We start from the raw sequence: 56,741 nt of genomic DNA on the forward strand, positions 1-56,741 counted from the left end.
CGTCGCAGGGCTGGCCAGCTTCCTCGACGTGTCACCGACACGACTGCGTCGCTGGCCAGCCCTGCTCCTTGCGCTTCACGGGCATCCGTCACTCTCGGCTCACGGTTCATGAATAGGTCGGGCTAGAGCTCGTTCCGCCGGATCACGTTCGTGAGCTTCCAGGCGCTCGGCCGGATGCGCCGGGCCTGCGTCGCGAAGTCCACTTCGACCAGCCCGAAGCGCGCCGCATAGCCATCCGCCCATTCGTAGTTGTCGAGCAGCGACCAGTGCAGGTAGCCGATGACCGGCACTCCGTCGGCGATGGCCCGTGCGACCTGCCACAGGTGCAGGAAGATGAACACCCAGCGGTCGTCGTCCTCGTGGGCGGGGACGCCGTTCTCGGTGATCAGGATCGGCAGTCGGAAGCGCGCGAACTCGCGCAGGTAGCGCGCGAGTCCCTCCGGGTAGATCTCCCAGCCGAGGTCGTTGAGCTTGCCCACGTGCTGGCGGTTGTCGAGCCGGCAGGCGCCGCCCATCCAGCCGGGCAGGTCCAGCCCGGTGTTCTTCACGAAATCCCGCGTGTAGTAGTTCATGCCGATGAAGTCGAGCGTGCGGCCGTGCGGCAGCCGCTCCCAGAACAGTCCCGGCACGCGCAGCACGCCGGTGTGCAGGGCGTCCACGAACAGGTGATTGAAGAAGTAACTGCGCACCCGCACCGACAGGCGGTCGCGCAGACTCCGCGGATCGCAGGCGGACAGCGCCAGCACGTGCTTGGCGATGCTGACCTTCGCGTCCGGCCGGTGCCGGTGAATGACGTGATAGGCGCGCACGTGGGCGCGCAGCATGTGCCGCAGCACCGAGAACGCGACGCGCCAGTCGGTCCTGCCCGGCGGCCACTGGCCGATGATCCAGCCCTTGAAGACCTGCACGACCGGCTCGTTGAGCGTGATCCACCAGCGGGCGAGCGGTCCCAGCTCGGACAACACGTGGTCCACGTAGCGCGTGAAGCGCTCTTCCATCGCCGGGCTCTCCCAGCCGCCCTTCGCGGCCATCCACCGGGGCATCGTGTAATGGTAGAGCGTGACGACCGGTTCGATGCCGCGCTCGCGAAGGGCCGTGAGGACGTCGCGATAGTGCGCGATCGCCTCCTGCGACCAGCGGCCTTCCTCGGGCTCGATGCGGCTCCACTCCAGCGAGAAGCGGTGCGCGTTGTGTTCGAGCGCCTGCGCCAGGTCGAAGTCGCTCCGGTAGCGGTGGAAATGATCCGCCGCCTTGCCCGACGGCTCCAGAACCCGGCCCGCGGCCTCCCAGTCCCACCAGTCGTTGTTGGTGTTGTCGCCCTCGACCTGGTGCGCGGAGGTCGAGGCTCCCCACAGGAAGCCGGGAGGAAAGCGGAAGTTCGACGCATGCGCTCCGAGCTCGGGTGCCCGGACAGGCTCCGGCGGTCCGCCGGCGTCCTGCGCACCCGCCGGATCCGGCGCGGGACCGCCCTCGTGTAGGATGCGCTCGTCCATTTGCACGCCAGTATCGAGCGCATCCCTCCCACCCACAACCCGACCCGCGGAGGCTCCATGGCGGTCCCCCTCCAGTCCCACGTCCTGCGGCGGCCGCGTGGCTGGCGCAGCGAGGAGGCGGCGCTGTTCGTCGCCCAGCTCGACGATCTGAGCCGGCTGCTGTGGCGCGACATGGCGGGCGCCTCGTCCGCCGAACTCGTCTGGCAGCCGAAGCGCGGCTTGAACACCCAGGGGATGCTGCTCGCCCACATGGCGATCGTCGAGGCGTTCTGGATCCAGCGCGCGACCACCGGCGTGGACGACGCGAAGCTCGAACGCCTGCTCGGAATCGGAGTGGACGACGACGGCATTCCGCTGCCCGCGGGCGGCACGCCACCGCGCGCGCTCCACGGCTGGAAGGTCGGGGACTACCGCGCGCTCGAAGCCCGCGCGCGCTCGTTCACCCGCCGCCACGTGCGCCGCTTCACCGCCGCCGATCTTCAGGAGTCGGTGCGGGCCGACCGGCCCGGCGGACCCCGTCGCAGTTTCCAGCGGCGCTGGATCCTGCATCACCTGGTCGAGCACTACGCCGGACACTACGGCCAGATCCTGCTGCTGCGCCACCTGTACCGGAGCCGGCGCGCGAAGCGCTGAGCCGGTCAGCCCCCGGCGAGCAGCCCCGAGAGCTCGGCGCAGCCGCGCCGGACGTCGGCGGGAGACGCGATCAGGCTCACGACCAGGTGCTCCCCGCGTTCGAAGCCGTAGAAGTCGCCGGGGTGCACGGCCACCGATCGCTCGAGCAGCGACAGGGCCCAGTCCCCGGCGCCGCGCGTCGCGGGCACTCGCAGCACCGCGCTCCAGCCGCCGAGCCCCGGCAGCCGCGTCACGACCGGCCGGGCCAGCGCCAGCGCGTCGAGCGCCTCGAGGTTCGCCACCAGTCGTTCTCTTACGCGCGGCACGAACTCGCGTGACAGCGCAAGCAGGGCGGGCAGGGCCGCCTGCACCGGCGAGCCGACGCTCAGCTGCAGATCGGCGAGCCACTCGAGCCCGGCCAGGGCCTCGCCACGCGCCCGCGCCGGCCCCGCGGCCACGATCCAGCCGAGCTTGAGCTGCGGCAGGCCGCATTGCTTGCTGAGCCCGCCCAGCACGAAGGTCGGTGCGCGGCGCGGACCGTCGAGCCACGACGGCAGGGACGTCCGGCCGGGCCACGGGTGCTCGCGGAACACTTCGTCGGCAATGAGGGCGCAGCCCGCGCGCTCGACGGACGCCTCCACGAACTCGCGCTCGTCCCGATCGAGGCACGTGCCCGTGGGGTGGTTCGGCTCCACCAGCACGACCGCCTTCGCCGTCCGAAGCGCGGCGGTGAACGACCCGCGATCGAGATGCCAGGCGCCGTCCCACGCGAGCCGGTAGGTGAGCGGCCGCACGCCCTCGGCCAGCGCCAGCGGCTCGAAGAGCGGGTAGCTCGGCGCCGGGAACGCGATGGCCTCGCCCGGGTCGGCGAGCAGGCGAAAGAGCTGCGCGTAGCTCTCGCTCGTGCTCGCGGTGATCACGACGCGGTCCGTTTCGGCGCGCAGTCCTCGCGATTCGAGGTCGGCCGCGATCGCCGCGCGCGCCGCCGGCTCCCCGAGCGGAGCCGGCATGCAGGAGCCGACGCCGGCCGCCGCCAGCGCCTCGGCCGCCGGCCCGAGAGGCGAAAGCCCGAGCGCGCCCGGATGGCTCGCGGTCAGGTCGGCGACGGGTCCGCCGGCCGCCCGCAGCGCGGCCAGCTTTCGTGCCCAGGCGTTCGGTTCGGGATTCTCGGGGACGCGATGCGACAGCATGCGCGCAGGTTAAGCGTCGCCCCGCGGCGCGGGCAACGCCCGACGGGACGCGAAACGCCCCGGCGCGCGAGGCCGCCGGGGCGTTCGGAACCGCGACCGCATCGAGGGCTAGGTGCCCTCGCTCCAGGTGGCCAGGTACTTCACCTGCTCGGCCGTCAGCGTGTCGATCTCGATGCCCATGCTCTTGAGCTTCAGGCGGGCCACTTCCTTGTCGATCGGCTTCGGAACGACGTAGACGTTCTTCTGCAGCTTGCGCGCGTTGCGACGCAGGTACTCGACGCTCAGCGCCTGGTTCGCGAAGGACATGTCCATCACCATCGCCGGGTGGCCTTCGGCCGACGCCAGGTTGATGAGCCGGCCCTCGCCGAGCAGGAACACCCGCTTGCCGCCCTTGAGCCGGTACTCGTCCACGAACGGGCGGGCGACCTTCTTGCTGACCGCCATGCGCTCGAGCGACGGGATGTCGAGCTCGACGTTGAAATGCCCGCTGTTGCAGACGATCGCTCCGTCCTTCATGGCCGCGAAGTGCTCGCGGCGGATGACCGACTTGTTGCCGGTCACCGTGATGAACAGGTCGCCCTTCGGGGCCGCCTCCTCCATCGAACAGGTGATGTAGCCATCCATCTGCGCCTCGAGCGCGCGCAGCGGGTCCACCTCGGTGACCATGACCGTGGCGCCCATGCCCTTGGCACGCGCGGCGAGACCGCGGCCGCACCAGCCGTACCCCGCGATCACCACCGTCGAGCCCGCGACCAGCATGTTGGTCGCCCGCAGCACGCCATCGAGCGTGCTCTGGCCGGTGCCGTAGCGGTTGTCGAACAGGTGCTTCGTGTCGGCGTCGTTGATCGCGACGACCGGGAAGCGCAGCTTGCGGTCCGCGGCCATCGCACGCAGGCGGGTCACCCCCGTCGAGGTCTCCTCGGTGCCCGCGAAGACGTCCTTGAGGAACTTCGTCTTCTTGGTGTGCAGCACGGTCACGAGATCGCAGCCGTCGTCCATGGTGACGTGCGGACGCGCCTCGATGCACGAAACGATGTGCGAGTAGTAGGTCTTGTGGTCCTCGCCCTTGATGGCGAACGTCGGAATGCCGTAGTGGCCGACGAGCGCCGCCGCCACGTCGTCCTGGGTGCTGAGCGGGTTCGAGCCGCACAGGTAGACTTCCGCACCCCCGGCCTTCAGGGTGCGCGCGAGATTCGCGGTTTCGGTCGTGACGTGCAGGCAGGCCGCGATGCGCACGCCCCGGAGCGGACGCTCCTTCGCGAAACGCGCGCGGATGGCGCGCAGCACGGGCATGTTGCGCTCGGCCCACTCGATGCGGGCGCGGCCGGCGCGGACGAGGCCCATGTCCTTCACGTGGCCGGGGATGACGATGTCTTCGGAAGCGGCAGGACGGCGTTTCGCCATGGCCTCTCCTGGTGAGTGCGGACGACGGGAACGTGCGGGCAACGACGCGCAGGAGCATGCCGGAATCGGGCGCGCGTCTCAATCGGAAATTGAGTTCTTGTGGTGGCCAGCCGATGATGTTATGCGTATGCATATGAAACGAACCACGCTGATTCTCGATCCCGCCCTGTACGCGGAACTCCGGCGCCGCGCCGCGGTCGAAGGGCGCACGCTCACCGAGCTGACCGAGCGGACCCTGCGTCTGGGGCTGGACGCCCACGCGCCGTCCCGCCGCGTACGCGTGCAGCTTCCCTCCTACGACCTCGGCCCGTTCCTCGCGGACCCCGCGCGCCGCGACGATCTGCCCGGCCTTCCGCCGGGCGAGGACGACTGATGCGCGCCGTGGACACCAGCCTGCTCGCCTACGCGGTCAACCGCTACGCGCCGGAACACGCACGCGCCGCCGCGGTGCTCGAGGCGCTCGCCAACGACGACCGGTCGTGGGCGCTGCCCTGGCCGGCGGTTCACGAGTTCCTCGCCCGCGTCACCCACCCGCACGCCGTCGCGCGCGCCCTTCGCCCGGCGGACGCGTGGGCGTTCGTCGAGGAACTCGCGCGCAGCGCCTCGCTGCGCTGGCTCGCCCCGACCGAACGGCACGCCGCCGTCGCCTCCGAGGTGCTGGCGCTCGCGGCCGGCGGCGGCCCCGCCTGGCCCTCGGGGTTCGAGACCGCGGTCGTTCTGCGCGAGCACGGCGTGCGCGAGCTGCTGTCGGCAGACCGCGGCATGCGCCGGTATCGCTTCCTGGACGTGCGCGACCCCGTGCACGGCGAACTGTGGACGCCGGCCGAGCCGCCGGCCCGCCGCTATCGTACGCTCACGCGTCGCCCCCGACGCCCCACTTCCTGAGGAGGATGCCGTGGACCCTGCACGCGACCGTTTCGCCCGGACCCCGTCGCCCCCCTACTGGGCGGTGATGTTTTCGAGTCAGCGCTCCCCCGAGGACCCGGAAGGCTACGGCCGCATGGCCGCCGCGCTCGCCGACCTCGCTCCGGGTCAGCCGGGCTTCCTCGGCATGGAGAGCGTGCGCGGCGAGGACGGCTTCGGCATCACGCTGGCCTTCTGGGAGAGCGAGTCGGCGATCGCGGCGTGGAAGCGCCTCGCGGCGCACCAGCACGCCCAGCGTCTCGGCCACGAGCGCTGGTACGACGAGTTCTTCCTGCGAATCGCGCGCGTCGAACGCGCGTACACGAAGGCGACGAGCACGCGCGAAGGGCTTTGAAGGAACTCCCGTCGCCCGCGCGGAATCCGTCCCCCGGCGCTACCCTCGCCCGCGCCACTGCGCGAGCAGCTCCGCCTCGCGGGCGGGCCGGAGGGCCCTCGATCCCTCGCGCGCGGCGTCGGGCCGGGCGATGTCCCATGCGAGCGTGTCCCGGACCGTGTCGGCGATAGGGCGATACGAAAGCCCGTTCGCCCGTGCCCGCCCGACACTGACCTCGTCCATGCCCTCCTCCCCGGCCGGCACCCACAGGGGCAGCTCGGTCCACGGCTCGACACCGCGTTCGAGGAGGAACCCGCCGTCCACCCACACGAGCCGCGGCGTCACGCCGAGGGCGTGCGCGGCGCTCTCAATCAGGCCGCGGAACGTCAGCGGCTCGGCGGGTCCGGTCGCGTTGAACGTCCCTCCGGACCCGCGTTCGATCATCCCCAGCGACCAGGCGGCCAGGTCGCGCGCGTCAATCAACTGCACGGGCTGTCCGGGGACGCCGGGCACCAGCACGTCGCCACCGCGTGACAGCCGACGCGGCCAGTAGCCGAAGCGGTCGGTCGGGTCATGGGGCCCGACGATCAGTCCCGGCCGGACGAGCAACGCGCGTTCGGCGAACGCGCGCACCACCTCCCGCTCGCAGGCCGCCTTGAGGGCGCCGTACGTCCCGCCCGAGACAACCTCCGTCGTAGGGTCGGCCAGCGTCGCGAGCGGCGCCGACTCGTCGGAGCCCGGGGCGAGCGGCGTCGCGTAGACCGAGATGCTCGAGACGAAGGCGTAGAAACCGACGCGTCCGGCCAGCGCGGCGGCGGACGCCGCGACGAGGCGCGGCACGTAGCCGCCCGGGTCGAACACGGCGTCCCACGTGCGCCCGGCCAGCGCGCCAAGTCCGCCGTCCCGGTCGCCCGGAATCGTCTCGATCCCCGGGAACAGCCCCGGGGCCGTACGGCCGCGATTGAACAAGGTCACCTCGTGGCGGCGGCCGAGCGCCGCCTCCACGAAGTGCCTTCCGACGAACTTCGTCCCGCCGAGGACGAGCAGCCGCACGCGCGCTACGGCGCCGGCTTGCGGAACGTCCCGTCGGTGACCGCGGGGTTCAGCTTCACCGACGTCGTCTTCATCTGCAGGAAGGGAGCGCCGTCACGCAGCATCCGGGACTGGTGCGGGTAGCGCAGCGAGCCCTCGGGAGCCCAGTCCTCGAAGAGTTGCACGACGCGCGCCGGCCCCATCTGCCCACCGCCTTCGTCCTGGTAGGCGCAGCCCGCGAGGGTGCCGTCCTCGGCGAAGAGCAGGGTCAGGTCCTGCGACCTGGCCCCGAGCACCGCGGCCGCGCGATAGGAGGCGTCGCCGACCTTCTCCGGGGCGTCGAGCGCGGCGAGTTCGACCTTCGCCGGATCGGAGAACAGCCGCCAGAGCGAGCGCTCCCACTCCTTCGCGGTCTCCTCGGCCGCCTTCGGGTTGTCGCGCGACTGGCCCATGCCGCTCATCCAGCCAGCCTTGCCGTCGAAACCCTGGCGGATCTCGCCGAACGGCAGCTTCTGCAGCGAGACCTGCCGGTCCGGAAACGCCCACGTCTCCTCGCTGGTGAGCGCGATGCTCTGGCCCTGCATGGTCAGGTTGGCCTCGCCCGAGATCGTCACCGACTTGACCGCGCCCCACGCCGCGCTGCCGCCGGCGGCCTGCGCGGCGGCGGCGAGCCACTCGCCGCCCTTGCGCTTCGCCTCCGGGGTCGCCGCCACACCCGGGTGCTTCGAGGGCGGAGGCGGGATCGTGATGTCCACGCGCTCGACGGGCAACCCGGCGCTCGCGAGCGGACGGTCGAACTCGGACTCCTTGCCGACGATGATCGCGACCTGGCGGTCGGGGTGGATCTTGCGCTTCGCCGCCGCCAGGACACCCTCGCTCGTCACGTCTTCGAGGGCCTTCTGGTAGCGCTGGAGGAAGTCGGCCGGATATCCGATCGCCTCGTAGTAGGCCGCCCGGAACAGCACCTGGCTCGGATCCTCGAAGTTGAAGACGTAGCCGTTGACGACCGCCTGCTTCGCGGCCTGCAGTTCCGACCCGGTGAACGGTGACTGCGTGACCGCCCGCACCTCGTCGCGAACCAGCCCGAGGGCCGTCATCGTCGAGTCGTTGCGGGTGAGCGTGAAGCCCATGAAGATGCCGGGCTTCTGGAAGTCCGATCCCGCGCGGGCGCCGGCCGCGTAGGCGAGCCCGCGCTGCGTGCGGATGTGCTGGAACATGCGCGACGAGAATCCGCCGCCCAGCCCCTGCTCGAGCACCTGCAGCGCCGCGTAGTCGGGATCGTCCGCCCGCGAGCCCGGCTCCGCGACGACGATGCCGGACTGGGTCACGTCGTCCTTGGGCGCGAACACGAGCCGGGGTTCGACCGAAGTAGGGGTCGGCGGCAGCACGGGCTTGGGCGTGCCGCTCTTCTTCCAGTCCCCGAACCTCGCCGCCAGGAGCTTCTTCATGTCGGCGGCGCGGAAGTCGCCGTAGACAGCGACGATCATGCGCTCCGGCACGAAGATCCTCGCGTGCAGCGCCTGGCAGTCGCCCGGGGAAATGGGCTCGACGGTGGCGTACTCGGGCTGCGCGGACCACGGGCTGTCCTTGCCGTAGATCGCGAGCGTGCCGGTGCGGAACAGCATCGGCAGCATCTCGTCGTTGCGCCCCGCGATCGAGCGGCGCAGGCCCACCTTGGCGAGCTCGATCTTGTCCGCCGGGAACGCCGGCTGGCGCAGGATCTCGGCCCACAGGCCGAGCACCTCGGCCGTGTTGTCGCTCAGGCAGCGGAAACCGGCGTTCGCGAGCCCCGCGCCGATGTTCGAGTTGATGGACGCTCCGATCGCCCCGAGGCGGTCGTCGAGCCAGTCGCCCGGGTGCGCGGCCGTGCCGCCCGAGCGCATGACCTCGCCGGCCAGTTCCCGCAGCCCGGCGCGATCGTTCGGCGCGAGCGAGGGACTCGAGAGGAAATAGGCCGTCCCCTTGACGACCGGCAGGTCGTGATTCTCGAGTAGTAGCACGACCGCACCGTTCGGCAGCACGTAGCGTTCGGGCTGGATCGCCGGAATGCGGCCGATGGGCGGCACCGGAAGCTGTCGCGGATCGTACTTCGAGACGTCGGTCGCCGAGGCGTTCGTCGCGGCGAGCAGCGCGGCGAGGAACAGCAGGCGCGTCAGGCGGATCGGGTTCATCGTCAGCGCCCTCCCTTCGCGGCTTCCCCGTCCTGCGACGGGTTCACGATCATGGCGACGGTCCGGTTGCTCTTCACGAGCGCCTGCTTCATCACCGCGATCAGATCCTGCGGAGTGAGCGCCTGGACGCGCTCCTGCTCGCGGAAGAACTCGCGCCAGCCCCCGTACAGCACCTGCGCCTGCGCGAGTTCACCGGCGAGCTGGCCGTTGTCTTCGGCGGCGCCGATCTTCTGCGCACGAACCCGGACCTTGTAGCCGTCCAGTTCCTCCTGCGTGAACGGCTTGTCGCCCAGCACCTCGTCGATCACGTCGTAAGCCGCCTTCTCGACCACCGCCGGGTCCTGGCCCGAGGCCGGAACCAGGAACATGGTGAACAGGTTCGGGTAGCGCTCGCCCGGCGTGCCGGTTCCCACTCCGGCCTGCACGGCGATGTGCTTCTCCTTGACCAGCGTCTTGTAGAGGCGGGACCAGTGGCCACCGCCCAGCAGGTCCGCCGCGGCCTTCCACGCCGCGTAGCTCGGGTCCGAGACCGCGGGAATGTGCCAGCCCACGATCACGAACGGCTGCGCCTTGTCCTCGAGGAGAACCCGCCGTTCGGCGATCTGCTTCGGTTCGACCGTGTCGATCGGCGGCGGCGCGGGCGCGTCGGAAACGTCGCTGAAGTACTTGTTCGCGAGGCGCTTCATCTCCGCCAGCGTCACGTCGCCGACGACCGCGATCGTCATGTTCTTGGCGACGTAGTTGCGACGGAAGAACTGCTCGCCCTGCGTGCGGCTGAAGGTCTTGAGGTCGGACGGGTAGCCGATCCCGCCGAAGCCGTACGGGTGGGCGTTGAAGGCCGAGGTGATGAACTCGTAGTAGAGCCGCCCGATCGGCGAGGACTCGACGCGCATGCGCCGCTCCTCGTAGACGACGTCGCGTTCCTTGTAGAACTCGCGGAACACCGGATCCACCATCGCCCCCGCGAACAGCGAGGCCCACAGTTCGAGCCGATTGGACGGCAGCGAGTAGAAGTAGGCCGTGATGTCGTCCGCCGTGAACGCGTTGACGTTCTGTCCGCCCGCCTGCTCGATGAGCTGCGAGTACTCGCCGGTGACGACGTACTTGCCGGCGGCGATCTGCGAGTCGAGGAAGGCCTTCTCGAGTCGCACCAGCGCGGCCGTGTCGGCTCGCGCGCCCTTGCGGCGCTCGTCCAGCAGCGCCGCCCACGCCTTCTCCTCCGCGTCCATGGCGACCTTCTCCTTCGCCGCGTCGGTCGTTCCGACGAGCGAGGTTCCCTTGAACGCCATGTGCTCCATCATGTGCGCGAGCCCGGTGGTGCCGACCTGGTCGTTCGCCGAGCCGGAGCCGACCACGGTGAAGAAACTGAAGACGGGCGCCTGGTGGCGCTCGACGACCAGGAAGCGCAGGCCGTTCGGCAGCGTGAACTCCTGGACCTGGCGTTCGATGGACTCGAGTCCGGTGCGCGCGGTCGCGGGGGGCGCCGACCGGGCCGCCGGTTTCGCGGGCGCGGCCCGCAGGGCCGCGGGGATCGCGAGGGCGAGGGCGCACGCCAGTCCGAGCGAAATCCTCCCGGCCGGGCGATGGAGCTTCAACATGCAGATCCTCCTTGGAAATGCCGTCGGGTTGCACCTGGGATTGGAAGCGCGGGCGACTATCGCACCCCGCCCCGGTGGCGGCAAAGGCTCTCCCACTCGGGGGTGACCGGCGCGGCAGGACGGCGGACGAAGGCGGCGGGTGGAGCTGGTGCGAAGGTCGCGCCGAAACGCGTGCGCCCCCGCCGGACCAGCCGGCGGGGGCGTCGCAGGGGCTTCGTCGCGGCCCGGACCCTCAGGCGCTGCGCGCCAGGTCCCTCGCCCGGTTCGTCTTCTCCCACGCGAACTCGGGGCGGCCGAAGTGACCGTACGCGGCGGTCGCGCGGTAGATCGGCCGGCGCAGCTTGAGCGCCTCGATGATGCCGCGCGGCGTGAGGTCGAAGTTCTTCCGCACGATCGAGGTGAGCTTGTCGTCGCTGACCTTGCCGGTGCCGAAGCTGTCCACCGTGACGCTCACCGGCTCGACGACGCCGATCGCGTACGCGACCTGCACTTCGCAGCGGTCGCACAGTCCCGACGCCACGAGGTTCTTGGCGACCCAGCGCGCGGCGTAGCAGGCGGAGCGGTCCACCTTGCTCGGATCCTTGCCCGAAAACGCGCCGCCGCCGTGCCGGCCCATCCCGCCGTAGGTGTCCACGATGATCTTGCGCCCGGTGAGTCCGCAATCCCCCATCGGCCCGCCGATCACGAAACTGCCCGTGGGGTTGACGTGGAACTTGACCGGCTGCTTGCGGCTCACGAGCCGCTTCGGCAGCAGCGGCAGGATCACCTTCTCGATCATGTCCCTGCGGATCTTCGCCTGCGTCGTCCGGTCCGAGTGCTGCGTCGAGAGCACGACCGTGTCCACGCGCACCGGGTGGGCGCCCTCGTACTCGACCGTCACCTGCGTCTTGCCGTCCGGCCGCAGGTAGTCCACGAGGCCCTGTTTGCGCACCTTCGAGAGGCGCATCGCGAGCTTGTGCGCCAGCATGATCGGCAGCGGCATCAGCTCGGGAGTCTCGTTGCACGCGTAGCCGAACATGAGGCCCTGATCGCCGGCGCCGCCCGTGTTCACGCCCATGGCGATGTCGGGCGACTGCTGGTCGATCGTCGTCATGACGGCGCAGGTGTGGCAGTCGAAGCCGTAGTTCGCGTCGTCGTAACCGATCCCCTTGATCACCGAGCGCACGAGCTGGGGGATCTCGACGTAGGCCTTCGTGGTGATCTCGCCGGCGACGACGGCGAGCCCGGTGGTGACCATCGTTTCGCAGGCGACGCGGCTGGCGCGGTCCTGCGCCAGCATGGCGTCGAGAACGGCGTCCGAAATCTGGTCCGCGATCTTGTCGGGGTGGCCCTCGGTGACGGACTCGGAGGTGAACAGGTGACGCGACGCCATCGAATGCTCCTCGTGGAATGGGACCGGCCCCGGAGCGGCTGCTTCCGGCACCGTCGGCGAGCTTCAGCGGGGCCGGGACATCTCCGCCAGTCGCCTCTTGAACTCGTCAATGCTCGAAATGTCCACCGGGTCCACCCCGCCGAGCAACGCGAGATAGACGCTGAAGTAGTCGCCGAACTGCACGAGAGAGGCGAGCCGGGCCAGCCGGCTCTCCCCCGTGGAGTGCAGTTCGTGCACGGCCGCACCCTGGCGGGCCGCGTACTCCGCGGTGAGTTCGAGCCGAAGCTTCGCTTCGGCGCTGTCCTCCCGATCCCGCAGCACCAGCACCGAACTGCCCCGCTGCAACGCACCGGCGGCCTGCCAGCCGACGATTTCGTTGTGGTTCAGCTCGGGCACCGCCGCGGAATGGGCGGCGAGCTTAGCATTTTCGTGCAGCTGGTGCCGCCAGCGGAGCCCCACCGCCTCGACCGCTCCGGCGGACGAGTAAAGGAACACGAACCGCCCGAGGCACGCCCGGGCGAGGCGCTTGGCCTCGTTCGTCGCCTCGGGGACGGCGAAGCCGATCCGCCCGCGGGCCGCGCGCATCACCGCGGCCGCCTCACGCCAGGCGGGCACGGGATCCGGAACCCATCCGAGCCCGGCGGCGAGCCGCGTGAGCGGCACCCAGCCGTGGAAGAGCGCCGCGCGGGGAGGCATTCCCGCCGGCACGGCCTGCACGTGCAGGCCACGCTCGCGGGCTCGCCCGGCGAGCGGGCCGCCGCTCGTCAGGGCGACCGAGGGAACGCCGCGCGCGTGCGATTCCGCCTCGAGAGCCAGCGTCTCTTCGGTGCCTCCCGAGTTGCTCGACAGCACGGCCAGCGAACGCGGGCCGACGCACGCCGGCCAGTGATAGTCGCGCACAACGAGCCAGGGCCGGGGAAGCAGATCGCGGTACATCGCGCCGGTCAGCTCGCCCGCGATCGCCGAGCCGCCCATGCCGCCGACCGCGACCAGGTCCGGATCGGCGAGCGGCAGCTTCCAGGGCGCGCCGTCGGTGCGTGCCAGCGCCTCCTCGACGTGCTCGGGAAGCGCGTCCACGAGCGCCGTCATGCCGCGGGGGTCGCGGCCGCCGTAGGGCGGCTCGAGCGAGGACGGGAGGTCGCTCACGCTTCGCGCCCCGCCGGTCCGCCGTCGCCCTGGCGCTCGTAGACCAGCACGCTCGGCAGCAGAGAATCCACGCGCTGACGGACCAGGCGGCGCACCTGCGCCGCCGAAGTGCACCGCAGCGCCTCGCCGGCGATCTCCCGCGCGGCCTCGTAGCGCACCGATCGGATCGCCAGCTTGACCCGCGGCAGGTCGGGTGGCGGCACCGACAGCTCGTCCACGCCCAGCCCGAGCAGCAGCACGGCGTTCTGAGGGTCGCTCGCCATCTCGCCGCACACGCCGACCCACCGCCGCTCGGCGTGTCCGGCGTCCACGGTGTGCCGGATGCTGCGCAGCACGGCCGGGTCCAGCGGCTCGTACAGGTGCGAGAGCCGTTCGTTGTCGCGGTCCATCGCCAGCGTGTACTGGATGAGGTCGTTCGATCCGACGGAGAAGAACTGCGAGTGCTTCGCGAGCGCGTCGGCCATCCACACGGCGCTCGGGGTCTCGATCATGATGCCGGTCTCGACCTGCGGATCGAAGGGTTTGCCGTCGCGCCGCAGCCCCTCGAGCGCCTCGTCACGCAGCGTCAGCGCGCGGGTGAGCTCGTCCACGCTCGAGACCATCGGGAACATCATGCGGACGCGGCCGTGCGCGCTCGCCCGGTAGATCGCGCGGATCTGCGCGCGGAACATCTCCGGGCTCGAGAGCGCGAGCCGGATGCCCCGCAGGCCGAGAAACGGGTTGGTCTCGTGCGTCATGCCGAGATACGACGCGACCTTGTCGCCCCCCAGGTCCATCGTCCGGAACAGCACCGGACGGCCCTGCATCGCCTCGGTGACGCGGCGGTAGGCGAGATACTGTTCCTCCTCGCCGGGCAGGTCCACGCGGTTCATGTAGAAAAACTCGGTGCGGAAGAGCCCGACCGACTGGGCGCCGGCCTTGACGGCGGCCTCCACGTCCTCGGGCTGCTCCAGATTCGCGCCCAGTTCGACGGCCCGGCCGTCGAGCGTCTCGCAGGGCGCCGCCTGCAGCGCTTCGAGCGCGGCGACCTTGCGGCGCAGGCGCTCGGCGCGCGCGTCGAACTCGCTTCGCCTCGCCTCGTCCGGGTTGATCTCGACCAGGCCCTCGAAACCGTCCACCGTCGCCGTGTCGCCCGTCTTCGCGTGCAGGAGCGCGTCGCGCACGCTCACCACGGCCGGAATGCCGCGCCCGCGGGCGACGATCGCGCCGTGCGAGGTGCGCCCGCCCACCTCGAGCACGAACGCCAGCACGCGCTCGCGCGGCAGCATGGCCACCTCGCTGGGCCCGAGGTCGTGCGCGACGATCACGGCCGGCGAGACGAGGCCCTCGAGCTCGTTGCGGCCCTTGCCGAGCAGTTCGCGCAGCACGCGCCGTTCGCAATCCACGATGTCGGCGCGGCGCTCGCGCAGGTATTCGTCCTCGAGCTGCTCGAGCGCCGCCGCCACGCGCGACATGTAGGCGCGGAACACGAAGCCCGGGAACAGCAGCATCTCGCGAACGCCCTTCTCGACCGTGCCGATCAGGTCGGGGTCGTCGAGGATGAGCAGGTGCGCGTCGTAGATGCGCGCGTCGTGCTCGCCCAGCTCGGCCGCGATGCCGTCGCGGATGGCGACGAGATCGCGCCGCGACTTGTCGAGCGCGGCGTGGAACCGCGCGAGCTCGGCCTCGACCTCCCCGGGAGCGATCGAATACTCGCGCACCGGGATTTCCTCGCGCTCGAACCGGAACGTGGGGCCGGAGGCGAATCCCGGCGAGGCGGCGATGCCGCTCAGCTTCATGGCTCTCCCCCGAACTTGCCGTCCACCAGCTCGCGGATCGCCTGCAGCGCCTCCTGCTCGTCCGGGCCGACGGTGCGCACCGAGATCGTCGCCCCCTCCTCGGCGGCCAGCATCATGACGCCCATGATGCTCTTGCCGTTCACCTCGAGGTCGTCGCGCGAAACGAACACCTCCGAACGGAACCTGGAAGCGGTCTTGACGAACAGGGCGCACGCACGGGCATGCAGACCGAGCTGATTCCGGATCACCAGCTGCAGATCGGGCAAGACCGTCCTCCCTGACCCTTCAGAATCCGCGCAGCCACGCGGCTGCGAGCACGAGCGCACCGATGCCGAGCGCCCACTGCGTGGGCGAAGGGCGGGACCGTTGCGCGGAAACCAGACCGAGCCCGAGGCCACCGGCGAGGGCCGACTGTACCGCGATCGGACGGGGTTCGCCTCCCGGCGCGAGCGCCCAGGCGACGGCGACGCCGACCACGATGCAGCCCCCGTAGGCGAGCACCCGGACCGCGGCTTCGAGCAGCCCGCGCAGCCGGCCGCCGAGCACGCCGGGTCCCTGGGCGTATCCCCAGCCCACCCCGGCGAGACGCACGCCCAGATGCACCGAGGCGTAGCAGGTCCACAGGGCGAGCGCGCCCCAGCCCGTCTCGGGCCGGGCGAGCGTGACGAGCACGCCGAGGACCGCGGCGAACGGACGCAGCGAAAACCAGAACAGCCGGTCACCGAGCGCCGCCAGCGTCGAGCCCAGCGCCGCCTTGACGCGGGCCATCGCCACTTCGTCCGGTCCGGTACCCTGCGAGCGCTGCTCCTCGAGCTGCGCGACGGCGCCGAGCGCCAGCGAGGCCAGCGTCGGCTGGGTGTTGAAGTAGGCCGTGTGCTCGGCGAGGCGCGAGCGACGCTCGGCCGCGTCGCGGTAGAGCGCTTCGAGCGCGGGCTGCAGCGCGTACACCCAGCCCACCCCCTGCTGGCGCTCGAAGTTCCAGGTCGCCTGCAGGAGGTTCGCGCGCAGGGCCATGCGCAGGAGCGTCCGGAATCCGAGCTTCGCCATCAGGGAGTTCCCATCACGAGCGTCAGCCAGGCTCCGATCATGGCGGCCGCGAAGACCGCGGCGCGGATCAGCCGCCGCTGCACGAACGCGTGCAGCAGCTGCGCGAGTCCGAAGCCGAGCCACAGCGGCTGGGCGAGCGTCCAGGCGCGCGAGAGGTGCAGCGATTCGTTCTCCACGAAGCCGCGCAGCAGCAGCGCGGCGCCTCCGATCCACACGGCGCAGAACGCGACGCCGACGCCGAACGCCATCGCCGCCCCCGCGAGGTTCGCGATGCCCGGCGCGCCCTCGTGGCCGGCGCGCAGCTCCGCCTCGCACCACCGCGCCAGGCCCTCGTTGCGGCGGCGCTGCCAGCGGATGAGCGGCACGCCGGTCGTGGCGGCCAGCAGGCCGGCGAACACGCCCGCGAGCTGCGCGGCGTCGCGCCACGGCTGGAGCCCCGCTCCCGGCGCCAGCGCCAGCGCGACGCCGGCGCCGACGACTCCGCCGGCGGCATAGTCCTCGGGCGTGCGCGAGCCGATCGGCAGCGTGCTCGCGGCCAGGATCTGCAGGACGACGCCCACCGCCAGCGCCGTCGCCCAGTCCCCCCACAACCAGCCGATCAGCGAGGCCGTGACGAGCGGCTGCGAGAGCAGCGTCTGCGCCACCGGTGTGGCGTCGAGCGCGGCGACGCCGCCGAGCAGCGCCGTCAGCGCGACCCGGACGATCACGGCTGGACCGCCGCGTCGAGCGACGCCAGCGGCACGGACCGGCTGGCCGGCACGTCGCGGACCTCGAGCGCCACGCCGCGGGCGAGGAGCGCGCGCGCGTGCTCGCGGTCCGCGGCGTCGAGGTAGACGTACTCGCCCACCTTGTCCTTGCCCGGCGCGTAGTGCAGGCCGCCGACATTGAACTCCCGCACGGCCGCGCCCGCCTCGACGAGGCGGCGGGCGGACCCGAGGTCACGCACGAGCAGGAACGCGCCCCCCGTCGCGCGCGCCTCGCCGGCGTGCTCGGCGGCGGCCGTGGCCACGTCCACGACGTGCACCTCGATGCCCGGGGCCGCCTCCTCGTACACGCGGCGCTCCCACTCGCTCGCGGCGACGGCGTCGTCCACGAGCCACATGCGGACCGGGTGCAATCGCGCGCCCCACGCCACGAGCACCTGGCCATGGATGAGCCGGTCGTCGATCCGGTGCAGCAGCCAGCTCATGCCGCCGGGCCGCGCTGGATGCGGATGCTCTCGCGTCCCTTCACCTGCAGCCGCTCGGCGAGCGCCGACACGCCGAGGTGGTCCCGGTTGTGGAGATAGTCGAGCAGCAGCGGCAGATTGACGCCGGTCACGATCACGATCCCCGCGCTGCCGCGGGCCGCGGCGAGGCCGCTCGTGTGGCAGGAGCCGCCCCAGAAGTCGGTCAGCACCAGCCCGCCGTGCGGCCAGTTGCCGGTCGTCCCGGCCATCCGCTGTTCGAGCTCGGCGCGGGACAGGCCTTCGTTCGACAGCACGAGCACGTCGTCCACCGGGCCGTACACGCGCGCCGCGGCGTGCATCAGCGCGGCGGCGAGGTCGGCATGCATGACCAGCATCGCCGGCACCCGCGCCGGGACCGCGGATTCCGGCGGCGTCGCTTCGCCGCGGGAGGCGCTCACTCGGTGTCCTCCCGGACCCACGCCCGCGCGGCGCTCTTGCGCTTCATGACCTCGAGCATGTGCTGGTTGAGACGCTCCGCCGGCGAGAAGCCGCCGACGACCTTGACCAGGTAGTGCAGCGCGATCACCTCGGCGATCACGGTGATGTTCTTGCCGGGCGTGATCGGCACCTGGACGAGCGGAATCTGCACGCCCAGCACCTCGGTCTTGCGTTCGTCGAGGCCGACGCGCTCGTAGTCCGCGTCGTCGGACCACTCCGTCAGGTTGACCTCGACCTCGACGCGCTTCTGCAGGCGGATCGAGCGGATCCCGAAGATGCTCTGCACGTCGATGATCCCGAGGCCGCGGATCTCCATGTGGTGGCGCAGGAGCTGGTTGCCGGCGCCGATCAGCAGGTCGCCGTGACGGCGCGTGATCGTGACGATGTCGTCGGCGACCAGCCGGTGGCCGCGCTCGACGAGGTCGAGCGCGGTCTCCGACTTGCCGATCGCGCTGCGGCCCGTGAACAGCAGCCCGCAGCCGTACACGTCCACGAGCGAACCGTGCACGCTGACGGTCGGCGCGAACATGTGGTCGAGGTAGCTGGTGAGCTGGTGGATGAACGGCGTCGTGCTCTGCGGCGTGCGCAGCACGGGCACGCCGCACTCGTTCGCCCGCTGCACGAACGAGGGCGGCACCTCGAGGCCCTTGCAGACGACGATGAGCGGCATGTTGAACGCGAACAGCCGGTCCAGCGACTGCCGAACCCCTTCGGGCGAAAGCGTCCCGAGATACGCGAGCTCGGTCTGGGCGAGGATCTGGATGCGCTCGTGCAGGAAGTTCTCGACGAATCCCATGAGCGCCATGCCGGGGCGATTGATGTCGCTGACCGTGATCTCGCACCGCGAGGCGAGCGTCTCCGTCAGCAGCTCGAGCTGCAGGTCCTCACGCTGGTCCTCGAACAGGCGCGCGACGCCGAGGGTCTTCACCGCCGGCTCAGTCCTGTTCGCCCGGTCCGTCACCGGCGACGCCGTCCGCCGCGGCCTCGGGAACGCCGGCCGGACGCTGCTTCGAGGCGATCTTGCGTTCCTTGTGGCGGCGCAGCTGCTCCTCGAGCCGGTGCGCGGCAAGGTCGATCGCGGCTCCCGCGTCCGCGTGCGTTTCCGTGCAGACGAGCTGGCCGCCGTTCAGGCGCATGGTGATTTCCGCCTCGTACCGGGCGCGTTCCTGCGAGACCACGACGTGGATCGTGCGGATGTCGGTGGCGAATTTCTGGAGTTTCTCGAGACGCTGCGTCGCGGACTGACGCAGGTCGGGGGCGACTTCGAAATGGCGGGCGGTGATGCTGATCTGCACGGCGCTCCTCCTTGGTTCTCGGGATGGACGCGACGTCTCGAAGTGTTCCGGGGACTCAGGCGACCCGCCGGCGGAACCTCGCCGGCAGGATGTTCAGCTGTTCGCGGTACTTGGCCACGGTGCGGCGGGCGATGCGCAGGCCGCGCTCGTGGAGCAGCTCCGCGATCCGCTGGTCCGACAGCGGATCCTTCTTGTCCTCCTCGTCAATGAGCGTCCGGATGATGTCCTTCGCGGTGCGGGCCGACACGTCCTCGCCGTCGTCCGTCTCGAGCCCGCTCGAGAAGAAGAACTTGAGCTCGAACACGCCGCGTGGCGTCTGCACGTACTTGCCGCTGCACACCCGGCTCACGGTGGATTCGTGCATGTCGATCTGGCGCGCCACCTGCGCGAGCGTCAGCGGGCGCAGGAAGGCGATGCCCTTGTCGAAGAACTCGCGCTGCTCGCGCACGATGCAGTTCATGACCTTGATCATCGTGCGCCGGCGCTGCTCGATGGTCTGGATCAGCCACTTGGCGGACGCCAGCTTCCCCTGGATGAACTCGCGGGTCTGCTTCTGCTCGGCGGTCGCGTCGGCCTTCTTCTTCTCGCGAATCACCGTCTCGTACGCGGACGAGATCCGCAGCCGTGGAACGTTCCGGTCGTTCAGCATGACGAGGTACTCCTCGTCCACGCGCTCGACGAGCAGGTCGGGCGTCACGTAACGCGGGTCGTCCGCCGAGACGGCGGTGCCCGGCCGAGGGTTCAGCGTCGCGATCTCGTCGGCGGCCGCCTGCACTTCCTCGACGCCGGTCTTGAGGAGCCGGGCGATCTCGGGGAAGCGGCGGTTCACGAGGTGATCGAAGTGATCGTGGATCAGCCGCCACGCCATCGTGTCGCGGTCGCCGCGCGCGTCGAGCTGGATCAGCAGGCACTCGCGCAGGTCGCGGGCGCCGACCCCGATCGGCTCGAGCGCCTGAACGACGGCGAGCACGCGCTCGATCTCGTCCGCCGGCCGGCCGAGGGCCTCGACGATGTCGGCCATCGGCGTGACCAGCCAGCCGCGCTCGTCGAGGGAGCCCACCAGGAACTCGGCGATCGTCATCTGTTCCGCGGGCAGGTTCAGGAAGTGGAGCTGCTCGAGCAGGCTCTCGGCGAGCGTCACGCGGGTCACCGGCACCTTCTCGAGGAACTCGATGCTCGTCTCGCTCTGCGGCACGTAGGTGCGGTCGAGGCCGTCCTGCATGTACTCCGACCAGTCGATCGCGTCCTCCTCGCCCGGCTCCTCGGCTTCCTCGTTGTTCTGCTCGTCGGCCGAGTTCTCGCGCTCGATGTCCTCCTGCTCGGCGAGATCGTCCACCTCCTCGAGCAGCGGGTTCTGGAGAACCTCCTGCTTGAGGATCTGCTGGAGCTCGAGCGTCGGCACCTGCAGCAGCTTGAGCGCCTGCTGCAGGCGGGGAGTCATGATGAGCGACTGCTTCTGCTGCAGGTGCAACGAATGCTTCATTTCCATGGCTGGTCCATCCCTAGAGGGTGAAGCCTTCGCCGAGATAGTACTGCCGTGCGAGCGGATTGTCCGCGAGCTCCTGCGGGGAGCCCGCCAGCTGAATCCGGCCGTCGAACATGATGTACGAGCGGTCGGTCGTGTTCAGGGTCACGCGCACGTTGTGGTCGGTGATGAGGACGCCGAGGCCACGGCCCCGGAGCCGATGGATGATCTCCTGGATCTCCTCGACCGCGATCGGATCAATGCCGACGAACGGCTCGTCGAGCAGCATGAACGAGGGCCGGCGCGCGAGCGCCCGGGTGATTTCGACACGGCGGCGCTCTCCGCCGGAAAGCTTGTGCGCCTGACGACCGGCCAGGTGGGTCAGGTTGAGGTCCTCGAGCAGCTGGGCCAGCCGCGTCTCCCTCTCCGCGGGCGTCAGCTTCATGGTCTCGAGGACCGCGAGCACGTTCTCGCGCACGGTCAGCCGGCGGAAGATGCTCGGATCCTGCGCCAGGTAGCCCAGCCCGAGTCGCGCGCGCCGGTACACGGGCTCGTTGGTGATGTCCCGTCCGTCGAGTCGGATGGTGCCCGCGTTGGGCCTGAGCAGGCCGACGATCATGTGGAAGGTCGTGGACTTGCCGGCGCCGTTCGGACCGAGCAGCCCGACGACCTCGCCCCGGCGCACGTGCAACGACACGTCCGAGACGACACGCCACTTGCCGTAGTAGCGCTCGAGTCCTTCGGCCACGAGCCCGCCGGTCGCGACCGGCGTGGCGGACGGAATCTCGGGAAGGGCCTGGGTCACTTGCGTCCCTCCCGCGATTCGAGGATCGCGCCGGACTTGCTCCGGACCGTGGCGTTCACCCGCGAGCGGAACTCGAAATGGCGCAGGTTGGGGTCGCTTGTGAATCCGATGCCCTCGAGGACGTCGCCCTGACGTTCGACCCGGACGAGCCGGTCGGACGTGATCTGCTGCTCGCGATTGCCGAAGTGAATCTCGTCCGTCGTCATGCGTGTGCCTTCGGTCGTGCGCAGGACGACGTTGCCGCGCGCGGTCATGTCGCGGGTCTCCTGCTGGATCTCGCCCTCGCGCGCGGTCAGCTCCGAGGACCGGACGCCCTTTTCGTCGAAGAAGTCCACGCGGATGTCCCTCGCCACGACGACGTTGCGGGCCGTGTAGGTGGCGGCCCACTTCGAATAAAGGGTCCATTCCGGGTGCCCGGCGTCGGTTTCCGTCAGCACGAAGTCCGTGACCTCCTGGTCCGGCATCTCGCCCTGGCTGCGCATCGGGTTCGCCCGCGGCAGGCCGTTGCACCCCGCGGCCGTCACCGCCGCGAATGCGGCGACCAGCAACGCGGCGCGCCCGCGAGCGAAATGGGTACGGCGTGCTCTCATGGATGGCTTCCGGTCGGCCTCGAACGTCGCAGCGCTGCGCGCGACACGTCCGAGGCCACGCTAGCAAGCAGGCCACAGCGTGGCAAGCACGGCCTGTGCCACTCGCAAGTGCTTCACCTGCCTTGAACTTATCGGGTCCGGGTGGGCCGAACTTGATGCGGGACTGAGAACGTCGGAGACGACTCGATTCCACGGTGACCGCACGCCCTCCGGCGCGTGCTAACGTGCGCCGCCATGCGCTCCGCTCGCGTTCTGCTCGCCTGCATGCTGATGGCCGCGCTCGCGCCCGCGCCCGCCCGGGGCGCGGACGCGTCCGCCGCCGGCCACCATGCCGAGCTTCGCGGCATCCGCATGTACTACGAGCTGCACGGCTCGGGTCCGCCGCTGCTCCTGCTGCACGGCGGAGCCGGAAACGGGATGCAGTTCGAGAAGCAGGTTCCGGCGTTCGCCGCCACCCACCTCGTGATCGTTCCCGACTGCCGGGCCCAGGGCCGCACGACCGACCGGCCCGGGCCGCTCACCTATCACGGCATGGCCGAGGACGTCCTCGCCCTGCTCGACCGGCTCGGGCTGAAGCGCGTGGACATCATGGGCTGGAGCGACGGCGGCAACATCGGGCTCGACCTCGCGATGCACCACCCCGGCCGCGTGGCGCACCTGGTCACCTTCGGTGCGAACTTCCGGCCCGACGGGCTCGAACCCGCCGACGTGCGCTGGAACCAGACCGCCACGCCCGACAGCTTCGGCGCCGGCATGCGCGAGGGCTGGACGAAGCTCAACCCGCAGCCCGGGAACTACGAACGCGCGATGGCGAAGATCCTCGAGTTGTGGCGCACGCAGCCGCGCTGGACGGCCGCGGATCTCGGACGCATCCGCGCCCGCTGCCTCATCTGCGCGGGCGAGCACGACGTCGTGCGGCCCGCGCACACGGCGGCGCTGGCGCGCGCGATTCCAGGCGCCCGGACCTGGATCGTTCCCGGCGCCTCGCACGGCGCCATGCTCGAGCAGCCGGAACTCGTCAACGCGAAGGTCCTCGAGTTCCTCTCCGCCGGCTCCTGAACCGTGCGGTCGGCCCGCGCTCAGCCGCGCAGGCAGTCGTGCAGGTGCAGGATGCCGAGCGGCCGGCGCCGGTCGTCCACCACCACGAGCGCGGTGATGGGACCGCCGTCGCGCTCCTCCATCGCGCGCACGGCGCTCGCCACCAGCGCGTCGGGTCCGATGACCGACGGCGTGGCCGACATCACCTCGGCGGCGGTGAGCTCCCACGGATCGCGGTGCTTCATCAGGATGCGCTTGAAGTCGCCGTCCGTCACGACCCCCTCGAGTTTGCCGTGGCCGTCGAGCACGGTCGTGATGCCGAGCCGCTTGTGCATGATCTCGAGCATGACGTCGCGCAGGCCCGCCGAGGGCTGCACGCTCGGCATCGCTTCGCCCGAGTGCATCAGCTCGCGCACGCGCCGGGCGGCCGAGCGGCCGAGAACGCCGCCGGGGTGCAGGAAGCGGAAGTCCTCCGGAGCGAATCCGCGCAGCTCCATCAGCGCGATCGCCAGGCAGTCGCCCATGACCTGCGTCAGCGTGACGCTGGTCGTCGGCGTGAGGTCCAGCGGGCACGCCTCGGTGACCGGCCCGAGCACCAGCGTGGCGGCGCTGCGCTTCGCGAGCGGCGAATCGGGCTGGGTGACGACGCTCACCATCGGGATGCCGTGACGCTCGAGGTAGGGCATCAGGGCCAGCAGCTCCTCGGTCGCGCCGCTCTTCGAGATGAACAGCGCCACCTCCCCCGGCGCGAACAGCCCCGCGTCGCCGTGCATGGCGTCGGCCGGATGCAGGAAGATCGCCGGGGTTCCCGTGCTGGTCAGCGTCGCGGCGATCTTCTGGCCGATGAGCCCGCTCTTGCCCACGCCGGAGACGACCACCTTGCCGCGACAGGAGGCCAGCAGGCCCACCGCCTTCTCGAATTCGGGACCGAGACGATCCTCGAGCCCGGCCAGCGCGCGCGCCTCGGTGCGGATCACGTTCTTCGCGATCGCCAGCAGGGACTTCGCCATCACGGGGCCTCGTAGCGCGCCAGCACCTTCGACCACGTGCCGTTCCGCTTGAGGATCGCCTCGACCGCCTCGCGCACCGCGCCGGCGCCGGCCTTCGCCACGGTGACGGTCCGGGCGACCGGGTGCAGCTCCGGGACCGCGTCGGCCACGACGATCGGCCAGCCGACGCGCCGCAGGAGCGGCAGGTCCGGCAGGTCGTCGCCGATCATGGCGCACGCCGCCCAGTCCGCGCCCTCGCGCGCGAGCACCGTTTCGGCGACGGCGACCTTGTCGTGGACGCCGAGGTAGTGCTCGAGCTGCAGGTCGTGCATGCGCGCTTCGGCGGCGTACGACATGCGTCCCGAGATCACGACCGGCAGCACGTCCAGACCGCGAGCCCACTCGAGCGCGAGCCCGTCGCGCACGTGGAAGTTCCGGAAATCCCCGTCGCGGGCGAAGCCGATCACGCCGTCGGTGAGCGTGCCGTCGAGGTCCAGGAACAGGATGCGAACCGCCGCCTCAGGCACGTGCCCCCCCTTCCACCGCGTCGCGCACGCGACAGGCCTCGTCGAGGAACGCCGCCGCCTGATCGAGCGGCAGCTGCGTCGCCGCGTCGCTCAGCGCGTGCGCCGGGTCGGGGTGCGTCTCGAAGAACAGGCCGTCCACGCCGCAGGCGACGGCCGCGCGCATGAGCGGAAACGCGAAACGCCGCTCACCGCCGGTCTCCGCACCGGACCCGTCGCGACGCTGCAGGCTGTGCGTCGCGTCGAACAGCACCGGCCAGCCCAGTTCGCGCAGGACGACCAGTCCGCGCATGTCCACGACCAGGTCGCCGTACCCGAACGTCGTTCCCCGCTCGGTCAGCAGCACGCCCGCGCCGCCCGCCCCCGTCACCTTGCCGATCGCGTGCGCCATGTCGGAGGGCGCGAGGAATTGGCCCTTCTTGACGTTGACCGCGCGACCGGATTTCGCGGCCGCGACCAGCAGGTCCGTCTGCCGGCAGAGGAACGCCGGAATCTGCAGCGCGTCCGCCACCTCGGCCGCCGCGCCCACCTCCGCCCGTTCGTGCACGTCCGTCAGCACGGGAACGCCCAGCTCGCGTTTCACGCGCGCCAGGGCCGCGAGCGCCTCGTCGGCGGCGAGCCCCGTGAACGCCTGCGCGCTCGAGCGGTTCGCCTTGCGATAGGACGCTTTGAACACGAACGGCAGCTCGCGCGCCGCGCACAGCGACCTGAGGCGCTCGGCGACGCGCAGGCACAGGTCCGCGTTCTCGACCACGCACGGCCCGGCCACGACCAGCAGCCGAGGGCCGCCCGCGTCGGCGGACCCGATCAGGAAGCGGTGGGCAGCGGCCATGCGCTCACCTCGGGTGGGCCCCGGTGGCCTCGCTCTCGTCGCTCGGCTCGAGGGAGGGCCGGTAGGAATCGTCGCCCAGCCGGGCGCGGCGGCGCTCGAGCGAGGCGCGTACGAAGTCGGTGAACAGCGGGTGCGGATCGAACGGCCGGCTCTTCAGTTCGGGGTGGAACTGCACCGCGAGGAACCACGGGTGGTCGGGCAGCTCGACGATCTCGACCAGTTCGCGCCCGACGCACTTGCCCGACAGCACCAGCCCGCGCGACTGCAGCTGCGCCGTGTAACGGTTGTTGAATTCGTAGCGGTGGCGATGACGCTCCTCGATCTCGGACCGGCCGTAGGCGCGCGCCGCGAGGCTGCCGTCGCGCAGCGAGCAGCGGTACGAACCCAGGCGCATCGTCCCGCCCTTGTCGGTCACGCCCGCCTGGTCGGCGAGCAGGTCGATCACCTTGTGTTCGCTCGAGGGGTCGAACTCGCTCGAGTTCGCGTCTGCCCAGCCGACGACGTGCCGGGCGAACTCGATCGTCGCCACCTGCATGCCCAGGCAGATCCCGAAATAGGGAATGCTCTTCTCGCGCGCGAAGCGGACCGCCTCGATCTTGCCCTGGATGCCGCGCTCGCCGAAGCCGCCTGGCACGAGGACGCCGTCCACGTCCGCGAGCCGCGCCGCCGCGCCGTCCTTCTCGACGTCGGTGCTCTCGACCCAGCGCAGGTGGACGCGCGCCCGGTTCGCGGCGCCGGCGTGGATGAACGATTCGATGATGCTCTTGTAGGCGTCGCGGACGTGGGTGTACTTGCCGACGACGGCGATCTCGCACGACTTCTCGGGGTGCGTGACGCGCGCGACGAAGTCGTGCCAGGCCGCAAGATCGGGCGGCTGCGCGTTTCCGTCCGGAAGGCCGAGGCGATCCACCACCAGCGAGTCCAGCCCGCCCGCATGGAAGACCCCGGGCACTTCGTAGATGCTCTTCACGTCCTTCGCCGCGATCACGGCCTCGGTCGGGACGTTGCAGAAGAGCGCGATCTTCTCGCGCACCTCCGAGTCCAGGTCGAGTTCGCTGCGGCACAGCAGCACGTCGGCCTGGATGCCGATCTCGCGCAGCTCCTTCACCGAGTGCTGCGTGGGCTTGGTCTTCACCTCGCCCGCCGCCTTGATGAACGGCACGAGCGTCACGTGCACGAACAGCACGTCGCGACGATGCTCGAGTTTGAGCTGCCGCACCGCCTCGAGGAACGGCAGCGACTCGATGTCGCCCACCGTGCCGCCGATCTCGACGATGTGGACGTCGGCCCCGGTGGTCAGCGACAGCGAGTGAATGCGCTTCTTGATCTCGTCGGTGACATGCGGGATGACCTGCACGGTGCGCCCCAGGTAGTCGCCGCGGCGCTCGCGCGAGAGGATCGAGTCGTAGATCTGCCCGGCGGTGACGTTGTGGCTGCGCGTCACCGACGCGTTCGTGAACCGCTCGTAGTGCCCGAGGTCCAGGTCGGTCTCGGCGCCGTCGTCGGTGACGAACACCTCGCCGTGCTGGAAGGGGCTCATCGTGCCCGGATCGATGTTCAGGTACGGGTCGAGCTTCTGGATGGTGACCCGGAAGCCGCGCGCCTTGAGCAGCAGCCCCAGCGACGCCGCGGCGATGCCCTTGCCGAGCGACGAGACCACGCCTCCCGTGACGACGACGATCTTGGCCATGAATCCCTTCCTGTCTGCGGCGCGGGTCCCGCCCGCGGCCTGGCCGGAAGCTCCTGCGAATCCACTCGAAATGAAAGCCCTAAGTGCTTGTCGTGCCTCGCCTGAAAATCTATGGCGGCTGGCCTCTACATCTAGAGATGGCGCCCGGGCTGGGTCTGGCTTCGGGCGGCCTGCACGTCATGTCGCCGGAGCTCCGCGCGCTTCGAGCGCGGCCAGTTGCTCCGGCGTGTCCACTCCCGCGAACGGCCGCTCCCCCAGCACCACCCGGATGCGCACGCCGCGCTCCACCGCGCGCAACTGCTCGAGACGCTCGGCCAGCTCGAGCTTGCCCGGCGGCCACGACGCGAACTCCAGCAGCAGCTCGCGCCGGAACGCGTACACGCCCGCGTGGCGGAGCGCGGGCCCGCCCTTCGAAGCGCTGGCGAGGTCGGCGCGCGAGAAGTAGAGCGCGAAGCCCGCGTCGTCCAGGACCACCTTGACCACGTTCTCGTTCGCCATCGCGACCAGGTCCGGTTCGCGGTGCGCGATCGTGCCCATGCGGACCGAGTCGTCGGCGCGCATGGCCGCGACGAGCCGAGTGACCGCCTCGGTCTCGAGCTCGGGCTCGTCGCCCTGGATATTGAGCACCACGTCGGCGTCCGGGCGACGGCGCGCCACCTCGGCCGCGCGGTCGGTGCCGCTCGCGCAGTCGGGCGAGGTGCGCTCGACGGCTGCGCCGAAGGCGCGGGCCACGCGCTCGATGCGGTCGTCGTCGGTCGCGATCACCAGCTCGTCGATGCCGCGCGCCGCGCGGGCGCGTTCCCAGACGTGCTGGATCATCGGCCGGCCCCAGAGAGGAGCGAGCGGCTTGCCCGGAAAACGGGACGCGCCGTACCGGGCGGGTATCACGCCCAGAACGGCGCGGCGGTTGTGGGTCTTTCCCGTGAGCACGGGATGGCAAGCTAGCACGCCCGCCGGAGTGTGTCGAAGGCGCCGGCGCGGGCTCCCGCCCGGGCGTGCCGCGCTGCGCGAGGCAGGCCCCCGATGCGCCCGCCGAACTTCCGCGAAGCATCGGGAATCGCTGGCCGACCGGCACGACGTGCCACTAGACTGCGCGCCCATGCGTCTTGCGTCCCGCGTCCTCATCGTCGTCGTTGTGCTGGTCCTCGCGGGCGTCGCGTGGCTGCTGCGCCCGCCCGCGCCGGTGCGGGCGCCGGAGTATCACGCGGCCGCGGACTACGACGAGGCGGTCGGCCGCCTGTTCGAGTTCCTCTCCCGCGACACGCTGGCGCTGCACCCGGGCTGCGGCACGACCGCGCTGCTCACCGGCGCGAGGTCGCCCCGCGCGTTCGTGCTCCTGCACGGCATCACGAACTGCCCGCTCCAGTTCATGGCGCTCGCCGAGTCCCTGCGCGCCGGCGGCGACAACGTGCTGGTGCCGCGGATGGACCACCACGGCCTCGCGAACCGCATGACGACCGACCTCGCCAACGTTCGAGCCGAGGAGACCGTCGCGCTCGTGTCGGAATGCGCGGGCATCGCGCGCGGCCTGGGCGACACGCTCATCGTGTGCGGGCTCTCGACGACCGGCGTCGCCGCCTCGTGGGCCGCGGTGAACCTGGAAGGGCTGGACCGCGTCGTGGCGATCGCGCCCGCGTTCGCGCCGCCCTGGAAGCCCGGTTGGATCGCGCCCATCCTGACGCGGACCGCACTCAACCTCCCCAACCAGTTCGTCTGGTGGGACGACAAGGCGAAGGAGAACCTCGGCGGGCCCGTGCAGTGCTACCCGCGCTTCTCGACGCGCGCGATGGGCGAGACGTACCGGCTGGGCGAGGAGGTGATGCGCGACCTGGCGAAGCACGCCCCGCGCACGCGCGAGTTCGCGGTGGTCACGACGGGGTACGACCACGCCGTGAGCAACGACCCGCCACACCGGCTCGCGGAGCGCTTCCGCGCGGCCGGCGCTCACGTGCGCGAGCACACGTTCGCGTACAGCGACTCGGTCGAGCACGACATGGTGGACCCGGTGCAGGTCGGCGCCCGGATCGATCGCTCCTACCCCGTGCTGCTGGCGATGCTCCGCGGCGAGCCGGTTCCGGGCCGGTGACGCTTTCGCCCGAGCTCGTCCGCGCCGCCGAGCTCGGCGAAATGGATGCGACCGAGTCGGCGTTTCGCGCCGTCCCGGCCGACTTCGCGAGCGAGGCGCGCGTCGGATGCCAGCGAGCGAACGGCACGCTGCTCGTGCATCTGGCGGCCGCGGACGTGCTCGCCTTCAACCGCGTGATCGGGCTGGGCGTGACGCAACCCGCGGACCTGGACGCGCTCGACGCCGCCGAGGCGCGATTCCGCGACCTCGGCGCGAAGCGCTTCATGGTTCCGCTCGCCCCGGGCGCCGAGCCCGCCGATCTCGCGGAACGACTCGGTGAGCGGGGCTTCTACCGGCACAACCACTGGATCCGGCTCGTGCGCGAGGTTGGCGACGTGCCGCAGGCGCGCACCGATCTGCGCGTCGCCGAGCTCGGGGGCCCGCACGCGGAGGAGTTCGGCCGTGTGAACGCCGAGGCGTTCAAACATCCCCCGGCCATCGCCGTGTGGAACGCGCGGCTGGTCGGCCGGCCGGGCTGGCGGTTCTTCGGAGCGTTCGACGGCGACGCGCTGGCCGGTGTCGGCGGCCTGCACGCGCAGGGCGACGCGGCCTGGTTCGGCTACGCCGCGACCCGGGCGGCGTTACGCGGCCGCGGCGCGCAGAGCGCCACCATCGCGGCGAGACTCGAGGCCGCGCGCGAATTCGGTTGCCGCTGGTGCGTGGTCGAAACCGCCGCCGACACACCCGAGAAGCCGAATCCCTCGACGCACAACCTGCGGCGGATGGGATTCCGCGATGCCTACGAGCGACCGAACTGGGTGAAAGTGCTCGAGGCTCCGGCGACCACGGCCTGAGCCCGGGGAGGACACTTCCCGCGGCTACAGATCACCCGCGGTCCTCATCTGTCCACCCAAACGGGGGAACTCCACCCTCGGACACCTCGATCCACCCTGCGTTCGGGCTGGGGGAATTCGTGCGCTGCCCTGCCGGCGTCATCCGGCTTGCGCGACTTCGATGCCCGACGACGGGGCTGGCTGCGACTTCGCAAGACGAAGTGCCGACGACGATGACGTGTCGCAAACGGCATTCGGACGAGCCCACCCACGCGAACGCCCGCGGAACATTCGTTCCGCGGGCGTTGCACTTCCCTGCCAAGCCTGAGGCTGGCTCAGCCCGCCTTCGCGGCGCCCTCCAGCTCGGCGATCATCTCGCTCACGTCCCTGGCCGACTTGGTCAGCGCGGCCAGCTCCGCGGCGTCGAGCTGCAGGGGCACGATCTTCTCCACGCCCTTGCCGCCGAGCATCACGGGGACGCCGATGAACAGGTTGTTCAGCCCGTACTCGCCCTCGAGCAGCACGCTGCACGGGACCAGGCGCTTCTGGTCGGTCAGAATGGCCTCGGCCATCTCGACCGCACTCATCGCCGGCGCGTAGTAAGCCGAGCCCGTCTTGAGCAGCTTCACGATCTCGGCGCCGCCATTGCGCGTGCGCTCGATGATCGAGGCCAGGCGGTCGGCCGGGACCAGATCCGACACGCTGATGCCGCCGACGGTCGTGTACTTGGGCAGCGGCACCATCGAGTCGCCGTGGCCGCCGAGCACCATCGCCTGGACGTCGGTGCCGGAGACGCCCAGTTCCATCGCGAGGAACGCGCGGAAGCGGGCCGAGTCCAGGATGCCGGCCATGCCGACGACGCGGTGCTTGGGGAAGCCCGTGGTCTTCCAGAACAGCCACGCCATCACGTCGAGCGGGTTCGTCACCACGACCACGTAGGCGTCGGGCGCGTGCTGCTTCACGGCCTGCGCCGCGGGCACGATGATCTCGGCGTTCGCCTTGAGCAGGTCGCTGCGCGACATGCCGGGCTTGCGCGGGAAGCCGGCCGTCATGATGACGACGTTCGCGCCCTTCACGGCCGCGAGGTCCGTCGCCCCGGTGATCGTGCCGCCCTTGTGCCACAGCGTCGCGGCCTGCTGCATGTCGAGGGCCTTGCCCTGCGGCATGCCGTCCATCTCCGGACGGTCAATGAGCACCACGTCGGCGAGCCCGCGCTCGGCCACGAACAGTGCCGCGCTCGCTCCCACGTTACCCGCGCCGATGACGGCGACCTTGTTCTTCACGGAAGACCTCCGGTTGGCGATCGACTGAAACCGAAACGCCGCCACGGTCGTTTGCGACCGATGGCGGCGGGGATCCTGCGATGCGAAGAGCTAGTGGGCCTCGGCCGGCACCGGCAGCACATGAACCTTCTTGCGCGTCTTGCCGAAGCGCGTGAAGTGCACCTTACCGTCCGCGAGCGCGAACAGCGTGTCGTCCCTGCCGAGCCCGACGTTGGTGCCCGGGTGCATGACGGTGCCGCGCTGGCGGACGAGAATCATGCCCGTGCGCACGAGCTCGCCGCCGAACTTCTTCACGCCGAGTCTTTGCGCGTGGGACTCGCGGCCGTTCTTGGTGCTGGACTGACCTTTTTTGTGAGCCATGGAACGACCTCGTGCTTACGCCGAAATGGCGGTGACGCGGATTCGCGTGAGTTCGTCGCGGTGCCCCTTGCGGCGGCGGTATTCGCGGCGACGCTTGAACTTGAAGATCTTGAGCTTGGGTCCGCGCAGGTGTTCGAGGATCTCGACCGCGACCTTCGCGCCCTTCACCGTGGGCTGGCCGAGGGAGATCTTCTCGCCGTCGCCGACGAGCAGCACGCGGTCGAAGGTGACCTTCGAGCCCGGCTCGCCGGGCATGAGCGGCACGTTCAGCACCTCGTCCGGCGTGACCTTCTGCTGGACACCGTTGATGTCGACGATCGCGTACATGATCGCGTAACTCTCCATGAAAGCCGCGGGATACTCCCGCGCGGCGACGCGCCGGCGGGATGCCGGCACACCGTGGCGCCCGCCGGACTGGACGGGCCGGCAGGGTGGTTGCGGAACGGGAGTTTGTAGCATGCGGCGCAAAGCGATGTCAAACTGCGGCCCGTTCACCCGAACCGACGGAGGACCCAGCCGATGAACGCTATTCCGGTGCGCCGGACCACCCGAGCGGCCGCAGGACCTTCGGCGCTTCGGCTCCTCGCCTGCCTGACCCTTCTCGCCGCCGCGCCTCTCACCGGGGCCGCCGACGACGCGCCGGCGACTGGTCGCGGGCACGTGCAGCCGGCCCCGGCGGCGGCCTACGACACGCTCCGCCATGTCGTCGCGACCGACGAGCGCGCGGCGACCGCGCCCGCCGGGACCGAGGCCCTTCCGCCGCTCACGGCGCTCCCCCTGCTGCTGGACACGAACGACCCCGGCTTCGGCACGTCGGTCGTCTTCGGCCGGCTGCCCTCGGTGCGGGACCTCGGCGACCTCATGAGCCTGACCTCGGTCCAGCACGTGGTCGTCGCGCTCAGCGAATGGCCGGCGGGCTACGAGGCGCTGCAGCCGCTCGCGCAGGCGCTCCTGCCCGAGGGCGCCGACCTGATCGTCGTCCTCCCCGGTTACCCGCCGACGCGATCGGCCGCCGAGGCCTGGAACTACCTGCGTCTGCCGCTGCGGCTGGTGCTGGTCGTGGACGGTCCGCCGGCCAACCGCGCCGGCATCGACGAGCTCAACCGCATCCGCGCGCTCGAACGCGTGATCGCCGACATGCCGTACCCCTCGCGCAGCGGCTTCGAACGGCTGCAGCGCCCGCTCAGCTTCCGCGTGATCCGGCCGTAGCCCGCGCCGGCCGCCAGGGCGCTGCGCGCCGCCCGCGTCCCCGGCGCCGCTCGCGCCGGCGCCGGGACGCGTTTCCCGGCTACGTCCCCGGCACGGCCCCGACGACCTGCTTCGTCAGGTCCTGCTTCTTCTCGCTGAAGAGCTTCATCTCGCCGCGCTTGAGCTGCGGATCGTCCTTCAGGTCAATCGCGATCCTGAAGCGCTTCTCGAGCTCCGAGAACCGTCGCGCCTCCTGCTCGACGAAGTACAGCGCGACGTCGGGCGCGACCTTGACGGTGATGCGGCGGTTGCCGCCCATGGCCATCACCCGGCGCATCGCACGCTCGAGCTTGACCAGCATCGTCTCGCTGCTCGGCACCTTGCCGAGCCCGCCGCAGGTCGGGCAGTCCTCCGTGTAGTAGTGCAGCAGGCTCGAGCGCTCGCGCTGGCGGGTCATCTCGACCAGGCCGAGCTCGCTCACGGCGAACGCCTTGGTGCGCGCGCGGTCCTTGCGCAGCTCGCTGCGCAGCGTGTCGAGCACGGCGCGCTTGTTCGAGTCGTTCTCCATGTCAATGAAGTCCACGACGATGATGCCGCCGATGTCGCGCAGCCGCAGCTGGCGCGGCACCTCGACCGCCGCTTCCATGTTGGTGCGGAAGATCGTCTCTTCCTGGTTCTTCTTGCCGGTGAATCGCCCGGTGTTGACGTCCACCGCGACCAGCGCCTCGGCGTGGTCAATGCAGATGTAGCCGCCCTTCTTGAGCCACACCTTGCGCTCGAAGGTCTTCTCGATCTGCGACTCGATCCCGAACGCGTCGAAAATCGGCTCCTTGCCCTTGTAGTGCCGGACGCGATCGGCGAGTTCGGGCGAGACGGCCTTCAGGTAGCGCTCGATCTCGGTGAACGAAGCCCGGTCGTCGATGAACACCTCCTCGACGTCGTCCGTGAACAGGTCACGAATCAGGCTCGCCGTCATCTCGAGCTCGCGGTGCACCAGCGCGGGCGCGCGCGACCCGCCGGCCTTCTTCTCGATCCGCTGCCAGAGTCGCGTGAGGTGCTTGATGTCGGCGGCGTACTCCGCGTCGCCCTTGCCCTCGCCCGCGGTCCTGGCGATGAGGCCGACGCCCGGGGGCTTGAGGTCGTGGATGATGGCCTTGATGCGCTGGCGCTCGGCCCGCTCCTCGATGCGCCGCGAGACCCCGACGTGGTCCACGCCCGGCATGAGCACGCAGAAACGGCCGGGCAGGCTGAGCTGCTGGGTCACGCGCGGGCCTTTCGTGCCGATGGACTCCTTGGTGATCTGCACCAGGACCTCCTGCCCCTTCTTGAGGTGGTCCTCGATCTTGGGGATCGGCGCGCGGCGGCGCTTGTGCCGGTCGCCGGTCGTCTCGTCCGCGTCCGAAAGGTCCTCGAGTCCGCTCAGGGACTCGGCCAGGTCGGAGGCGTGCAGGAAGCCGGTCTTGGGCAGTCCGAGATCCACGAAGGCCGACTGCATGCCCGGCAGGACCGCGTTGACCCGGCCCTTGTAGACGTCGCCGACGTTCCGGCGCTGCTCGGCGCGCTCGACGAACAGCTCCGCCAGCTCGTCGTGCTCGAGGATCGCGACGCGCGTCTCGTACGCGTCCGCGTTGATGATGATGCGCTGCTTCACGGGGCGTCCTTCCGTGGGACGCGAACGTCCGGCTAGGGCGACGACAGCAACTGCATCGGGTCGAGCCGATCGCTCCCGCGCTCCACCCACAGCTCCGTGCGCTCCACGTCCACGGTGCGGGGATCGAGATCCGGGAACAGCAGGCCGACGACGTCGTCGGGCCGGGCCTGGGCTCGCACCGTGAATCGCAGGTGCAGGTCCAGGACGGCCGGAGCTTCGTCGTCGCCCACTCGCAGCGCCGCCAGCGAGGGCCGGGCGTCGAATTCGCGTACCTTGTCCTCGCTGACGCGCCGGACCACGAGGCTGTCGCGCGCGAGCAGTTCGTCCGTCCGCGTCCGCAGCGTCGCGAGGAGTTGCGCCGGCGAGTCACCGGTCTGCTCCACGAACGGGCGGGGGAATCGGACGCGATAGCTCGCGCCTTCCAGCTGGCTCATCAACGAAGGGGTCTTGAAGAGAATGGGCCGGAAGTCCCGGACCCGGAGTCCATCCGGCAGCACGGCGCCCAGCCTCTCGGCGAGGTCGACGCCCGGCGGCCGGCCGAACTCCAGATCGAAGACTTCGGCCCGCGAACGAAATCCCAGCGGCAGCGGCGGCCCGAACGACATCTTGAGGTGCGGGTGATGCCCCTGGGTGAAAGCGAGCGGCAACTCGGAGCGGCGAAGAGCCCGCTCCCAGGTACGCATGAGGTCGAGGTGCGAGAGGAAGCGCATCGCCGCGCCCTTCTCGAACCGGATGCGGAAGCGCGTGGCCGTCGCCACGCCCCCCGCGGTGGCGGGTGCGCGCCGCCCCCGCCGGCCGAACGCCGGCGCCGGCAGCGACGCGAGCGCCGCCCCCAGATCCAGCGTCGCGTGGGGCGTGCGGACCCACGGGCGCTGCGGACACTCGACGACGCCGCACGAGAAGCAGACGTCCTCGAGCCGGCAGTCGTCGGTCACCCCGGCCCGGTCCGCGCGCAGTTTCTCGCGGACCAGGAACTTCCTCGTCACCGGGGACTGCACCGAGTCCCACGGCTGGTCGAGATCCGTCGAACGCCCGATCAGCCAGCGCTCCGGATCCATGCCGTGCTCGGCGAACACCGCGAGCCAGGTGTCGAAGCGCAGGTGTTCCGACCACGCGTCGAACCGGCAGCCGCGCCGGTAGGCCTCCTCGACGACGGCGCACAGGCGGCGGTCGCCGCGCGTGAAAACGCCTTCGAGCAGGCTGGTTTCGGCGTCGCGGTACTTCAGGGAAATCGGCCTGCCCTTCACCGCTTCGCGAAGCACGCCGAGGCGGCGGCGCAACTCGCGCGTCCCGACCTGCTCCGCCCACGCGAACGGCGTGTGCGGCTTGGGGACGAGAGGCGAGACGCTGACCGTGATCCGGAACGCCCGGTTGCCGGCGTCGCGGGCGGCCTGCCACGCACGATGGCCCAGTTCGAGGATGGCGCGCAGGTCGTCGTCCGTCTCGGTCGGCAGGCCGCACATGAAGTACAGCTTGGCGCCCGTGTAGCCTTCGCGGGCCGCCGTCCGGACCGAGTTCAGGAGTTCCTCCTCGGAGTGGTTCTTGTTGATGACGTCGCGCATGCGCTGGCTGCCCGCCTCCGGGGCGAGCGTGATGCTGCCCTTCTTCTGCGCGGCGATGCGCGTGGCCACGTCGGCGGGCACGTTGTCCGGCCGCGTCGAGGGCAGCGAGAGCTGCACGCGCGTCGGGCAGAGCAGGTCGGCGAGCGCGTTCACCTGCTCGACGATCTGGGTGTGATCGGTGGTGGACAGCGAGATGAGCGAGACTTCCTCGAGCCCCGTCCCCTGCAATCCGCGCAGCACTTCCTCGACCACGCGCTGCGCGGGCTTCTCGCGCACCGGGCGGTTGATCATTCCGGCCTGGCAGAACCGGCAGCCGCGCGTGCAGCCGCGCATGACCTCGACCGAGAGCCGGTCGTGGGTGATCTCGCCGACCGGCAGGAGCGGCATCGGCGGGTAGTACTCCGGCTTGAGCTCGCGCGTGTACACGGAGCTCACCCGGTCCGGAAATCCGGGTAGCGCGCGCGGGACGAGCCAGCCCTCGTCGCTCGCCTCGGTGACGTACCCGGAGGGCACGTAGACGCCGGGCACGTGCGCGAGGCGGCGCAGAAGCGCGCGCCGCGGCAGGCGTTCCCGCTTCGCCTGCTTCACCGCGTCCACGACGGCGTGGATCACCTCCTCGCCGTCGCCGATCACGAACGCGTCCACGAACTCCGCCATGGGCTCGGGGCTGAAGGCCTGCGCGCCGCCGGCGATGATCAGCGGGTGGCGCTCGTCCCGCGCGAGGGTGCGCAACGGCAGGCCGGCCAGCTCGAGCATCATCAGCACGTTCGTGTACTGCAGCTCGTACTGCAGCGAGAAGCCGATGATGTCGAAATCGGCCGCCGGCGTGTGGCTGTCGTTGGAGAACAGCGGGATTCCCATGCGCTGCATCTCGGCGGCGGCGTCCGGCCACGGCGCGAACGTCATCTCGGCGGCGGCGTCGGCGCGCCCGTTCACGATGTGGTGGAGGATGCGGATGCCGAGGTTCGAGAGCCCGATCTCGTAGGCGTCCGGAAACGCGAGCAGCACGCCGACCTCCACCGAGGCCAGCGGCTTCGGTGAATCCTGAAGCGCGTTGCCCAGGTAGCGGTTCGGCTTCGAGACCTTCGGCAGCAGCTGGTGCTCGATGATCTCGGTCAGGCTCGTGCTCATCGGACTCGGGCTCTCCTCGGGCGGAGCGTTCTGCGCGCCGGACGCGGCGTACTTCGGGGCCCCGCCCCCGGGGCGCCTGCCGGCGCGGACGGGCGTGCCGGCGTGGCCGTTCGGGAAGCCGTGGGATGCGGCCGGATGGCGGGCCAAGGTAGCACGCGCGGCCCGCCGCGCGGAAGGCTCGAATCGCGCTAACGGATTGCGGCCGAAACGGATTTGGCCCGTCCCGCCCAGGTGTTCTATCGTGCCGCGTTGGGCCGCGACGGCGCGGTCCGCGAGCCTCCCAGCGAAAGGCACGGCCATGAAGGTCTCCGACCGCACGTACTTCGTCCTCAAGCGGCTGCACTCGCTGACCGGGGTGTTCCCGATCGGCGTCTTCCTGCTCGAGCACTTCTACACGAACTCGATGGCCCTGCAGGGAGCCGCCGCGTTCGATCGGGCCGCCGCCGACCTGGCCCGCATCCCCTACGTCGGCGCGGTCGAGGCGTTCGGCATCTGGCTGCCGATCCTGCTGCACATGGTCCTGGGCGTGTTCATCGCCACGACCTCGAAGCCGAACCTCGAGCGCTACGGGTACGCGACGAACTGGATGTACACGATGCAGCGCGTCACCGGCGTCGTGCTGATCTTCTACATCATCTTCCACACGTTCCAGACGCGCTTCGACCCGGCGTACCTCCAATCGCCGAGCCCCTACGACTTCATGCGCAAGCAACTCTCCTCTCCGGCGATGTTCTGGTTCATGGTCGTCGGCATCCTCTCGGCGTGCTGGCACTTCGGCAACGGCCTTTTCGGCTTCGCGATCCACTGGGGATTCGTGACCAGCCGCAAGGCGCAACTTCGGGTCGCCCGCCTGGGGCTCGCGTTCGCCGTGGTCCTCGCGCTCGTCGCGCTCAACTCGCTGCTCGCCTTCACGGGGCGCGGGCTGTATCCCGACTGGATCACCAAGCCGCACGGGCAGGACCACGCGGTCGTGATGGATGGAGGAACGCGCTGATGGCCGCGCCGCGCATCGCCGTCGTCGGCGGCGGCCTCGCGGGCCTCATGGCGACGATCCGCATCGCCGAGGCCGGCGGACACGTCGAACTGTTCTCGATCGTGCCCGTGAAGCGGTCGCATTCCGTGTGCGCGCAGGGCGGCATCAACGGCGCGGTCAACGTCAAGGGCGAGAACGACAGCCCCGAGATCCATTTCGTGGACACCTGCCGCGGCGGCGACTTCCTCGCCCACCAGCCGCCGATCAAGGGCATGTGCTACGCGGCGCCCGGCATCATCTACCTGTTCGACCGCATGGGCGTCCCCTTCAACCGGACGCCCGAGGGGCTGCTGGACTTCCGCCGCTTCGGCGGCACGCTCTACAACCGCACGGCGTTCGCGGGGGCCACCACCGGGCAGCAGCTCCTGTACGCGCTGGACGAGCAGGTTCGCCGCCACGAGGTGGCGGGCCGCGTCAGCAAGCACGAAGGCTCGGAGTTCGTCGGCACGGTGCGCGACTCCGCGGGCCGCTGCGTCGGGCTCGTCGCGCTCGATCTGCGGACCATGAAGACACGCGCGTTCCGCGCCGACGCGGTGATCCTCGCGACCGGCGGGCCGGGCCTGCTGTTCGGCAAGTCCACCAACAGCATCATCAACTCGGGCTCGGCCGCCGCCACGGCCTACATGGAAGGCGCCCGGTACGGCAACGGCGAGTTCATCCAGATCCACCCGACCGCCATTCCCGGCGCGGACAAGCTGCGCCTGATGAGCGAATCCGCCCGCGGCGAAGGCGGCCGGATCTGGGTGCCGCGCACGAAGGGCGACGCGCGCGCCGCGAAGCAGATTCCCGAGGCGGACCGCTGGTACTTCCTCGAGGAACGCTATCCGCACTACGGCAACCTCGTGCCGCGCGACGTCGCGAGCCGCGAGATCCACGACGTGTGCGTCAACCTGGGCCTCGGCGTGGACGGCAAGCTGTGCGTCTACCTCGACCTCACGCACATCCCGCGCGCGACGCTCAAGCACAAGCTCGAGGGCATTCTCGAGATCTACGAGAAGTTCACCGGCGACGACCCGTGCGACGTGCCCATGAAGATCTTCCCCGCCGTCCACTATTCGATGGGCGGCCTGTGGGCGGACTACGAACGCACGGCCGACGGCTTCCTCGATCTCGGCAGTCCGAAGAACCAGATGACCAGCGTGCCGGGGCTGTACGCCATCGGCGAGGTGGACTACCAGTACCATGGAGCCAACCGGCTCGGCGCGAACTCGCTGCTGTCGTGCGTGTACGCCGGACAGGTCGGGGGTCCCGCGGCGGTCGCCTACGCCCACGGCCAGGCGAAGGCCGGCAGCGAGGCGCCCGCGTCGCTGTTCGAGGCCGCCGAGGCGAAATGGACCGCCCGCTTCGCCGACCTGGCGCGCCGCGAGGGGCCCGAGAATCCCTACCGCCTCCACGAGGAACTGGGCCGGGTCATGCTCGAGAACGTCACGATCGTGCGCGAGAACTCGAAGCTGCGCGCCACCGACGCGAAGATCCTCGAGCTGATGGACCGCTGGCACAAGGCGAGCGTGCTGGACAACGGCCAGTGGGCGAACGCCCCGCTGGCGTTCATGAATCAGCTCTGGAACATGCTGCACCTGGCGCGCGTCGTGACGCTCGGCGCCCTGGCCCGCGACGAGACCCGCGGAGCCCACTTCAAGCCCGAGTTCCCGAAGCGGGACGACGCCCACTGGCTCAAGTCCACCATCGCGACCTTCACGCCCGACGGGCCCCAGCTCCACTACGAACCGGTGGACGTTTCGCTCTGCGCACCGGTCGAGCGGAAGTACGACTAGAGGAGACGCGCGAGATGCCCCGACAGTCCATCGAACTCCGCATCCGCCGGCAGGACTCGCCCACCGCGGCCCCGCGCTGGGAGGAGTTCTCCGTGCCGTGGCAGCCGAGCATGAACGTGATCTCGTGCCTCATGGAGATCCGCAAGAACCCCGTGACGCGGCAGGGCCGCACGACCACGCCGGTGCACTGGGAGTCGTCCTGCCTCGAGGAGGTGTGCGGCTCGTGCACCATGCTCGTGAACGGCCGGGTTCGGCAGTCGTGCACGGCGCTGGTGGACAACCTGCCCGAGGGCCCGATCACGCTGGAGCCGATGACCAAGTTTCCGGTCGTGCGCGACCTGCAGGTGGACCGGCAGCCGATGTTCGATTCGCTCAAGCGGGTGCACGCGTGGATCCCGATCGACGGAACCTACGACCTCGGCCCGGGGCCGCGCATGTCCGCCGAGGAGGCGGAAGCCAACTACGTCTTTTCGCGCTGCATGACGTGCGGATGCTGCATGGAGGCGTGCCCGCAGTTCAACGGCCGCTCCGAGTTCATGGGGCCGGCGCCGCTCGCGCAGGTGCGACTGTTCAACGCCCACCCGACCGGCCGGCTGAGCGCCCGCGAGCGCCTGGACCAGATCATGGGCCGCGGCGGCCTCGTGGACTGCGGCAACTCGCAGAACTGCGTCGAGGTCTGTCCCAAGGGCATTCCGCTGACCGAGGCCTTCGGCGAGCTCGGCCGGCAGACCACGGTCCAGTGGCTGAAGCTGCTGTTCCAAAAGTAGCCGTGGCCTTCGCCGGCAACCGCAACGACGGCTCCACCTCGGTCGCCGCCGGCTTCCTCGACGCGCTCGAGCGCTGGGTCGCCGTGGACCGCTCCCCGTCGGCCCCGGCCCTGCGGGCGGCGCTGCTGCCGTGGCTGCGCGCGGCGCAGGCGGCCCAGCCGAGCATGGCGCTGGTCCACCAGCTGGCCGCGCGCGCGCTGTCGGTGGCGGACGCCGGCCTCGCGCGCGAGGACGGCGCGGCCGACCTGCGCGCCCACCTCGCCGCGAGTTGCGCGAGCGAGCGCGGCGACCTGGCCGCGGCGGCGAAAGCCTCGGCGCGCACGGCGGCGGCGCTGGTTTCGCAGCCCGGTCCCTGGATCGCGACGCTTTCCATGAGCGGCCTCGTGCTCGAGGCGCTGCGCGAGCTTCGCCGCGGCGGCCGGGCGCCGCGGGTGATCCTCGCCGAGAGCCGCCCGAAGCTCGAGGGCCGCGCCATGGCGGCGGCGCTGGCGGCGGACGACATCCCGGTCTGGCTGGTCGCGGACGCCGCCCTGCCGATGCTCGTGCAGCAGGCCGCGGCCGTCTGGCTCGGCGCCGACGCGGTCACCGAGCACGGCGTGCTCAACAAGGTCGGTTCGTTCGTGGCGGCGCTCGCCGCCCGCGAGCACGGCGTGCCGGTCCACGCGATCGCGACCCGGCGCAAGCTCATTCCCGCCGCGACGCCCGCGCTGGCGATCGCCGAGATGCCGCCCGCGGAGTTGTGGGATGCTGCGCCCGCGGGCGTGAAGCCGCGCAACGTCTACTTCGAGATGGTGCCGCTGGCGCTGCTGCGCGGCGTCGTCGTCGAGGGCGACGTGCTGGGCCCGAACGAAATCGCGGTCGCCGCGGCCGACCGTGCGCTGCCGGACGAGTTGTCAGCTGCTCCGCCGCAGGGCGACGCGGGCTGAAGGCCCGCCGCCCGTTCGACGATCCCCTGTTTCCGAGGAGGCCCGCAGATGAAGCGACCGAACGAGTTCTCGCGAGGCACCATGGAGAGCGCGCTCGCCCGACAGGCGAACCAGTGCGCGTCGTGCGGCACGCCGATCACCTGGCTGGGTGAGGACGGCCGCCTCGATCACCGCTTCGGCGAGAGCGGCCAGGCGCACCACCTGACCCCGGTTCGGCTGGGCGGAACGAACTCCGAGCGCAACTGCGTGATTCTCTGCCAGGCGTGTCACTACTCCGCCCACGAGGGCGGCAACTACGCGCACGGCACCGTGCTCGGGCACGACACCGACTTTCCGCACTACGCGGGCGGCACCACGAAGGTGAAGGCGGCCCGCAGCCGTCGCTGAACGCGGAACCCCTTCCGGAGCGTCGTCCCGCGCGGGAGTGGCCCGCGCGGGGGGCACGGCGCTCAGCGCGGCGCCGGCTCGAGCGATTCGAGCAGCCACCGCCCGGTGTGCGAACGCCCGCTTGCCGCGATGCGCTCGGGCGGACCTTCGGCGACCAGTTCGCCGCCGCCGTCCCCGCCGCCGGGTCCCAGGTCCACGACCCAGTCGCAGCAGCGGATGACGTCGAGGTTGTGCTCCACGAGCACGACCGTGTCGCCGCGTCCGGCCAGGTCGTCGAGCACCTCCAGCAGCAGCTGGATGTCGGCCCAGTGCAGCCCCACGGTCGGCTCGTCGAGCACGTACAGGCACGGTCCCGTGCCGCGCGCCGAGAGCTCGCGCGCGATCTTCAGCCGCTGCGCCTCCCCCCCCGACAGCGTGTTCGCGCCCTGCCCGAGCCGCAAATAACCGAGCCCGACCCGCCGCAGGATGTGCAGGCCGCGGGTGAACTTCGGTTCGCTCGCGAAGTGGTGGAAGGCCTGGTCCACCGTCATGTCGAGCGCGTCCTTGATGCTCGCGCCGCGGTAACGCACCTCGAGCACCTCGGGCTTGAAGCGCGAACCGCCGCACACTTCGCACGGCACGGACAGATCGGCGAGAAAGTACATCTCGACCTCGACCCGTCCGGCGCCCTCGCAGTTCTCGCAGCGCCCGCCCGCGCTGTTGAAGGAAAACGCGCCCTCCTTCCAGCCGTGCTGGCGGGCGGCCGGCTGGCGGGCGAACAGCTCGCGCAACGCGGCGTAGGCGCCCATGTAGGTGACCGGGCACGAGCGCGGCGTCCGGCCGATCGGCGACTGGTCCACCAGCACCACCCGCCGCAGGTGTTCGAGCCCCTTGAGCGCCCGGTGCGCTCCGACGGGCGCGTCCTCGCGGCCCTCGAGCGCCCGCAGCGCGGCACGGTAGAGCACGTCCTCGACCAGGCTGCTCTTGCCGGAGCCCGAGACGCCCGTCACGGCCGTCACGCGGCCGATCGGAAAGCGCGCCGTCACGCCCTTGAGGTTGTGTTCCCCCGCCCCTTCGACGGTCAGGAACGTCCGCGGCTCCCCGGGCGCGCGCGGGCGCACGACGCGTTTCTCCCCGGCCAGCCAGCGCGCGGTGTCCGATCCGGCGGCGGCGCTGGCATCCGCGGCCGGACCGGCGTAGAGCAGCCGGCCTCCGTTCTCGCCCGCCCCGGGCCCCAGCTCGACCAGATAAGACGCCGCGCGGATCACCATCGGTTCGTGCTCGACCACGACCAGCGTGTTCCCCCGCGCGGCCAGCTCGCGCAGGATGCCGATCAGCCGTTCGGTGTCGCGCGGGTGCAGCCCCACGGTCGGCTCGTCGAGCACGTAGAGCGTGTCGGCGAGGTTCGCGCCCAGCGCGTTCGCGAGCTCGATCCGCTGCGCTTCGCCTCCCGAAAGCGTTCGCGTGAGGCGATCGAGCGTCAGGTAGCCCAGGTCCACGCGGAGCAGGAATCGCAGGCGCGACCGCACTTCGGCCAGCGCGGTGCCGGCGATGGTGCGCTGAGTCTCGGACAGATCGAGCTGATCGAGGAAACCGGCGGCGGCCGAGATCGAGTGCGCGCACAACTGCGCGATCGAGAGCCCGCCGAGCTTCACCTGCAGGGCCTCGGGCCGCAGCCGGGCGCCGCCGCAGGCGCCGCACCGCCGCGGGCTCTGGTAGCGACGGACCACGAAGCGATTCCCGGCCTTGTACGACTTCTGCTGCAGCCGCTCGAGAAACGGGAGGACGCCGCGAAACGTCCGGTCACCGTGGAGCAGCAGGTGGCGATGCTCCTCGGACAGCTTCCGCCACGGCACCTCGAGCGGAACCCCGCGTTCGGCCGAGAGCTTCTGCAACTTCGGCCACATCGTGGCGCGCCAGGATTTCGCCCAGGGATCGAGCGCGCCGGCCTTCAGGGACTTCGATGCGTCGGGCACGATCAGCTCCGGCGCGAAGGTCAGCACGTCGCCGAAGCCACGGCATTCCGGACAGACGCCCAGCGGGCTGTTGAACGAGAACAGCGCGGGCTCGGGCTGCACCGCCGGCCGGGAACAGTTCGCGCATTCCCAGCGCTCGCTCCGCGCGACGGGCTCCGCTCCGCCGAGTTGGAGCAGCAGGCGTCCCTCGCCCCGGCGGAACGCCTGCTCGCAGGCCTCGACCAGGCGCTGCGCTTCCTCCGGCCTCCAGCGGAAGCGGTCCACCAGGATCTCGAGCGACTTCGTGCCGCGGCGCAGCTTCGGGAGCGGGTCCAGTTCGACCAGATCGCCCGCGATGCGCGCGCGCGTGTAGCCCGCCCGAAGCAGGTGCCCGGCCTGCTCGGCCCACGCGAGCCTGGCGGAAAGCGCCACGGGCGCGAACACGTGCAGCCATTCGCCCTCCGGCCGGCCGGCCGCTTCGCGGGCAACGGACTGCGGCGAGTCGGCGAGCACCGGGTGGCCGCAGTGGGCGCAGTGGACCGTGCCGATCCGGGCGTAGAGCAGGCGCAGGTAATCGTGGACTTCGGTCGCCGTGCCGACGGTCGAGCGGGCGCTGCGCGCGGGAGCGACCTGCTGGATGCTGACGGCGGGCGTGAGGCCGTGGATCGCGTCCACGTCGGGGCGCGGCAGGCGTTCGAGGAACTGCTTGGCGTACGCCGAGACGGACTCGACGTAACGGCGCTGGCCTTCCGCGTAAAGGGTGTCGAAGGCGAGCGAGGACTTGCCCGAGCCGGAGACACCCGTGATGACCGTCAACTCGCCGCGCGGAAGGTCGAGATCAAAGTCGCGAAGGTTGTGCTGGCGGGCGCCGCGGATGCGGAGCAGGCGGACGGGCTCGAGGGCGGGATCTTTCATGGGAGGGAGCGCGGACGATAGCACGCGCCACAGGGCCGGCCGCCGGAGCAGGATGCGGGCGGCTCCGGCATCCGTGCCGGTAACCGCACCGCGCGAACCGGAGGGGACGGCCTGCCTTGACTCGGAGCCCCCGGTTCAATGCGCGCCCGTAGGGGCGTTCAAAGTTGAAGGGCGGCCGGCGATCAAGCCGACGCGCCCTTCAGGACGTGCCAGGTCCAGACAACCGGTTACTTCTTCTTCGCGGCCTTCTTCTTCGTGGCCTTCTTCTTCGCAGCCTTCTTCTTGGCAGCCATTCGGGGATCACCTCCTCCGCATTCACTCGATTCGTTCGTGCTCTGCGGACTACCGTGATGGCGACGCGGACGAATCCGAGCGGTCGCGTCTCGCCCGAGTGCTCCAGCACGGCCCGTGCCAGTCGCTGGTGGCCGAACTGGCGGCATGACGTAATACCCATTGAACAATGGCTTTAGCGACTCATGCTGGCCTGGGATGCGGACTGATGCGGCGTGCGATCGCCGAACTTGAAATCTTCTAAGTGTCAATAAACTAGCTTCTTACGCCGAAAACGAAACGCATCTCGTTGTCTGCACACGAGATGCGCGGTGGTGTCCAGTTTGTTGCGTCCGTCCAGTTACTTGACAGTCCTGGCCTCCTCGATGCGAAGCCGTCGCAGTTTCTCGATCAGCCCCTGTCGGGAGATGCCCAGGATGCGCGCCGCCCGGCTCTTGTTGCCGGAGGTCATGCGCAGCACCTCGCTGATGTGATCCGCTTCGATCTGCGCGAGCGTCGGCAGCCCGAGCACGTCCCGCACCGCCGCAACCGCGGTGCTCGCCGGCGCGGTGCGGCGTCCGAGCAGCTCCGGCGGGAAGTGCTCCGAGTCGATCTGCTGGCCCTCCTCGAGCAGGACGACGCGTTCGATCAGGTTGCGCAGCTCGCGGACATTGCCCGGCCAGGGGTATTCGAGCAGCACGCGGCGGGCCTCGGGCGTGAAGTCGTCGAACGATTTCTGGAACTTGCGCGAGAACTCCCGCATGAAGTGCCGCGCCAGCATCAGCACGTCCTCGCCCCGCTCGCGCAGCGGCGGCAGGGTGATGGACACGACCTTGAGCCGGAAGTAGAGGTCGCCGCGAAACCGCCCGGCCCGCACTTCCTCCTCGACGCTCTTGTTAGTGGCCGCGACGATGCGGATGTCCACCGAGATGTCGTGCGCGCCGCCGACCCGCTTGAAGTTCCGATGATCGATGAATCGCAGGAGCTTGGCCTGCGTGGGCAGCGGCATGTCGGCCACCTCGTCGAGAAAGAGCGTACCGCCGTCGCACAGCTCGACGAGCCCCTTCTTGGTGTCGGAGGCGTCGGTGAAGGCGCCCTTCTCGTGGCCGAACAGTTCGTTCTCGAGCAGCGCCTCCTGGAAGGAGGAGCAGTTCACCTCCATCAGCGGCGCCTGGGCGCGGTCGCTTCGGTAGTGCACCGCGCGCGCCACCAGTTCCTTGCCCGTCCCGCTCTCGCCCGAAATCAGGACCGAGGTCGCCTTGCTGCGGACGACCTTGTCGATCAGGGCGCGCACTTCGCGCATCGCGGCCGACTGCCCGATGATCTCCTCGCCGGAGTAGTGCTGCCAGGCGCGCCGGCGGTAGAGATCGAGCTCGGTCGCCTGCCGGAAGTTCCGGCCGGCGGACTCCACGGCCAGCACGATGTCCTCCAGCTCGTAGGGCTTCCGCACGAAGTCGCAGGCGCCGTGCTTCATGGCGTCCACCGCGGTCTGCACGTCACCGTAGGCGGTGATGATGATGATCTGGAGCAGCGGATCGAGCTGGCGCGCGCGGCGCAGCACCGACAGCCCGTCCGTGTCGGGCAGGCGCATGTCGAGGATCATCACCTGCGGCCGGACCTCGCCCACCTTCTCGAGGCCCTCGGCTCCGGTGCTCGCGACCTCCACGGCGTAACCGCGCGCGCGCAGGACCTTGCCGAGCGACTTGCGGATCAGGAGTTCGTCGTCCACGACCAGCACGGAGGTCTTCACGGCGTCACTCCTCCGTCTTGCCGGGCGGCTCGGCCGGCAGCGGCAGGGAAACGCGCAGCGTCGCGCCTCCTCCCGGGTTGTTCCTGGCCGTCACCACGCCTCCGGTGTCACGGACGATCTGCACCGAGATCGGCAGGCCGAGTCCGGTGCCCATCGAGCGCGTGGTGAAGAACGGGTCGAAGATCTTCTCCATCAGATCGCGGGGAATCCCCACGCCCGTGTCGCGGATCGAGACGTCCACGAGCGACCGGCGCGTGCGATAGCGTCGCACGCCGGTGGCGATGGTCAGCGTGCCTCCTTCGGGCATGGCCTGCGCGGCGTTGATGCACAGGTTGAGGAACACCTGCTGCATCAGGTCGGGATCCACCTCGACCAGCGGCAGTCCCTCCATGAACTCTCGGATCACCGCCACCTGCAGGTCCGCGAGCTGCGCCGACATGAGGTCGAGCGTGCGCTCGAGCACCTGGTGAAGGTCGCACGGCTGGGGCCGCGCCTGCGGCGGGCGCGCGAACAGCAGCAGGCCGGTGATGATCTGCTCGATGCGATCCAGCTCCTTGATGACGTCGTCGAGGTCTTCGCGCCGCGCGTCGCGCGGCTTCAGCTTCGAGGCGACGAACTGGATGGTGGTGCGGATGCCCGTGAGCGGATTGCGGATCTCGTGCGCGACGTAGGCCGACAGCTCGCCGAGCGAGACCAGCCGGTCGATCTTCTTCTGGAACTCGCCGTCCTCGCTCTCGTAGATCGCCTCGGCGAGGATGACCGAGCCGGTCAGTTCGCCGTCCTCGTCGCGCATGGGCAGCGACTCCGCCTTGAGCGTGATCTCCCGTCCCTCGGTCTCGATCCGGAAATCCCGCGCCTCGCGGGTCGAGCCCTTGAGCCAGCGGGCCTCGGCGCCCGGAAAAACGCGATTGCCCGGCAGGCCGAGCAGCGCTCCGGGCTCGACGCTCAGCAGGTCCTCGAGGTGGCGGTTCGCGTAGACCACCTTCCGCTCGCGGTCCAGCGCCACGACGCCCTGCTCGAGCGTGTCCAGCACGGTGGCCGGCAGGGCCATCTCGCGGACGTCCGTTCCGCCTTCCGCGGGACGGTGGACGACGTCGGTGCGCACGGTGCGATCCTTGGCGGTGCGAGGCGGACGTCCGCTCCCGCGCTCCCCTCCGGGCGCGCTCGGCGGCGGGGCCGATCCCTCGGCGTTGTGGACGTGGGACAAGAGGTAGCACAGCACCCCGCGTCACGAAACGCCAAACTGGGCCGGGACTCGCGGCGCCGCAAGGCGTGGCGCCGCGTTGTGCCCGGCGCGCACCGGCTGCTAGACTCCCCGCCCACTGTTCCCACCCCACTCGAAGCACCGCGGGCCCCATTCCGGAGTCGCCGAATGCTGCATCACCTGCGCGCAGGCAACAAGCGCACGAAGATCATCTGGCTGGTCATCACGGTCGCCACCGTCTTCACCTTCCTCATCGGCTTCAGCTTCTTCGGCAGCATGGGAAGCGACTCCCGCTCGGCCGCCCGCCAGTCGGGGTCGTACGGCGAGGTCAACGGCGAGAAGGTGACCGCCCAGATGTGGCAGGGAGCGCAGAACTCCGCGATCCAGGCCTACCGGCAGCAGTACAACACCGACCCGACCGACCGGGACCTCAAGTCGGTGCAGCAGCGCGCCTGGCGCACGCTGGTCAACGAGATCCTGTTCGCGCAGCAGGCGAAGCAGGCGGGCATCAAGGTCACGGACAACGACGTGATCGTCGGCATGCGCACGACTCCGCCCGCGGCCCTGTACACGGCCGAGGCCTTCCAGACGAACGGCAAGTTCGATCCCCAGAAGTACGCGGCGGCACTCGGCAACCCCAACATTGACTGGTCGCCGTTCGAGGAGCAGATGCGCGAGGAACTGCCCGTTCGCCGGCTCCAGGAACGGCTCATGTCCTCGCTCAAGCTCTCCGACGGGGAACTGCGCGAGGCCTGGCACGACCGCTACGACCGGCTGACCGCGGTCATCGTCCAGGTTCCGCCGGCCGACACCGGCTCGGCCGGAAACTCGGAGGCCGAGATGCAGAAGGTCTACGAGCGCTACCGCACGCGCCTCGCCACGCCCGCGCGGACGCAGCTCGAGCTGCTCGCGATCCCGATCCAGTACAGCCCCGACGAGGTCCGGGACGCGACCGAACGCGCGAAGGGCATCTACGACCGCGCGATCGCCGGCGAGGACTGGAACACCCTCGCGCGCGACAACTCCGAGGGCGCGAACGCCGCCAGCGGTGGCGTGATCGATCGCTTCCTCCAGCCGTCGGAAATGGGTGCGGTCGGTCCACAGATCGCCGCCCTCAAGCCCGGCGGGATCCTGCCCCCGTTTCGCGAGGGCGGCCAGGTTCTGATCTTCAAGGTGCTCGACCCGGCGCGCGATTCGGTGGCGCGCAACGCTCCGGCCGGCGCCTTCAAGCTGGCCCAGATCGCGATCAAGCTGCGGCCGTCCCCGGAGTCGCTGCGCGAACAGTACGAGAAGGCGGAGGCCATCGTCCGGAGGGCCGAACAGGTGGGGCTCGCCAAGGCCGCCACCGAGAAGGGGCTGTCCACCGAGAAGACGCCGGCCTTCGACCAGAACAACCTGCCGCCGCAGCTGTACGTGGCACCCGAGGCCGCCGACTGGGGCCTCACCAACAAGCAGGGCGCCGTGAGCCCGGTGTTCAGCACCGGCGACGTGTTCCTGATCGCCCAGGTCGCGCTCCAGCACCCGCCCGGGCCGCCGACGCGGGCGGAGATCGGCGACCAGCTCAAGCAGATCGCCGACGTCGAACACCGCGTGAACGCCGTCAAGCCGCGTGCGGATCGGATCGAGCAGGCGCTCAAGTCCGGTCAGACGCTCGAGCAGGCCGCGCAGGCGACGGGGCTTTCCGCGCAGACGATCCAGATGACGCGCCAGCAGCCCGACCCGCGCGTGATGGTCGCGCCCGACCTGCAGGGCGCGCTCTGGGCGGCCAGGCCCGGACAGGTCGTCGGACCCTTCCATTCGCTGGGAGGCTGGTACTTCGGGCGGCTGGAAAACATCACCACCGCGCCCGACTCGACGTTCAACGACCAGATCAAGGGCCAGCTGACGACCGAGATCCTGCAACGCCGCCAGCGCACCTTTTTCGACGGCTATCTGACGATGCTGCGCGAACGCGCGAAGATCGAGGACAACCGCCGGGCCTTCCTGAACGATTGAGCCGTCCCCGCGCGGGCGCGGGCGAAACACACATCGGCGCGGCTCCGGGGTGCCCGGGGCCGCGCCGATTCGTCAGCGGGCGGGCGCTCAGCCGCCCGATTTCTTCTCGTTCGCCTTCGACGCGTCCGCGGGCGGCTCCTCGCGCTGGATCTCGTCGGTGATCTCGCGCTGCGCCTTCTTGAACTCGCGGATCGCCTGCCCGAAACCGCGCGCCATCTTCGGAAGCTGACTCGGCCCGAAGAGCAGCAGCACGATCAGCAGCACGATCAGCATTTCCCCGCCACCGAAGTTGAACACTTCCGTCCCTCCGTCTGTGAACCGCTCAGGGCTCGATCCGCAACCGGCTCCGGTCGCTGCCGATGATCACGCTCACGTCGGCGAGGTCCGAGTCCCAGACCTGTCGGATGAGCGGTGGCCCGCCGAGATAATGCGCCACTTCGCGCGCGGTGGAAAGGTCGCTCCGGCGGGCCACCACCAGGGAGGAGAAGTAGTCCGGGCGGTCGGCGTTCCGCACGTCCACGACCTGGTAGCCGCCTTCGCGCAGGAAGGACGCCACCCGCCCGCCGATGCCGGCCTCTCCGGAGCCGTTCAGGACCTGCACGCGAACGACTCGCGCGCTCTTCGAAAAGGGCCGGGCCGCGCGCAGGCCGCCGAAGCGCGTCCACGCCCACGAGCCGGCGAGCGCGAGCACGACCAGCGCGAGCGCCCAGACGAGCGGTCCGCCGGATCCGCCGCGCCTACGCGCCACGGCGACGCGCCTTCGCCGACGGCTTCCGGCCGTCGGCCGCGACCGCGGCGCGCAGGCGCCGCCAGGTGTGGGCCAGCGACTCCGGCAGCACCTTGGTCCCGCCCACGACCGGCATGAAGTTCGTGTCGCCGTCCCAGCGCGGCACGAGGTGCAGGTGCAGGTGCCCGGGGAAGCCCGCGCCCGCGACGCGGCCGACGTTGAGGCCGTAGTTGACCCCGTGCGGCCGGTATTCGGCCGCCAGCACGCGTTCGGCGAGCGCCGCCAGCTCGAGCAGGTCCACGCGTTCGTCCGCGGACAGCTCGGTGAAGCGCGCCGCGTGCCGCTTCACGGCGACCATCAGGTGCGCGGGGTTGTACGGGTAGCGGTTGAGGAGCAGCAGCGCGTGGCGATTCCGCGCGACGACCAGGTCGCGCGCGTCGGCACGGCCCTTCGCGACCCGGCAGAACAGGCAGCCCGACGGCCGGTCGGCGCTGCGCAGGTAACCCATCCGCCACGGCGCCCACAGGCGGTCGAGCGCGGCCGTGTGGCTTCGCCGCGCCGGCATCAGCGTCCCTCCCGCATCGCGAAGTACACGGCTTCGGCTTCGGCGAGTTGCGCCACGGTGTTGATCCCCAGCAGCTCGCGCGCGTCCGGCGCGCAGACGACGGCGGCCCGCTCGCCGCGGGCGCGTAGCAGCGCGACCGTGTCGGTCAGGTAGTACTCGCCCTGCGAGTTCTCGGCCGTCAGCCCGTTCAGCACGCCGGCGAGCGAGCCGTAGCGAAACGCGTAGATGCCCGAGTTGACCTCGTCCAGCGCGCGCTCGGCGGCGCTGGCGTCCTTTTCCTCGACGATGCGCTCGATGCCGGCGCCGTCGGGGGTTCGGACGATGCGTCCGTAGCCCGTGGGATCCGGCAGGCGCATGCTGAGCACGGTCACGGACGCTCCCGACTCCGCATGGCGCCCGAGCAAGGCGTGCAGCGTCTCCGCGGTGAGCAGCGGCGTGTCGCCGCACACGACGAGCAACGTACCGGTGAATCCGGCGAGCGCCGGCGCGGCCATCCGGCAGGCGTGCCCGGTGCCGCGCTGCTCGGCCTGCACCGCCCACTCGAGGTCCGCGCGGCCGGCGAACGCCGCGCGCACGGCTTCGCGCTGGTGTCCGATCACCACCACCTTGCGCGCCACGCCCAGCTCGTCGAGCGTCGCGACGACGTGCGCCAGCAGCGGCCGGCCCGCCATCGGATGCAGCACCTTGGCGAGGTCGCTGTTCATGCGCTTGCCCATGCCGGCCGCCAGCACCAGCGCGACGGTTCCGGGGTGCGAGAAACGGCTCATCGGGGGCTCCATTCGAAGTTGTCGATCAAGCGTGTCCGGCCGATACGCGCCGCCACGGCCACCAGCACCCGGCCGTTCACCGTGCGGACCGGTTGCAGGGTGCCGGCGTCCACGACCGCGACGTAATCCTCGCGCACCAGCGGGTAACCGGACCATTCGAGTCGGATGGCCGCCGCCAGCCGTGCCGCCGAGCGTTCGCCGCGACCGAGAAGCACGCGCGCCGACGAAAGGCCCTGCGACAGCGCCACCGCCTGCTGGCGTTCGCGCGCACCGAGGTAGGCGTTTCGTGACGAACGCGCCAGACCGTCGGGCTCGCGAATCGTCGGACCCCGCCGCACGCGGGTCGGCACCAGCAGGTCGGCGATCATGCGTTCCAGCACGACCGCCTGCTGGGCGTCCTTCTGGCCGAGCCACAACTGCTCGGGCTGCACGGCGTGCAGCAGGCGCGCGACCACGGTGGTCACGCCGTCGAAATGTCCGGGGCGCGAGGCGCCCTCGAGCGTGGCCGTCAGCTCCCGCACCTGCACGCGCGTGCGGTCGCCGGGCGGGTACACGTCCTCGACGCGCGGTTCCCAGAGCAGGTCCACGCCGGCCGCGGCGAACCGGGCGCGATCGCGCCGCAGCGGCCGCGGGTAGCGCCGGTAGTCCTCGCCCGGCCCGAACTGGAGCGGGTTGACGAAGATGCTCGCCACGACGCGGTCCGCCGCCCGCCTTGCGAGCGCCACGAGCGAGAGGTGGCCCTCGTGGATGGCGCCCATGGTCGGCACGAACGCGACCGACTCGCCGCGCCGGCCGAACACCGCGCGCGCGGCGCGCAACTCGGCAACCGTGACGACCTGGCGCATCGCGGTGCGACGGCCCGCCGCCACGCGCCGGGAACGAGTCGCCATGCTCAGTAGGACTCCGCCTCGCCCGGAAAGCGGCGCGCCTTCACGTCGGCCACGTAGCGGCCGTAGGCGTCGCGGACGGCGTCGCCGATCTCGGCGTAGCGGCGCACGAACTTCGCCTGCCGCCCGAAGTAGAGGCCCAGCATGTCGTGCGTCACCAGCACCTGCCCGTCGCAGCCCACCCCGGCGCCGATGCCGATCGTCGGCACCTGCAGCGCGCGGGAGACCGACGTGCCGAGCTTGGCCGGAATGCCCTCGAGGACGATCGCGAAGCAGCCGCTCGCCTCGAGTTGCTGCGCCTCGCGCACGAGCCGTTCCTGGTCGGCCTCGCCGCGCGCCTGCACCTTGTAACCGCCGAAGGCCAGCACCGACTGCGGCGTGAGGCCGAGATGGCCCATCACCGGGATGCCCGCGTCGGTGATTCGCCGCACCGCCTCGGCGACGCGCTCGCCGCCCTCCAGCTTGATCGCGTCCGCGCCGCCCTCCTGCACGAGCCGGCCGGCGTTGATCACGGCCTGCTCGACCGAGGCCTGGTAGCTCATGAACGGCATGTCGCCGACCACCAGGGCCGACGGCCGTGCCCGCGTCACCGCCTTCACGTGGTGGAGCATGTCGTCCATGGTCACCGGCAGCGTGCTCTCGTATCCCAGCATCACCGTGCCCACGGAATCACCGACCAGCAGAATCTCGACGCCCGCCTCGTCGGCGAGCCGGGCGATCGGGTAGTCGTACGCCGTCACCACCGTCACCACCTCGCCGCGACGCTTCATCTCGACGATCGCCGGTGCCGTGATCTTCGCCCGCCGCTTCGCGGCGGCGCCCGCGGTCGGTTCCCCGCTCATGACGTCCGTCCCTTCTCGATCGGCCGGTAGTAGAGCGTCCCCTGCCGGTGCGACAGGATGCGCTTCACCAGGTCCTCGTAGTCGTCCGGCTGGTTCACGAAATCGATGGCGTTGGTGTCCACGACCAGCAGCGGCGTCTCCGCGTAGTGGAAGAAATAGTGGGTGTACGCGTCGTTCAACTGACCGATGTATTCGCGCTGCATCTCGCGCTCGAACGGCCGGTCGCGCTTGCGGATCCGTTCCATGAGCGTGTCGGTCGTCGCCTGCAGGTAGACGACGATGTCCGGCTTGACCACGTCCATCTCGAGCCAGCCCACGAGGCGTTCGTACAGCTGCATCTCGCGTCCGGCCAGATTCAGGCTGGCGAAGATGCGGTCCTTCTGGAACAGGTAGTCCGAAACGAGCTTCTCGCTGAACAGGTCCGTCTGTCGCAGATCGCGCTGCTGCTGATACCGGCTGAACAGGAAGTGCATCTGCGTCTGGAACGCATAACGCAGCCGATCGCGGTAGAAGTCCTTGAGGAACGGGTTCTCCTCGACCTCCTCGAGCACCAGTTTCGCCTGCAACCGTTCGGTCAGCATGCGCGCGAGGCTGGTCTTGCCCGCGCCGATGACGCCTTCGATGACAAGATAACGATTCTCGCTCACGCGCGCCCCACGAGTCCCGAAGCTGGAATCATTTCCAGTGGAGCGTTCCCCGCTTGACGAGCGGTCGGGCCCCCAGCCGGTTCAGGTGCGCCGCCAGGGTCTCGCCCGTTCCCGGGTGGACGAGGCGCGGTTCGAGCTCGATGAGCGGCACGAGCACGAACGAGCGACGAAGGATCTCCGGGTGCGGCACCCGCAGGTCCGGCTCCTCGAGGATCTCCTCGCCGTAGAGCAGCAGGTCGAGGTCGATCGTGCGCGGCCCCCAGTGCTGGGTGCGCACACGGCCGAGGCGCTTCTCGACCAGCATCAGGTTCCAGAGCAGCTGGCGTGCGGTCAGCTCGGTGTCCACCAGCGCCGCCGCGTTGAGGAAGTTGGGCTGGTCCACGTCGCCCGCCGGTTCGGTGTCGTAGAGCGACGAGACGCGGATCAGGTCGGTCTCGGGCAGGTCGGCGATCGCCTCGAGCGCCGCGCGAATGGCGCCCTCGCGGTCGCCGAGGTTCGAGCCCAGGCCGAGGAACGCCCTCATCGCGCCTTCTCCCGCGTCACCTCGATCACCGCCCGCCCGCCCGTCGTCCAGCCGAGGTTCTGCTTCGAGATCCGTACGGTGGCGCTGCGGATCGGAAACTTCTCGAGGATCGAGTCCGCCGTGGTGCGGGCCAGCGTTTCGAGCAGGTGGAAGCTCCTGCCCTCGACGACTTCGCGGACCTGCTGGTACAGCAGGTCGTAGTCAATGGTGTCCGAAAGGCGGTCGCTCGTCTCCGAGGCGGCGCTGAGCGGTTCGAGGACGAGGTCCACCTCGAGACGCTGCCCCGCCTCCTTTTCGTAGGGGCGGGCGCCGTGGTGCCCGAACACCGACAGCCCTTCGAGCCGGATGGTCGCCAAGACCTTGCCTCCGAAAAGGATGAGCGCCGCGGACCTCCGCCGTGCGCGATTCGCGCGGCGAGGATAGGAGCGCGCTCGGAGCAGGGTCAAGGGCCGCGGCGAGGCCGCGGCGCTTCCCGGCGACTCGGGCACGCGGCCGGGCGCGCCTGGACGCGCGCGTGGTCGTGATCCCGCCGTCGCCCGCGGCCTCAGTGCGCCCGGATGCGCCGCCCGGAGGGATGCCGACGCCCCTGCCTCCACTGGAACGCGACCATGTCCACAGTCCCCCGCGCGGTGAAGCGAACCCCCTCGTGTTCGAGCCGGATCCGCTGGGTCATCGCCGCGTGCGGGTCGAGCTTGATCAGCGACAGCCTGCCCCCCGCCGCAAGCACGCGGTGCCAGGGCAGTCCGTCGCGGTCCCTCGAGGCGTGCAGCGCGTAGCCGACCAGCCGCGCCGAGCCGTGCATGCCGGCCAGATCCGCCACCTGCCCGTAGGTCGCCACCTGGCCTCGCGGGATGCGCCGGACGACGCGATAGATGCGTGCGTAGGAAGTGCCCGGAGCCCCGTCCCGGCGCGTCTCACCCGTCCGTTCGCGGCGCGGCATGACGTCAGACCGGAACGCCGAACTCTCGCAGCGCTTCGTTCAGGCTCGTCTTGCGGTCCGTTCCCTCGTGGCGGGTGCCGATCACCAGCGCGCACGGGGTGCCGTAGGCGCCGGCCGGAAACTGCCGCGGACGGCTTCCCGGAATCACCACCGCGCGCTCCGGCACGACGCCGCGCAGTTCCACCGGCTCGCCGCCACGCACGTCCACGATCGGGGTCGAGGCGGTCAGCACGACGCCGGCGCCGAGCACCGCGCCGGCCCGCACGCGCACGCCCTCGACGACGATCGCCCGCGAGCCGATGAATGCGTCGTCCTCGATCACCACCGGCGCCGCCTGCGGAGGCTCGAGCACGCCGCCGAGGCCGACGCCGCCGGAGAGGTGTACGCGAGCGCCCACCTGCGCGCACGAGCCGACGGTGGCCCACGTGTCCACCATCGTGCCCTCGCCCACGCGGGCGCCGATGTTGACGTAACCCGGCATGAGGATGACGCCGCGCTCGAGGAAGCTTCCGTAACGGGCGACTCCCGGCGGCACCACCCGCACGCCGGCGCCCTCCAGGTTCCGCTTGATGGGCAGCTTGTCGAAGAACTCGAGGTCGCCCGCATGCAGCGGCTCGGAGACGCGCAGGCGGAAGTAAAGGAGGATCGCCTGCTTGATCCAGGCGTGCGTCGTCCACTCGTCGCCGGGCGCGACCGGTGGCGAGGCGACGCGAACGTCGCCGGCGTCCAGCGCCGCGATCGTGCCTTCGACCGCGCCGCGCAACTCGGCCGAGTCGAGCGTCAGTTCTCCGGCCCAGCCGCGCGCGACGGTGTCCTGCCAGCGGTCGAGCGGGACTCCGG

57 protein-coding genes are annotated in these 56,741 nt (G+C 70.6%); 14 read left to right on the plus strand and 43 right to left on the minus strand.

Annotation, left to right across the window (positions count from 1 at the left end):
- Positions 1–122: 122 nt before the first annotated feature.
- Positions 123–1,493, minus strand: coding sequence for a glycoside hydrolase family 1 protein (locus IT347_14240; GenBank protein MCC6350742.1), 1,371 nt, complete (start codon positions 1,491–1,493; stop codon positions 123–125).
- 57 nt (positions 1,494–1,550) lie between these two features.
- Between IT347_14240 and IT347_14245 the strand changes: the two genes are divergently transcribed.
- Positions 1,551–2,126: a DUF664 domain-containing protein gene (locus IT347_14245; GenBank protein ID MCC6350743.1), complete on the plus strand. Its 576-nt coding sequence runs from the start codon at positions 1,551–1,553 to the stop codon at positions 2,124–2,126.
- 5 nt (positions 2,127–2,131) lie between these two features.
- Here IT347_14245 and IT347_14250 read toward each other — a convergent pair whose 3' ends face one another.
- Both IT347_14250 and IT347_14255 read right to left on the minus strand, forming a co-directional pair.
- Positions 2,132–3,295, minus strand: a complete 1,164-nt coding sequence (locus tag IT347_14250; protein MCC6350744.1) for a pyridoxal phosphate-dependent aminotransferase — start codon at positions 3,293–3,295, stop codon at positions 2,132–2,134.
- Positions 3,296–3,403: 108 nt separating this feature from the next.
- Positions 3,404–4,660: an adenosylhomocysteinase gene (locus IT347_14255; GenBank protein MCC6350745.1), complete on the minus strand. Its 1,257-nt coding sequence runs from the start codon at positions 4,658–4,660 to the stop codon at positions 3,404–3,406.
- A 172-nt stretch (positions 4,661–4,832) separates the two neighbouring features.
- Between IT347_14255 and IT347_14260 the strand changes: the two genes are divergently transcribed.
- The 3 genes from IT347_14260 to IT347_14270 all read left to right on the plus strand — a co-directional run bounded on the left by IT347_14260 (position 4,833) and on the right by IT347_14270 (position 5,957).
- On the plus strand, positions 4,833–5,072 hold the full coding sequence (locus IT347_14260) for a hypothetical protein (protein MCC6350746.1): 240 nt from the start codon (positions 4,833–4,835) through the stop codon (positions 5,070–5,072).
- Positions 5,072–5,584 carry a hypothetical protein gene (locus tag IT347_14265; protein ID MCC6350747.1) on the plus strand — a complete coding sequence of 171 codons (513 nt, stop codon included), beginning with the start codon at positions 5,072–5,074 and terminating at the stop codon, positions 5,582–5,584. Before IT347_14260 ends, IT347_14265 begins: the two co-directional genes overlap by 1 nt.
- A 67-nt stretch (positions 5,585–5,651) precedes the next feature.
- A complete protein-coding gene (locus IT347_14270) occupies positions 5,652–5,957 on the plus strand; it encodes an antibiotic biosynthesis monooxygenase (GenBank protein ID MCC6350748.1) in 306 nt (101 codons plus the stop codon).
- 39 nt (positions 5,958–5,996) lie between these two features.
- Here IT347_14270 and IT347_14275 read toward each other — a convergent pair whose 3' ends face one another.
- From IT347_14275 to lptC, 16 genes are all read right to left on the minus strand, one after another.
- On the minus strand, positions 5,997–6,989 hold the full coding sequence (locus tag IT347_14275) for an epimerase (protein ID MCC6350749.1): 993 nt from the start codon (positions 6,987–6,989) through the stop codon (positions 5,997–5,999).
- 5 nt (positions 6,990–6,994) lie between these two features.
- On the minus strand, positions 6,995–9,139 hold the full coding sequence (locus IT347_14280; GenBank protein MCC6350750.1) for an insulinase family protein: 2,145 nt from the start codon (positions 9,137–9,139) through the stop codon (positions 6,995–6,997).
- A gap of 2 nt (positions 9,140–9,141) precedes the next feature.
- Positions 9,142–10,737 (minus strand): insulinase family protein, encoded by a 1,596-nt coding sequence (locus IT347_14285; protein MCC6350751.1) that lies wholly within the window; start codon positions 10,735–10,737, stop codon positions 9,142–9,144.
- A 232-nt stretch (positions 10,738–10,969) separates the two neighbouring features.
- A complete protein-coding gene (locus IT347_14290; protein ID MCC6350752.1) occupies positions 10,970–12,109 on the minus strand; it encodes a methionine adenosyltransferase in 1,140 nt (379 codons plus the stop codon).
- 63 nt (positions 12,110–12,172) lie between these two features.
- Complete coding sequence (locus IT347_14295) at positions 12,173–13,255, minus strand: bifunctional phosphoglucose/phosphomannose isomerase (protein MCC6350753.1); 1,083 nt, start codon at positions 13,253–13,255, stop codon at positions 12,173–12,175.
- Positions 13,252–15,033, minus strand: a complete 1,782-nt coding sequence (gene ptsP / locus IT347_14300) for a phosphoenolpyruvate--protein phosphotransferase (protein MCC6350754.1) — start codon at positions 15,031–15,033, stop codon at positions 13,252–13,254. The genes IT347_14295 and ptsP overlap by 4 nt, the downstream gene beginning before the upstream one ends.
- The gene (locus IT347_14305) at positions 15,030–15,299 is read right to left on the minus strand and encodes an HPr family phosphocarrier protein (protein ID MCC6350755.1); all 270 of its coding nucleotides are present in this window, start codon (positions 15,297–15,299) and stop codon (positions 15,030–15,032) included. The genes ptsP and IT347_14305 overlap by 4 nt, the downstream gene beginning before the upstream one ends.
- Positions 15,300–15,318: 19 nt before the next feature.
- Positions 15,319–16,080 carry a PTS mannose/fructose/sorbose transporter family subunit IID gene (locus IT347_14310; GenBank protein MCC6350756.1) on the minus strand — a complete coding sequence of 254 codons (762 nt, stop codon included), beginning with the start codon at positions 16,078–16,080 and terminating at the stop codon, positions 15,319–15,321.
- Positions 16,080–16,787, minus strand: coding sequence for a PTS sugar transporter subunit IIC (locus IT347_14315; protein MCC6350757.1), 708 nt, complete (start codon positions 16,785–16,787; stop codon positions 16,080–16,082). Before IT347_14315 ends, IT347_14310 begins: the two co-directional genes overlap by 1 nt.
- Positions 16,784–17,269, minus strand: a complete 486-nt coding sequence (locus tag IT347_14320; protein MCC6350758.1) for a PTS sugar transporter subunit IIB — start codon at positions 17,267–17,269, stop codon at positions 16,784–16,786. The genes IT347_14315 and IT347_14320 overlap by 4 nt, the downstream gene beginning before the upstream one ends.
- Complete coding sequence (locus tag IT347_14325; GenBank protein MCC6350759.1) at positions 17,266–17,706, minus strand: hypothetical protein; 441 nt, start codon at positions 17,704–17,706, stop codon at positions 17,266–17,268. Before IT347_14325 ends, IT347_14320 begins: the two co-directional genes overlap by 4 nt.
- Entirely contained in the window at positions 17,703–18,674 is a 972-nt protein-coding gene (hprK, locus tag IT347_14330; protein ID MCC6350760.1) for an HPr(Ser) kinase/phosphatase, read from the minus strand. Before hprK ends, IT347_14325 begins: the two co-directional genes overlap by 4 nt.
- Before the next feature lie 7 nt (positions 18,675–18,681).
- A complete protein-coding gene (raiA, locus tag IT347_14335; GenBank protein MCC6350761.1) occupies positions 18,682–19,041 on the minus strand; it encodes a ribosome-associated translation inhibitor RaiA in 360 nt (119 codons plus the stop codon).
- Positions 19,042–19,096: 55 nt separating this feature from the next.
- Positions 19,097–20,530 (minus strand): RNA polymerase factor sigma-54, encoded by a 1,434-nt coding sequence (gene rpoN / locus IT347_14340; protein ID MCC6350762.1) that lies wholly within the window; start codon positions 20,528–20,530, stop codon positions 19,097–19,099.
- A gap of 13 nt (positions 20,531–20,543) precedes the next feature.
- The gene (gene lptB / locus IT347_14345) at positions 20,544–21,290 is read right to left on the minus strand and encodes an LPS export ABC transporter ATP-binding protein (GenBank protein ID MCC6350763.1); all 747 of its coding nucleotides are present in this window, start codon (positions 21,288–21,290) and stop codon (positions 20,544–20,546) included.
- A 17-nt stretch (positions 21,291–21,307) separates the two neighbouring features.
- Positions 21,308–21,901: an LPS export ABC transporter periplasmic protein LptC gene (lptC, locus tag IT347_14350; GenBank protein ID MCC6350764.1), complete on the minus strand. Its 594-nt coding sequence runs from the start codon at positions 21,899–21,901 to the stop codon at positions 21,308–21,310.
- Between the two features lie 234 nt (positions 21,902–22,135).
- On the opposite strand from lptC, the gene IT347_14355 reads away from it, so the two are divergent.
- On the plus strand, positions 22,136–22,960 hold the full coding sequence (locus tag IT347_14355) for an alpha/beta hydrolase (GenBank protein MCC6350765.1): 825 nt from the start codon (positions 22,136–22,138) through the stop codon (positions 22,958–22,960).
- A gap of 20 nt (positions 22,961–22,980) precedes the next feature.
- Here IT347_14355 and IT347_14360 read toward each other — a convergent pair whose 3' ends face one another.
- From IT347_14360 to kdsB, 5 genes are all read right to left on the minus strand, one after another.
- Positions 22,981–23,937, minus strand: coding sequence for a KpsF/GutQ family sugar-phosphate isomerase (locus IT347_14360; GenBank protein MCC6350766.1), 957 nt, complete (start codon positions 23,935–23,937; stop codon positions 22,981–22,983).
- A gap of 11 nt (positions 23,938–23,948) precedes the next feature.
- A complete protein-coding gene (locus IT347_14365; protein ID MCC6350767.1) occupies positions 23,949–24,455 on the minus strand; it encodes an HAD hydrolase family protein in 507 nt (168 codons plus the stop codon).
- Positions 24,448–25,284, minus strand: coding sequence for a 3-deoxy-8-phosphooctulonate synthase (gene kdsA / locus IT347_14370; GenBank protein ID MCC6350768.1), 837 nt, complete (start codon positions 25,282–25,284; stop codon positions 24,448–24,450). The genes IT347_14365 and kdsA overlap by 8 nt, the downstream gene beginning before the upstream one ends.
- Positions 25,285–25,288: 4 nt before the next feature.
- Positions 25,289–26,974 (minus strand): CTP synthase, encoded by a 1,686-nt coding sequence (locus IT347_14375; GenBank protein MCC6350769.1) that lies wholly within the window; start codon positions 26,972–26,974, stop codon positions 25,289–25,291.
- Between the two features lie 177 nt (positions 26,975–27,151).
- A complete protein-coding gene (gene kdsB / locus IT347_14380; GenBank protein MCC6350770.1) occupies positions 27,152–27,904 on the minus strand; it encodes a 3-deoxy-manno-octulosonate cytidylyltransferase in 753 nt (250 codons plus the stop codon).
- A gap of 169 nt (positions 27,905–28,073) precedes the next feature.
- On the opposite strand from kdsB, the gene IT347_14385 reads away from it, so the two are divergent.
- Positions 28,074–29,060 (plus strand): hypothetical protein, encoded by a 987-nt coding sequence (locus IT347_14385; GenBank protein ID MCC6350771.1) that lies wholly within the window; start codon positions 28,074–28,076, stop codon positions 29,058–29,060.
- Positions 29,057–29,893: a hypothetical protein gene (locus IT347_14390; GenBank protein MCC6350772.1), complete on the plus strand. Its 837-nt coding sequence runs from the start codon at positions 29,057–29,059 to the stop codon at positions 29,891–29,893. Before IT347_14385 ends, IT347_14390 begins: the two co-directional genes overlap by 4 nt.
- A gap of 314 nt (positions 29,894–30,207) precedes the next feature.
- Here the strand turns inward: IT347_14390 and mdh are convergent, their stop codons facing one another.
- The 3 genes from mdh to rplU all read right to left on the minus strand — a co-directional run bounded on the left by mdh (position 30,208) and on the right by rplU (position 31,842).
- Positions 30,208–31,155, minus strand: a complete 948-nt coding sequence (gene mdh, locus IT347_14395) for a malate dehydrogenase (GenBank protein ID MCC6350773.1) — start codon at positions 31,153–31,155, stop codon at positions 30,208–30,210.
- Between the two features lie 90 nt (positions 31,156–31,245).
- A complete protein-coding gene (gene rpmA / locus IT347_14400; GenBank protein MCC6350774.1) occupies positions 31,246–31,515 on the minus strand; it encodes a 50S ribosomal protein L27 in 270 nt (89 codons plus the stop codon).
- Between the two features lie 15 nt (positions 31,516–31,530).
- On the minus strand, positions 31,531–31,842 hold the full coding sequence (gene rplU, locus IT347_14405; protein ID MCC6350775.1) for a 50S ribosomal protein L21: 312 nt from the start codon (positions 31,840–31,842) through the stop codon (positions 31,531–31,533).
- Between the two features lie 192 nt (positions 31,843–32,034).
- Between rplU and IT347_14410 the strand changes: the two genes are divergently transcribed.
- Entirely contained in the window at positions 32,035–32,724 is a 690-nt protein-coding gene (locus IT347_14410; protein MCC6350776.1) for a hypothetical protein, read from the plus strand.
- A gap of 79 nt (positions 32,725–32,803) precedes the next feature.
- On the opposite strand, the gene IT347_14415 is transcribed toward IT347_14410, so the two are convergent.
- On the minus strand, positions 32,804–34,354 hold the full coding sequence (locus IT347_14415; protein MCC6350777.1) for an Rne/Rng family ribonuclease: 1,551 nt from the start codon (positions 34,352–34,354) through the stop codon (positions 32,804–32,806).
- A gap of 32 nt (positions 34,355–34,386) precedes the next feature.
- Positions 34,387–37,047 carry a TIGR03960 family B12-binding radical SAM protein gene (locus tag IT347_14420; GenBank protein ID MCC6350778.1) on the minus strand — a complete coding sequence of 887 codons (2,661 nt, stop codon included), beginning with the start codon at positions 37,045–37,047 and terminating at the stop codon, positions 34,387–34,389.
- Between the two features lie 298 nt (positions 37,048–37,345).
- On the opposite strand from IT347_14420, the gene IT347_14425 reads away from it, so the two are divergent.
- From IT347_14425 to IT347_14445, 5 genes are read left to right on the plus strand one after another with little or no spacing between them, the layout of a single operon-like run.
- Positions 37,346–38,041 carry a succinate dehydrogenase gene (locus IT347_14425; protein ID MCC6350779.1) on the plus strand — a complete coding sequence of 232 codons (696 nt, stop codon included), beginning with the start codon at positions 37,346–37,348 and terminating at the stop codon, positions 38,039–38,041.
- Complete coding sequence (gene sdhA / locus IT347_14430; protein MCC6350780.1) at positions 38,038–39,855, plus strand: succinate dehydrogenase flavoprotein subunit; 1,818 nt, start codon at positions 38,038–38,040, stop codon at positions 39,853–39,855. Before IT347_14425 ends, sdhA begins: the two co-directional genes overlap by 4 nt.
- A 14-nt stretch (positions 39,856–39,869) precedes the next feature.
- Complete coding sequence (sdhB, locus tag IT347_14435) at positions 39,870–40,622, plus strand: succinate dehydrogenase iron-sulfur subunit (GenBank protein MCC6350781.1); 753 nt, start codon at positions 39,870–39,872, stop codon at positions 40,620–40,622.
- Positions 40,623–40,624: 2 nt separating this feature from the next.
- Positions 40,625–41,548, plus strand: a complete 924-nt coding sequence (locus tag IT347_14440; GenBank protein MCC6350782.1) for a hypothetical protein — start codon at positions 40,625–40,627, stop codon at positions 41,546–41,548.
- A gap of 48 nt (positions 41,549–41,596) precedes the next feature.
- A complete protein-coding gene (locus IT347_14445) occupies positions 41,597–41,935 on the plus strand; it encodes an HNH endonuclease (GenBank protein ID MCC6350783.1) in 339 nt (112 codons plus the stop codon).
- Between the two features lie 62 nt (positions 41,936–41,997).
- On the opposite strand, the gene uvrA is transcribed toward IT347_14445, so the two are convergent.
- From uvrA to IT347_14460, 3 genes are all read right to left on the minus strand, one after another.
- Positions 41,998–44,784, minus strand: coding sequence for an excinuclease ABC subunit UvrA (gene uvrA, locus IT347_14450; protein MCC6350784.1), 2,787 nt, complete (start codon positions 44,782–44,784; stop codon positions 41,998–42,000).
- A gap of 631 nt (positions 44,785–45,415) precedes the next feature.
- The gene (locus IT347_14455; protein ID MCC6350785.1) at positions 45,416–46,804 is read right to left on the minus strand and encodes a sigma-54-dependent Fis family transcriptional regulator; all 1,389 of its coding nucleotides are present in this window, start codon (positions 46,802–46,804) and stop codon (positions 45,416–45,418) included.
- A gap of 4 nt (positions 46,805–46,808) precedes the next feature.
- The gene (locus tag IT347_14460) at positions 46,809–47,909 is read right to left on the minus strand and encodes a PAS domain-containing protein (protein ID MCC6350786.1); all 1,101 of its coding nucleotides are present in this window, start codon (positions 47,907–47,909) and stop codon (positions 46,809–46,811) included.
- Between the two features lie 267 nt (positions 47,910–48,176).
- On the opposite strand from IT347_14460, the gene IT347_14465 reads away from it, so the two are divergent.
- Positions 48,177–50,003 (plus strand): SurA N-terminal domain-containing protein, encoded by a 1,827-nt coding sequence (locus IT347_14465; protein MCC6350787.1) that lies wholly within the window; start codon positions 48,177–48,179, stop codon positions 50,001–50,003.
- Positions 50,004–50,090: 87 nt separating this feature from the next.
- Here the strand turns inward: IT347_14465 and tatA are convergent, their stop codons facing one another.
- The 11 genes from tatA to IT347_14520 all read right to left on the minus strand — a co-directional run bounded on the left by tatA (position 50,091) and on the right by IT347_14520 (position 56,685).
- A complete protein-coding gene (gene tatA / locus IT347_14470; GenBank protein MCC6350788.1) occupies positions 50,091–50,300 on the minus strand; it encodes a twin-arginine translocase TatA/TatE family subunit in 210 nt (69 codons plus the stop codon).
- A gap of 25 nt (positions 50,301–50,325) precedes the next feature.
- Positions 50,326–50,751 carry a LytR C-terminal domain-containing protein gene (locus IT347_14475; GenBank protein ID MCC6350789.1) on the minus strand — a complete coding sequence of 142 codons (426 nt, stop codon included), beginning with the start codon at positions 50,749–50,751 and terminating at the stop codon, positions 50,326–50,328.
- A complete protein-coding gene (locus IT347_14480; protein ID MCC6350790.1) occupies positions 50,741–51,295 on the minus strand; it encodes an HIT domain-containing protein in 555 nt (184 codons plus the stop codon). Before IT347_14480 ends, IT347_14475 begins: the two co-directional genes overlap by 11 nt.
- A complete protein-coding gene (locus tag IT347_14485; protein ID MCC6350791.1) occupies positions 51,295–52,062 on the minus strand; it encodes an NTP transferase domain-containing protein in 768 nt (255 codons plus the stop codon). Before IT347_14485 ends, IT347_14480 begins: the two co-directional genes overlap by 1 nt.
- Positions 52,059–52,907 (minus strand): pantoate--beta-alanine ligase, encoded by an 849-nt coding sequence (locus tag IT347_14490; protein MCC6350792.1) that lies wholly within the window; start codon positions 52,905–52,907, stop codon positions 52,059–52,061. The genes IT347_14485 and IT347_14490 overlap by 4 nt, the downstream gene beginning before the upstream one ends.
- A gap of 47 nt (positions 52,908–52,954) precedes the next feature.
- Positions 52,955–53,791, minus strand: coding sequence for a 3-methyl-2-oxobutanoate hydroxymethyltransferase (gene panB, locus IT347_14495; GenBank protein MCC6350793.1), 837 nt, complete (start codon positions 53,789–53,791; stop codon positions 52,955–52,957).
- A complete protein-coding gene (locus tag IT347_14500; protein ID MCC6350794.1) occupies positions 53,788–54,438 on the minus strand; it encodes a deoxynucleoside kinase in 651 nt (216 codons plus the stop codon). Before IT347_14500 ends, panB begins: the two co-directional genes overlap by 4 nt.
- Positions 54,439–54,466: 28 nt before the next feature.
- Positions 54,467–54,961 (minus strand): 2-amino-4-hydroxy-6-hydroxymethyldihydropteridine diphosphokinase, encoded by a 495-nt coding sequence (gene folK, locus IT347_14505; GenBank protein ID MCC6350795.1) that lies wholly within the window; start codon positions 54,959–54,961, stop codon positions 54,467–54,469.
- Positions 54,958–55,317, minus strand: a complete 360-nt coding sequence (folB, locus tag IT347_14510) for a dihydroneopterin aldolase (GenBank protein MCC6350796.1) — start codon at positions 55,315–55,317, stop codon at positions 54,958–54,960. Before folB ends, folK begins: the two co-directional genes overlap by 4 nt.
- 188 nt (positions 55,318–55,505) lie before the next feature.
- Entirely contained in the window at positions 55,506–55,901 is a 396-nt protein-coding gene (locus IT347_14515) for an MGMT family protein (protein MCC6350797.1), read from the minus strand.
- Between the two features lie 4 nt (positions 55,902–55,905).
- Positions 55,906–56,685, minus strand: a complete 780-nt coding sequence (locus tag IT347_14520; protein ID MCC6350798.1) for a 2,3,4,5-tetrahydropyridine-2,6-dicarboxylate N-succinyltransferase — start codon at positions 56,683–56,685, stop codon at positions 55,906–55,908.
- Positions 56,686–56,741 lie beyond the last annotated feature (56 nt).

The organism is Candidatus Eisenbacteria bacterium, assembly GCA_020847735.1.
Classification (GTDB): Bacteria; Eisenbacteria; RBG-16-71-46; order RBG-16-71-46; family RBG-16-71-46; genus CAIXRL01.

Excerpts from the sequence above, each read along its gene's own strand:
- IT347_14465 (MCC6350787.1), top strand. The coding sequence starts at position 48,177 with ATGCTGCATCACCTGCGCGCAGGCAACAAGCGCACGAAGATCATCTGG.
- IT347_14485 (MCC6350791.1), bottom strand. The coding sequence starts at position 52,062 with ATGAGCCGTTTCTCGCACCCCGGAACCGTCGCGCTGGTGCTGGCGGCC.
- IT347_14425 (MCC6350779.1), top strand. The coding sequence starts at position 37,346 with ATGAAGGTCTCCGACCGCACGTACTTCGTCCTCAAGCGGCTGCACTCG.
- IT347_14410 (MCC6350776.1), top strand. The coding sequence starts at position 32,035 with ATGAACGCTATTCCGGTGCGCCGGACCACCCGAGCGGCCGCAGGACCT.
- IT347_14355 (MCC6350765.1), top strand. The coding sequence starts at position 22,136 with ATGCGCTCCGCTCGCGTTCTGCTCGCCTGCATGCTGATGGCCGCGCTC.
- panB (MCC6350793.1), bottom strand. The coding sequence starts at position 53,791 with ATGAGCGGGGAACCGACCGCGGGCGCCGCCGCGAAGCGGCGGGCGAAG.
- IT347_14320 (MCC6350758.1), bottom strand. The coding sequence starts at position 17,269 with ATGAGCTGGCTGCTGCACCGGATCGACGACCGGCTCATCCATGGCCAG.
- IT347_14280 (MCC6350750.1), bottom strand. The coding sequence starts at position 9,139 with ATGAACCCGATCCGCCTGACGCGCCTGCTGTTCCTCGCCGCGCTGCTC.
- rpoN (MCC6350762.1), bottom strand. The coding sequence starts at position 20,530 with ATGGAAATGAAGCATTCGTTGCACCTGCAGCAGAAGCAGTCGCTCATC.
- IT347_14480 (MCC6350790.1), bottom strand. The coding sequence starts at position 51,295 with ATGCCGGCGCGGCGAAGCCACACGGCCGCGCTCGACCGCCTGTGGGCG.
- IT347_14490 (MCC6350792.1), bottom strand. The coding sequence starts at position 52,907 with ATGCGCCAGGTCGTCACGGTTGCCGAGTTGCGCGCCGCGCGCGCGGTG.
- kdsA (MCC6350768.1), bottom strand. The coding sequence starts at position 25,284 with ATGGCCGCTGCCCACCGCTTCCTGATCGGGTCCGCCGACGCGGGCGGC.
- IT347_14285 (MCC6350751.1), bottom strand. The coding sequence starts at position 10,737 with ATGTTGAAGCTCCATCGCCCGGCCGGGAGGATTTCGCTCGGACTGGCG.
- IT347_14265 (MCC6350747.1), top strand. The coding sequence starts at position 5,072 with ATGCGCGCCGTGGACACCAGCCTGCTCGCCTACGCGGTCAACCGCTAC.
- IT347_14245 (MCC6350743.1), top strand. The coding sequence starts at position 1,551 with ATGGCGGTCCCCCTCCAGTCCCACGTCCTGCGGCGGCCGCGTGGCTGG.
- IT347_14310 (MCC6350756.1), bottom strand. The coding sequence starts at position 16,080 with ATGGCGAAGCTCGGATTCCGGACGCTCCTGCGCATGGCCCTGCGCGCG.
- rplU (MCC6350775.1), bottom strand. The coding sequence starts at position 31,842 with ATGTACGCGATCGTCGACATCAACGGTGTCCAGCAGAAGGTCACGCCG.
- IT347_14515 (MCC6350797.1), bottom strand. The coding sequence starts at position 55,901 with ATGCCGCGCCGCGAACGGACGGGTGAGACGCGCCGGGACGGGGCTCCG.
- ptsP (MCC6350754.1), bottom strand. The coding sequence starts at position 15,033 with ATGAAGCTGAGCGGCATCGCCGCCTCGCCGGGATTCGCCTCCGGCCCC.
- IT347_14420 (MCC6350778.1), bottom strand. The coding sequence starts at position 37,047 with ATGAGCACGAGCCTGACCGAGATCATCGAGCACCAGCTGCTGCCGAAG.
- IT347_14445 (MCC6350783.1), top strand. The coding sequence starts at position 41,597 with ATGAAGCGACCGAACGAGTTCTCGCGAGGCACCATGGAGAGCGCGCTC.
- IT347_14260 (MCC6350746.1), top strand. The coding sequence starts at position 4,833 with ATGAAACGAACCACGCTGATTCTCGATCCCGCCCTGTACGCGGAACTC.
- sdhB (MCC6350781.1), top strand. The coding sequence starts at position 39,870 with ATGCCCCGACAGTCCATCGAACTCCGCATCCGCCGGCAGGACTCGCCC.
- IT347_14385 (MCC6350771.1), top strand. The coding sequence starts at position 28,074 with ATGCGTCTTGCGTCCCGCGTCCTCATCGTCGTCGTTGTGCTGGTCCTC.
- IT347_14240 (MCC6350742.1), bottom strand. The coding sequence starts at position 1,493 with ATGGACGAGCGCATCCTACACGAGGGCGGTCCCGCGCCGGATCCGGCG.
- rpmA (MCC6350774.1), bottom strand. The coding sequence starts at position 31,515 with ATGGCTCACAAAAAAGGTCAGTCCAGCACCAAGAACGGCCGCGAGTCC.
- folK (MCC6350795.1), bottom strand. The coding sequence starts at position 54,961 with ATGAGGGCGTTCCTCGGCCTGGGCTCGAACCTCGGCGACCGCGAGGGC.
- lptC (MCC6350764.1), bottom strand. The coding sequence starts at position 21,901 with ATGAGAGCACGCCGTACCCATTTCGCTCGCGGGCGCGCCGCGTTGCTG.
- IT347_14250 (MCC6350744.1), bottom strand. The coding sequence starts at position 3,295 with ATGCTGTCGCATCGCGTCCCCGAGAATCCCGAACCGAACGCCTGGGCA.
- IT347_14375 (MCC6350769.1), bottom strand. The coding sequence starts at position 26,974 with ATGGCCAAGATCGTCGTCGTCACGGGAGGCGTGGTCTCGTCGCTCGGC.
- uvrA (MCC6350784.1), bottom strand. The coding sequence starts at position 44,784 with ATGAAAGATCCCGCCCTCGAGCCCGTCCGCCTGCTCCGCATCCGCGGC.
- IT347_14290 (MCC6350752.1), bottom strand. The coding sequence starts at position 12,109 with ATGGCGTCGCGTCACCTGTTCACCTCCGAGTCCGTCACCGAGGGCCAC.
- IT347_14270 (MCC6350748.1), top strand. The coding sequence starts at position 5,652 with ATGTTTTCGAGTCAGCGCTCCCCCGAGGACCCGGAAGGCTACGGCCGC.